Here is a 57,671-nt window from a genome sequence, read left to right on the forward strand (position 1 = left end):
GATCTGAGCAAAACTAAGTTGTGGATTGATTGTGCTGGTCATTACTTATCTCGATTGGAGTTGATAAGTAAATAACGTTTGATGAGATGCTTAGGTTGTCATGAGGGGTGAATAAATCTGCGTTTCCTTAGCATCCTTAACAATCAACCCAGCATCCGCTTCTTCAGCTATGCCCGCGATTGGCCATTCATGGCCGCACTGTGCACAAACGTAATTTTCCCCGTCAGGGTAGGTCATATCCTCCTGGCAGGCGGGACACTTTGGTAGATTCTCTGTGCTCATGGGCATATTTTAGTCCATGGGTACTGAGTCTCCACTAATTGCCTTCACAGGATTTAGAATGAACACGTGAATAAAACTCTTAAAATTTTCCTTATTGTCCTTACGGGTTGCCTTGTGATATTGGGACTAGGTGCTTTTTATGCATCATCCTTTGTTAATCCTGCACAGGTAACTAAGCTCTTGAGCTCTTCGGTCAAAGAAGCTACTGGACGAGAGTTAAAAATTACTGGACCAATCAGTTTGAGTATTTTTCCGTCCATTAGCGTAAAAGCGGAGCAGCTAGCTTTGAGTAATGCATCCTGGGCAAGCACTCCCGATATGCTGACCTTTAAGAAGGTCGAGTTAGACATTAGGTTGTGGCCCTTACTCAAGGGCAGCGTTGAGATCAGCAAAATTGGTGTGTTAGGACTGGAGGTTAATTTACAGACTAACAAAGCTGGGGAGGGTAATTGGAATTTAACTGCACCAGTCTTGGCTACCAATAATTTAGCAACTCAAACAACAATAGATAGCTCCTCTAACAGTGCGTTTCTCTCGTTTCAGACTTTAGATATTGTGGATGCACGTATTAATTATCAAGATGACAATCAAGCCGCTAAGTCATTAAAGATTCCTAAATTAAACCTTGATGCGAAAGATGGAAAATCTACGATTCTGATGGATCTCCAATATCCCAACTACACGCTGAATCTCAAAGGCAAAACAGGATCGTTGCGTACCGCTTATTTTGCTTGGGATCAATCCCCCGTAAAAACGGATCTCGATATGCTTCTTACCCTGAATGGAAAGTCACTTGCGATTACGGGGGAGATTGATAAGAAGCCTCATGTATTACCGCAATTTAATATCAACCTCAACTCAAAATCATTTGATTTGGCTCCTTTGGCGGGGTCGGCTGTGATTGCTGGCTCAAAGGGAAAAGCCAGCCATGCAACCCCGCATAAATCTCAAGGCAAGTATTTTTTCTCTGATGAGGCATTGCCTTTCGATCTGCTGCCTTTGGCTGATGGATTGATCAATATCAATATTGCTGAACTTGGAATGCCGGATCAGGCCCCATTTACCAATTTTAAGGCGACCCTGCAATTTAAGAAAAATGCCATTGATGCAAACGATGTCAGTTTTAATGTTGGCAAAGGAAGCGCCCAAGCACAAATTTCTATTTCACAGTTTGATGGCCCATCACCAAAATTCACCATCAAGGGTTTGGCTAAGGACTTTACTTTGGAGCAAATTATTGCCACTACTGATTCCAGTGCTAGAGTTTCTGGTGGAGATACGAAGGTAGCTTGGAACTTACAGGGAAGTGGAGTAAGTCCACATCAAATGGCTAGCCGAGCAAATGGCGCCATTCAGGTTTCAGTAGGCCCAAGCAAATTAGATTCTAAGTTCATCAATAAGGGCGGGGACTTTGTTATTACAGCAATAGATGCAATCAATCCGATGTACAAAAAATCGAATCAGACTGTATTGGATTGCGCTGTTGCTTATTTGCCGGTTAGCGGAGGGGTAGTGAATATTCAGAATTCAGTTGGCGTTGAAACTGACCGACTCGATATCACCTTAGCAGGCTCCATTAATCTTGCTAACGAAGCTGTCAATATCAGCATTAATCCAAGAGAAAAATCAGGCCTGACAACCGGCTTAGATCTTGCTGGACTGGTGAAAATTGAGGGAACCTTACAAAACCCACAAACTGGGGTCAATAAGGCGGGAGTAGTGAATAGCGCCGTCTCGATTGGACTAGGCTTTTTAACTGGCGGAATCAGTATTGCCGCAGAGAATGCCAAATCAATGGCGACCAAGTCACAGCCATGTAAAACAGCGCTGCATCCTTGGTCGGATATCTATCCTGCGGGCAAGTAAGTCTAACTAAGTTTAACTAAATTTAACTAAGCCAAACAAAGTCAGACTAAGTCAGACTAAGTCAAGCAAAGCTCGCAAAACTGTTTCTTAAAAAACTAAGCCGCTGACAAAGAGACTGAATAAAGAAATAAAGATGCTGGCAAAGAATGCGGTCCAGAAGCTAGAGATCGTAAAGCCGCTTACCACTGCAGAAACCAGCATCAATACTATTGCATTAACCACGAGTAAGAAGAGGCCCATGGTCACTACGGTGAGCGGTAGCGTGAACAACACCAACAATGGTTTGACGATTGCGTTGGCAAAGCCCAATAGCAAGGCAGCAATGATGAGTGAGCCACCATCTGCAAAGCGCAGGCCGCTAAAGATATAGCTAGCAACCCAAAGGGATAAAGAAGTTAAGCCCCACTGGACTAGAAATAGCGTTAAGTTGCTCATGGATAATTCCTTTGCTTGTGTTGTAAGGGGGTTAATGCCTAATACCTATATTAGCAGTTGATTAATAGTGCGGGGGGATTTCATCTTTCAGACTTCCGCCACCACCTCCGCTGCTACTGGCTTGCTCTTTAATTGCCTTTAGTTCGCGATACAGAAATTCAATTTGCTGCTGCTGTTTATAAACAGTCTCATTGAGTTTTTCAATTAAGTCTTCAGTGAAGCTGAGTTTGATTTCTAGATTGGTAATGCGTTCTTCAGACATAGTCAGTTAGCCTTTTTATTCTGAGATGAGTTCAAAGCGCCCATCTTCCATTTCTGCTTTTGGTCTGACCCAAAAGTCATGAGATTGTAGGGATTCATAAACATAAGCCGGCTCTAAGGTTGCTTCCACGTTTGCCAAAAAAACGACTTTATAAAAACCGCCAGTCTTGATGTGCTTAAGTTTGTTACCTGGCTTAAAGAGGCCATCGTCAGGGTCAGCCATTTTGGGTTTACTCATGTCAACAATGCACTTTCTCGGTATGATCTAGCGATGGCAAATTCCATCCCATACTCCATTCTAGATATATCTCCGATTCCTCAGGGGTTTACTGCTGCTGATGCGCTGCGAAACTCCTTGGATGTGGCAAGGCATGCTGAAAAATGGGGATACACGCGCTACTGGGTAGCAGAGCACCACAATATGACCGGTAATGCGAGTTCAGCTACAGCTGTATTGATTGGCTACATTGCTGCTGGCACCTCTCACATTCGAGTAGGTTCTGGTGGCGTGATGTTGCCTAACCATGCACCTCTGGTTATTGCTGAGCAATTTGGCACCTTAGAGGCTTTGTATCCTGGACGGATTGAGCTCGGATTGGGTAGGGCGCCCGGTACTGACCAAATGACGGCAAGGGCATTACGCCGAGATTTGCTCGGAAGCGATGATCGTTTTCCACATGACGTCCGAGAGCTCCAGCATTATTTTGGCCCGCTTCAGGAGGGGCAATCCGTCAAAGCCATTCCAGGTATGGGTAGCAATGTACCCATCTGGATTTTGGGCTCTAGTCTCTATGGCGCTCAATTAGCGGCACACTTTGGCCTACCTTATGCCTTTGCTTCTCACTTTGCGCCAGAGCAACTCCTAGAGGCAATAAAGATTTACCGAGAACTTTTTAAACCATCAGTCCAGCAAGCTCAACCATATTCAGCATTTGTGATGAATGTAGTGGCGGCAGATACTGATGAAGAAGCTCAGCATCTATTTACAACCCTGCAACAGAATGTTGTCAGAATGCGCAGGAACACAAGAGGGCAGTTGCCGCCTCCTATCGCTGACATGAATGCATTCTGCGAGCCTCATGAGCGGGCAGCGGCAGATCATACTTTGCAGGTCTCAGTAGTGGGTTCGCTAGAGACTGTAAGGAAGGGCATGCGTCACTGGTTGGATCTCACTGGCGCCAATGAGCTTGTTCTTACCGGTCAAATATTTGATCATCAAGCTCGCCTTAGATCATTTGAGGTTGCAGCAGAAGCTGCACAAGGTTTATAGATCGAATACTGTGTAATCGGCAGTAATCGAAACCTGCTCTGTTGCTGCCTTATTCGCAAATCGAAGAACTTCATTGTCTTTGCTAATTAATGTGCAAGGTTTTACCGTATAGGCAAGGTCTAAGAAGACCTGATCGTCTGGATCATTGCATGCCCAAGGTGCCTTGTTTAAGCTTTGATCATCCAGCATTCTTGCTAGGTTCTGCCATTGCAGATAGATTTTCTTTTGCTGTACATCGTCAAGCGAAAACAATGGACGCGCAATGACGTCAGCGAATTCTTCTAATGTATTTGGGGTTGCTAAAGCATCTAATTGACCTTCGATTAGTGCTTGCTTTAAATGAAGCGCTCGAAAGTCATTAAAGACAAAAAGATCTAACAAGACATTGGTATCGAAAACAACCACTTTCATATTGCAGGCCTATTGATTGTTACGCCAAATCTCTGGAGTAATAGTCACCTGGCCTTGATCGGAGGAGACATACGCTTCACCATCCTGAATATTTACGTGAATGACCATACTACGTTCAACCAACTTGTTCAGATCTTCCGCTTGCTCTGCTGGAATGGAAACCACTTGTAAGTTGCGAGCGCGCGTCAGCTTATTTGCGATACCATCCCACCAGATTTTGCTGGTATGACCGCCATAGCAATACACAATTACTTGATCTGAACGGCCACAGGCTTTCAGAATGCGGCGCTCATCTGGCTGACCAATCTCAATCCACAGCTTGATAGCATCAGTAAGATCTTTGATCCACAGATCCGGTTCATCCGTATCACTTAAACCCTTTGTAAATACCAAATCCTCATGCGCCTGTAATGCAAAGGCGATGATACGGATCATCATCCGTTGCTCAGTCTCAGAAGGGTGCTTAGCGATAGTGAGGGAGTGGCTGCCATAGTAGTGGCGGTCAGAATCTGCGACGTGAAGGTCGGCTTTGTGGATAGTTGCGCGTAGAGCCATGACGCATTATCGCCTTTAAAGGCTAACTCCTGGCTTGAGTAGGCTCATAACCAGTATTATTTGGCCAGAGGCTCCTGATGAGCCTAGAAATGCCTCAAATTACTGTGTATCGTAAAACCCATGATCCGTATTACTGAATTACGTCTGCCCATTGACCATGCTCCTGAAGCAGTGGAGAAGGCGATTCTTAAGCGTCTTAATTTAGACGCTAAAGAGTTAATCGCTTTCGATGTCTTTAAGCGTAGTTACGATGCCCGAAAAAACGTTGCGCTCTCTTTTATTTACGCGGTTGATGTATCCGCAAAGCATGAAGATACTCTGCTCAAGGAATTTTCAGGCGACAGCCATGTAAGACCATCCCCGGATACGAGCTATCACTTTGTTGCTAAAGCGCCTGATTCAATAGCTGATGGCAACTTGCTAAGACCAGTTGTCGTTGGATTTGGACCATGCGGAATTTTTGCTGCATTGGTTTTGGCGCAGATGGGTTTCAAGCCGATTGTTCTTGAGCGTGGCAAAAAAGTACGTGAGCGCACTCAAGACACCTGGGGTTTATGGCGCAAAAATGTGCTCAATCCAGAATCCAATGTGCAATTTGGTGAGGGTGGAGCCGGTACATTTTCAGATGGGAAGTTGTATAGCCAAATTAAAGATCCCAAGTTTTATGGCCGAAAGGTCATTAATGAGTTTGTGAAAGCCGGTGCTCCACAAGAAATTACTTATGTAGCCAAACCCCATATCGGCACTTTCCGCTTAGTGGGCGTTGTAGAGAAGATGCGTCAGGAAATCATTGACCTAGGCGGGGAGATTCGGTTTTCACAAAAGGTCATTGGCTTTGATATCGAGAATGAACAAATTACTGGGGTCAAAATAGAGGGTCAGCCTGATTTACCAGCTAACCATGTGATATTGGCGCTTGGCCACAGTGCGCGTGATACTTTTGAAGCCCTGCATCATGCGGGCGTCTTCATGGAATCCAAACCATTCTCGGTCGGCTTTCGAATTGAGCATCCTCAGTCCCTGATTGATAAAGCACGTCTTGGCCCCCATGCTGGCAATGAACTCATTGGCGCAGCAGATTACAAATTAGTCCATCACGCCAAAAATGGCCGTGCAGTTTATAGTTTTTGTATGTGTCCAGGCGGAACAGTAGTTGCCGCTACCTCCGAGCCTAATCGTGTGGTGACCAATGGCATGAGTCAGTACTCTCGTAACGAACGCAATGCCAACGCCGGTATCGTTGTTGGCATTACTCCAGAGGATTATCCTGGTGGCCCACTTGCGGGAATTGAGTTTCAGCGCGCCATTGAATCTAAGGCTTTTGAATTAGGTGGCAGAACTTATGAGGCACCAGGTCAACTGATTGGTGATTTTCTGGAGGGTAAGCCTTCCACTCAGTTCGGTAGTGTTACACCTTCCTATAAGCCTGGCGTTCATTTAACCGATCTTGCGGAAAGTTTGCCTGCTTATGCAATCGAGGCAATTCGGGAGGCTATTCCTGCCTTTGAAAAGCAAATCAAGGGCTTTTCCATGAAAGATGCCGTATTAACTGGTGTGGAGACACGCACCTCATCTCCATTGCGAATTACCAGGGGCAATAACTACCAAAGCTTGAATATCAAAGGCCTTTATCCAGCGGGTGAGGGTGCGGGCTATGCCGGTGGAATCTTGTCTGCAGGTGTCGATGGGATTAAAGTAGCAGAAGCAGTGGCGCTAGACTATCTGTCAAAGTAAATCTTGCGTAAGAGCTCTTAGTCGAGCCGGTATGTCTTACAAGTTCTAAGAATTCAGTTCTCAGATCATGCGATAGAGCTCCCTAGGGCTCTATTTTTTTTGCCTTCTCAATCTGTTGTTATTGCACTAAGGCGTCAATAAGTCTTGTAAAGGCCGCTTCATTAAAGGATGAGTTATTAAAGCGGTGTAAAGCAGGGTGGATTGGTGGCTCTGTTCTGCGCTTGGCATATTGATCCCAGTGAATGAGTTTCCATTGGTCCCGTGGGTCAGCCCGTTTCGCCATCCGCTTTTTGGCCTCCAACTCTGCCAGATCAATCCAAGCAATCTGTATGGAGGTCTGTGGTGGCATCCCTAATGCTTGTGAATTAAGCATCCTGCCACTTTGAATTTCTTTTGAGAATGGCCCGACCAGAATGACATTGACTCCCAGAAGCAAATTCTCCCTGGCAGTATCAATGAGGCCTTGGTACTCCCAATCACGTAGGTTTTCCAAATAGAAGGGGCTATCACGGTCATTGGGGTTCTGAGTATTCAGTTGCATGACATGGGCACTAAAAGCACCGTATACAGTGTCTTTATCTAAAAAGAAAAAATCTTCTCCTGTTTTCTCAATAATTAGGGGCAGGGCCTTTTTGGCAAGAGTCGACTTCCCGGTGCCGGCATGTCCTGCAAAGAGGATCAGGCGGGGCGCAGAGGGAGTTAATTTGCAAACCATAAGTTGCTAGTCTCGCAGAAATTGATGAAAATATCTCCTCTTTTGGGGAAGTGACGATAATGTCGCCATGGCTTTAATCGTACTCACTGATGCAAAACTGGCTTTTGGCCACGTTGACCTCCTCGCAAACACTGCTTTTTCACTCGAATCGGGTGAGCGTGTTGGCTTAATTGGCCGCAATGGCACTGGCAAATCTTCTTTATTGAAGATCTTGGCTGGTATCGAAAAAATGGATGATGGCCTGCTGCAATATCAGCAAAGCCTTCGCATTGCTTATGTTCCCCAAGAGCCTATCTTTGAGGCTGAAGAAACTGTTTTTGATGCTGTTTCAAAAGGCGTTTCACAAGCGAAAGCATTGCGCGAAGAATACGAAGCGCTTAGTGTTGGCGAATGGGATGATGCATCTCATCATCGCTTAGACGAAGTGCAGTCGCAATTAGAAGCACTGAGTGGTTGGAATTGGGAGCAACGCGTTCATGAAACTTTGGATCGATTGCATCTCGAGGCGAACCTTAAAATCAATACACTTTCTGGCGGTACAAAGAAACGGGTTGCCTTAGCGCGTGCTTTAGTAGAGATGCCTGATGTGCTTTTGCTAGATGAGCCAACCAACCACTTGGATTTAGATTCGATTGCCTGGTTAGAAGAGTTGCTCAAGGAGTATCAAGGCTCAGTCATTTTGATTACCCATGACCGCGCCTTCTTAGATAACGTTTGCACACAAATTGTGGAGTTAGATCGTGGCATTCTGCGAAGCTATCCTGGAAACTTTACTCAGTATGAAGTTCTTAAGGAGCAAGAGCTTAATTCTGAATCTCTAGCCAATGCCCGCGCCGATAAATTATTGGCGCAAGAGGAGGTCTGGATACGTAAAGGGGTGGAGGCGCGTCGTACACGAAGTGTTGCCAGAATTGCCCGTTTAGAAAATTTACGCAGTAGTCGTGCTGAGCGCAGAGATGCAATGGGGCAGGTGAAGTTAGCAGTTTCTGCTGGTGATCGAAGCGGCAAGATTGTGGCTGATTTGCAGAACGTGAGTAAAACCTATGATCGTCCGATTGTGAAAGATTTCACGGCGACGATTTTGCGCGGCGATAAGGTTGGTTTACTAGGTCCTAACGGCGCAGGCAAAACAACCTTGCTGAAATTGATATTAGGAACGATTGCACCTGACTCAGGTACTGCAACAATGGGTACTCGGATTGAGGTAGCCTACTTTGATCAAATGCGCGAAGGTTTAGACCTGAATGCTTCATTAGAAGATTACATCAGTCCTGGCAGCGAATGGATTGAAATCAATGGCAATAAAAAGCATGTCAAGAGTTACTTAAGCGACTTCTTGTTTGCACCTGAGAGAACCAATTCCCCAGTTAGCACTTTATCTGGTGGCGAGCGTAACCGTTTGCTATTAGCGCGCTTATTTGCCCGCCCTGCAAACGTCTTGGTCTTGGATGAGCCAACCAATGACTTAGATATTGATACCTTGGATTTGCTGGAGCAACTTCTGCAAGACTATAAAGGCACAGTATTCCTCGTAAGTCATGATCGCTACTTCTTAGATAACGTTGTCACTAGCATTATTGCTAATGAAGGCGATGGTTTCTGGAGAGAGTATGAGGGTGGCTACGAAGATTGGAAAATCCAGAAAGCGCGTTCAGACAAAATTCGAGCAGCCAATACAAAATCTGGGGATAAAGCAGAGGCTAAGGCAGATGCAAAGATCGACGCCAAGGTCGAAGCTAAGGTGGAAGCTAAGGCAGAAAATAAACCAGTCGCTAAAAGTGGCGTTCAAAAGCTCAATGGCAAAGAGCGCCAAGAATTAGAAGTGTTGCCGTTGCAAATTGAGACGCTAGAAACAGAGCAGGCTGATATTGGTATTGCGATGAGCAACCCAGATCTCTATAAAAATGAACCTGAGTTAGCTGCAAGCATGCAGGCGCGTTTGAGTGAAATTACTGCCGACTTAGATCAAAAGCTCCAGCGATGGGAGCAGCTTTTAAGTCGTTCAGGGTCTTAACGTTATTGCCTAGCCGCGTGGCAAACGAGCGCGCAGTTGGGCAATTTCATCCAGCAGGTCTAGTGCCAGGGCAACGCCTGGGACATTCAACTCTAGATCATGAGTCAGGTGCGCTGCAGTTTTCGCTCTTCTTAAAGAGTCGCCACTAAAACGCCAATCTTCAGGTGATGATCCTGCTGGGCTGAGCACTCCCTCTGAAACCCAGGTCATGATGAGATCTTCTGGTGTGCGTGATGCATGAGAAAGCTCAACAATCGTCATATGAACTTCATTCTCTACAACTGCGCCTTCAATCCAGGTGATATTGGTTGGTGTCATCTCGATCATCCCTTCAAGTGAGTTCTGGGGTTGAAATCAAAAGCCTTTTCAAAAGATTGATAGGCTTCTTTATGTGCATCCGTATCGGCTGGTGGCAGAGCGATAGAGGGCACAACATAGAGATCGCCTATCTCTGCACTTGGAATGCCTTTGCCTTTGAGTCGCATTTTGCGGCCCGCAACTGTTCCTGCTGGGATCTTTAGTTCTAAGGTGCTTCCAGCTGGAGTTGGTACCTTGACCGTTGTTCCTAGAGCAGCCTCCCACGGGGCTAAGGGAATATCGATGAAGACATCCTTACCTTCAATGCGATAGATAGCGTTAGGGTGAAAATCAATTTCGAGATAAAGGTCGCCCGCAGGACCTTCACCAACACCAGGCCCACCTTGTCCAGAGAGCCTCAGGTTTTGTCCTGCCTTAATACCTTTGGGTATGCTGATATCTAACTTGCGCTCTTGGGTACTGACATGACCAGCTGCATCTTGCACGGGCATGTGCAAGGTAATCGTCCGTTTGGCGCCGTTATAAGCATCGGCCAGATCAATTAAAATTTTAGCGTGATGATCTTGGCCTTTGAAGTTCATTCCTTGACGTGCGTTACCACCGCGTCCACCTTGGCGATGTTTACCTCTGCCAAATAGTGATTCAAAGAACTCGCTTTGATCTCCTTCAAAGCCGCCGCCGTAACCAGGGTGACCACCCCCGAATCCGCCATCAGAATATTCAAAACCTTCATTCCAATTTGGGGGAGGGGTAAAGTCTTGACCGTTTTTCCAGTTCTCGCCAAAGCGATCATAGGCTGCGCGTTTCTCGGTATCTTTTAAAACAGCGTATGCCTCACCGATTTGCTTGAACTGCTCTTCAGCGCCAGCCTCTTTGTTTACGTCCGGATGGTACTTGCGAGCCAGCTTGCGATAGGCTGTCTTAATCTCCGCTTCAGTAGCGCCGCGAGCAACGCCAAGTGTTTCGTAGTAATCCCTAAATTTCATAAGCTTGTTTCAGTTCGGTTTCTATCTGGGTTGAGCTAATAGGATTAATTCTACAGTTCTCTTAGCTCATTACCCCAATTTGCCAAGGTACGAATTCATAGTCACCCAAACCAAGGAGTTCACTCTTGGAGGCTTCTCCGGATGCGGTTCTAAGGAAGAGTTCAAATATCCTTTGACCCATCTCCTGAACAGACACGGTCCCATCTAGGATTTCGCCACAGTTAATATCCATGTCTTCTGTAAGTCGTTGATACATTGGAGTATTAGTAGCAAGTTTGATGCAGGGCGCTGGTTTAGAGCCAAACATGGAGCCGCGGCCGGTAGTAAAGGCAATAAGATTGGCGCCTCCAGCTATCTGGCCAGTGGCTGATACGGGATCAAAGCCAGGGGTATCCATAAATACAAAGCCTTTAGTGTTTACCGGTTCAGCGTATTTATAGACTTCCATGAGGGGGCCAGTGCCGCCTTTCATAGAGGAACCTAAGGATTTTTCAAAGATATTAGCTAGGCCGCCGATTTGATTTCCAGGACTCACTTGCCCATTAATTTGGACATCTCTACCAACAGAGTATTCATCCTTCCACCAGCGAATCCGTTTAATCAGCTTTTCACCAACCGCTTGATTTACTGCGCGGCGGGTAAGGGTGTGTTCAACACCATAAATCTCTGGAGTTTCGGAAAGAATTCCAGTGCCACCATGGCGAGACAAAATATCGATTGCTGCTCCTAAAGCAGGGTTAGCAGTAATAGAAGAAAACCCATCGGATCCTCCGCATTGCAAGCCAACACATAAATGACTGGCAGAAACAGTTTCTCGTCTCGCTTTATTGGCTTCTGGTAGTAGCGCCTTTACAGCCTCTATGCCTGCCTCAATGGTTTTGCGTGTGCCGCCTGACTCTTGCATGATGAAGGTGTGTAGATTTGTACCCGCAGTTAGATCCTCTTGCTCCATTAAGCCTTTGAGTTGATTACGCTCGCAGCCAAGCCCCACAATGAGGGCGGCAGCTAGGTTGGGGTGACGTGCATAGCCCGCCATAGTACGGCGCAGTAACTCCATTGGTTCCCCGCTCATTTCCATGCCGCAACCAATGTCGTGGCTAAAAGCCACCACACCATCAACATTAGGAAAATCCTTAAGTCGCTCGGGTGTAAACCAATCGGCAATTTTATTGACTACGGTTGCTGAGCAGTTAACGGTAGAAAGAATGCCAATAAAATTACGTGTTCCCACTTTGCCATTTGATCTGACATAACCTTGGAAAGTTGCGCGCTCTGCTTCAGGCAAGAGCTCGGTTGGCTTATATTCGCTTGCGTAAGCGTAGTCACGATCAAATTCACGAAACTCAGTGTTGTGGCTGTGAACCATAGTGCCCGGTTCAATATCGACGTTAGCAAAACCCACTGTCACGTTATATTTGAGAATTGGCGCACCCTTCAGGATTTTCTTGGCGGCTATTTTGTAACCTGCAGGAACTTGGCTGCGGCTTGTGAAATTCTCACTAGGAACTTCAGCACCAATACCAATATCTACTCGAGCAACCACGATATTGTCATTGGGGTGCAGTCGAATAATCGGGCCAGCGAGTTTTTTTTCAGAGATTTCGATCATAAATTTCTTTCGATTTAATAGTTTAATTATTTAGCAGTTGCGCCAGATTTTTTAGCAATAGGGGCCCACTTGGCAGCTTCGGAATTAATATATTCGCCTAGGTATTTTGGGTGGATGGTCAGAACTTCAAAGCCTATGTTGTTCATTTGTATTTCATGTCTGAGATCGTCCATTAAGGGCGCTCGTGACCATCTTGATGGCGCTCATGGTTTCTCAATCATTCAATATTAAGAACGTCAAAAGCAGCCTTCAACCTACGAGAGTAGGAGTCGGAAACAGTTTTGATTTCTTCCGGGGTCCACTTCCTAAATCCTTCCCCAGCTTTCATACCTGTTTTCCCATCGGCCATGAGTTGAACTACTTTTGGAGGTAGGGCAGTGATATTAGAAAGCGATGGATAAATTTCCTTTGCGGCATTCGCCATCCCATCCCAGCCTGAAATTTCCTTCTGTGTCATTGGGCCCACAGCAGCGTAACGGAAGCCAAAGCTATACCTCACGGCATCATCAATATCAGCTGGCGTAGCAATTCCTTCTTGTACAAGCGAGAGCGCTTCTCTCATCAAGGCGTGTTGAATACGGTTCGCTAAAAATCCGGGAATATCCTTCTTTACAAGGACAGGTTTCTTTTCGATAGCTCTATAAAGCTCGCAAGCTTGCTCCGCATATTTAAGTTCCGTTTTTTGTCCCATAACAATCTCAACTAGGGGGACAACTTCTGCAGGCATGAAATAGTGCGCACCCATCATGCGGTTTGCTGTTTCGAGACCTTCTGCAATTTTGCTAATGGGGTAGCCTGAGCTATTGCTTCCAATAGGAATCTCTGCTGGCACTACTTGATCAAGGTATTGGAAAACTTTCTGTTTTAGTTCTAAGTTCTCGGTAACAGTCTCAATGACCCAGGAGAATTGGTCCCAGTCTTGCCAATCCTCCAAGATCCCAATGAATTGCTTCTTCTTAATGTCAGCCTCATCCTTGGTTGCGCTGTCTCCAACCATACCAATTTTCTTTGCAAGACTGATGGCTTTATCCAAACAGGCATCAGCCTTATCTTTTGTTCTACCCAATATGACGACGGGTATGTTTTGGGCAATAAAGCCAGCTGCAATTCCAGCACCCATGATTCCGGTTCCAATAACAGCTACAGATTTCATATTTTTCAACCTATTCGGTTAAGTTGTAAACAGCTTAAATTAATTTTGATCAACAAGTACTTAAGGTTATCATTATTTATGGTTTAATTGTTTAATAACAATATTTACTTATCCGTATAACTTACCACAGGTGACTCTTTATGACGATGCACAACCCTTTCCAGCCCGTTGAGAAAATTAAAACGGAAGTGTTTTCAACCATGCCAGAGAAGTTTCGCAAAAAATCCCGTACAGGATGGTCCGATCCTAACCGTCAAGGCGCAGAAGTAGAGTGCTTTTTAGAGGGGCCTTCATTCGATCGTGAAGGCAATTTGTGGTTCGTAGATATTCCCTTTGGCCGTATTTTCCGCATCGACCCCAAGGGCGAGTGGGAGCTGATTACTCAATATGATGGTTGGCCAAATGGCATGAAGTTTCATAAAGATGGGCGTGCTTTTATTTGTGACTACAAGGCGGGTTTGCTAGCGCTTGATCCAAAGACTGGAAAAATTGAAACTATCTTAGGATCAATGTATAGCGAAAACTTTAAAGGTTTGAACGATCTACACTTTGCCTCTAATGGCGATTTGTATTTCACAGATCAAGGTCAGACTGGCATTGCTGACCCAACGGGCCGCGTATTTAGATTGTGTGCAAATGGTCAACTAGATCGTTTAGCGCTTAATGTACCGAGCCCAAACGGCATTACTTTAAACACCCAGGAAAAGCATGTATTTGTAGCAGCCACTAGATCTCAGCAAATCTGGAGATTGCCTTTGATGGCTGATGGATCTGTTTCCAAGACTGGTGTGGCGATACAGCTAACAGGTGGTGTCGCGGGTCCAGACGGTATTGAAATGGACTCAGAAAATGGTTTGTTGGTATGTCATCTTGGTATTGGAATCTGGAGATTTGATAACAATATGCTGCCAACTCACTTGATTTACTCTGAGAACCCACATCACCATCATTTGGCTAATATGTGTTTTGGTGGGGCGGACGGAAAAGATCTCTACATTACCGAGTCTTTATCTGGCGATATTCTGAAAGCACGTCTGCCAGTTGCTGGTAAAAAAATGTTTGGACTTTCTTAAATTGAGTGAACGATCACCGTTATATAAGTCTCTAGCAAAAACGCTAGAGCAGCGTATTTATAACGGTGATTGGTCCGTGGGATCAGTTTTGCCTGCCGATGCGGAACTTTGTCGGGATTTTCAGTCAAGTCGGCATACGTTGCGGCATGCACTACAAATTCTGGAGGCTAATGGCCTCATTTACCGCCATCAAGGCGCGCCTACAAAAGTGGTCTCTAGACAGCGCTTACGTCGTTTCACCCAAAGCTACAACTCTCCAATCGATATTCTGAGTTATTCACGTGATACCTATCGTCAAAACATAGTTGAAGAATTTATTGAGCTTGATAAGTCTCTAAGTCAGATTGTTGGGGCGCCGATCGGATCTTCTTGGTATCACATTGGCGGAATTCGAAAGCGTCAACAGGCGGAGGAGGTCATTGCTTGGACGGATATTTATATATTGCCCCAGTTTGCTTCGTTGACAAAAGATCCAGAACATACCCAGGTAATGGTGTACGAGCAGATTGAGGAAAAATATGGCGCCCGTATCGAGAGGGCTGAGGTGGATGTATATGCCTCTCAGGTATCGCCAGAGATTGCGGAAAAACTCCGCATCAAGCCTGACACTGCGTGTCTGGTCATTATTCGCCGCTATTTTGATGATCAGGATAAGCTATTTGAAGTGACGGTAACGCATCATCCGGAAAATAAATATGTTTATAGCATGGAATTTAAAGCGAGCTCAGAGGCATAAATCACAATGAGCTATTTATCAATAAAAGATGCCGAGCGATTTATCTCAAGCGCATTGCAAGCAGAGAGGGTTCCCGCAAGTGATGCAGACATCATTGCTAGCCTCATGGTGCAGTCTGATCTTGCTGGTGCGGACGGACATGGAATTTTTCGTTTGCCCGCCTATTTAAAAAGAATCCGTGCTGGTGGCGTTAATTTGCATCCCAATATTCATATTGAGCGCGAGCAGGGTGCAACTGCGTTGATTAATGGTGACAATGCCTTAGGGCATTTGGTTATGAATAGAGCTGTCGATCTTGCCATCGAAAAGGTAAAACAGCACAGCGTATGTTGGATTGGCAGTCACTACGGCAATCATTCAGGAGCGGCTTCAGTATATGTTCGTAAGTTAGCGGAGCAGGGTTATATAGGAATTTATATGGCTGTTGGTAATGCAAATCATATGGCGCCATGGGGCGGCATTGATTTATTGCTATCAACCAATCCAATTGCCATTGCGGTGCCAGCAGGTAATGGGCCTACAGTACTTTTGGATATTGCAACTACTGTAGCGGCCTATGGAAAGGTAAAAGTGGCTGCGCAAAAGGGAGAGTCTATTCCTGATGATTGGATGATTGATCGCCAGGGTAAGCCAATAACGGATCCTAAAAAATCTGCCGAAGGATCTTTATTGCCCATTGGTGGGTATAAGGGTTATGGCTTAGCTGTCATGATTGGCTTGCTTGCAGGGGCGCTTAACAATGCAGCGGTTGGCAAAGGAACAATAGATTTCAATGCGCATCACGACTTGGTTACAAACACGGGGCAAACGATTATCGCGGTCGATCCAAGTGCGTTTGGAAACCCAGAAGATTTCATTAACAGAGTAATTGCTTTAGTCAATGATCTCAAAAATTCGTCAACATTGCCTGGGGTTAAGGAAATTCGTGTGCCTGGTGAGGGCGCAGCAAAAACAATGGCAGAGAGAAGTGAAAGGGGTATCCCGGTATCGCCCGAGTTGCTAGAAGCATTGAATACCTGCGCTCAGGAATGCGGCATCCCTGCTTTAACGTTTTAAAAATACCAAATTACTGGAGGAGACATATGTTTAAAAAACTAATAAAAAACATAGTAATAAGTGCGGTAGTTATTCCGGCGGTTGTTCCAGTATTTGCAGGGGCAGCCTGGGCAGCCTATCCTGATAAACCTATCAAGATGATGATTGGCTATGCCCCAGGAAGTTCTACTGATATTGTCGGCAGGATGATCGCTAATGATCTTAGCCTTGCTTTAAAGCAGCCCATTATTGTTGAGAACCGCGGCGGCGCAGCAGGAAGTCTGGCAGCAGATGCGGTTGCAAAAAGTGCTCCTGATGGATATACCATCTTATTCGCACAAAATGGCCTAGCCATTAATGTTGCAGCCAACCCAAAGCTTCCATTCAATGGCCAAAAAGATTTATTGCCAGTCGTTGGGGTGGCAGCTACTCCTCACATCCTGATTGTTAATAACAACTCACCAGCCAAGAGTGTTGCTGATTTAATGGCAATGCTTAAAGCTGAGCCGGGTAAATTGAGTTTTGGCTCTTCAGGTATTGGTAACTCCGATCATATGGCTGGCGAATTATTTTTAGCTACTACTGGATTACAGGCGATTCATATTCCCTATAAGGGTGGCTCGCCCGCCGCTACAGACTTAATGGGCGGGCAAATCGACTTTTATTTTGCAGGCATGCCAGTAGGCCTCCCTTTATATAAGGGCGATAAGGTAAGGGCATTGGCTGTCACCAGTAAAAATCGTTTTAGTGGCGCTTCAGAATTGGTAACAATTCAAGAGGCAGGCGTTAAAGGTTACGAGATGGCTTTGTGGCAGGGAGTATTTGTGCCTGCCAAAACGCCTCAAGCAATCATCAAGGAGTTGAATAACTCTATTTTGAAGATTCTAGAAACCCCCGAAATGAAGGACCGCTTTCAAAAGGCTGGGGTCCAAATTGCTCCGATGAATACGCAACAATTCTCTGACCTGTATTTTTCAGACATTGCTCGATGGAGGGTGGTGATCGAGAAGGCAAAGATAAAGCTAGATTAATCACCTGATCATTAAAATGGAGGTTAGGCGCTGAGGTCAAAAACCAAGACCTCAGCGTTTTTTCCATTACAAATTGCCAATCGATCTTCTTCTTGAAATAAGAGGGCATCCCCAGCATCCAACACTTGACCATTCACATTAAGTGAGCCATGAATAAGGTGAACGTAAAATTTCCTATTGGGATCTAATGTTAGATCGAATGATTGACCCTTATCAAAGAGTCCAGCATATATCCTGGCATCTGCATGAATTTTTACAGCACCATCATTTCCGGTGGGGAATGCGATGATGCGCAGCTTGCCATCTTTTTCTATTTCAGGGATGGATTGTTGTTCGTAGCCGGGCTCAATCTCCGAAACATTTGGCTCTATCCAGATTTGCAGAAAATGCGTAGTTTGATCTTTGGCGTGATTGAACTCGCTATGGGTTACTCCACTACCCGCGCTCATACGTTGGACATCTCCAGGCGGAATCCCTTTGACATTGCCCATGCTGTCCTCATGTGCCAACTCTCCAGACAGTACGTAGCTAATAATTTCCATATTGCGGTGGCTGTGCTTGCCAAAGCCCATTCCTGCAGCGATCCGATCCTCATTAATCACTCTAAGGTTTCCCCAGCCCATAAAGCGGGGGTCATGGTAGCCGGCAAATGAAAAGGAGTGGAAGCTTTTGAGCCAGCCATGGTCGGCATAGCCACGTTCTTGGGATCTTCTAAGATTTATCATGTTGTAGGAGGCATTCAAAGTTCGGTTGAAAGAATCAGAATAAGCCTATTATCATTAGCTTTAATAAAATTTGCTGATCGGTAAGCTATATGGGAAGCTTTAAAGAAGACCTTCAAGAAACATACTTAGGCATATCTGAGAGCGCTCAGCAGGGCTGGAGTGATTTCATTCAATTTTTGCATGAGACTTGGCCGATTCTGATTCTGCTACTAACTATCTTGATGGGTATTTGGTGGTATGCAGACCCACCGCCTCCAAGGCACGTTCTCATGGCAACGGGATCCGCAGGTGGTTCATACCAGGATCTTGGTAAAAAATATGTGGAGTTTTTCAAGGCAAAAGGCATTACTCTAGAGTTGGTAGCCACAATGGGGGTACAAGAAAATATTGATCGCTTAGCAGATCGTGATGATCCCATCCAGGCTGCTTTTGTTCAGGCTGGAGTCGACCATACCAAGGAAGTAGCTGGTATTCAGTCTTTGGGCGCAATTGCTTATGATCCTATTTGGTTTTTTTATCGAGGCCCAGAGCTTAATTCTGCCGAGTCCGATTCGATTGGTGTCGTATTTAAATATTTTGCCAATAAAAAGATTTCTGTGGGAATTGAGGGCAGCGGTACCCATGCTCAGTCAACCAAAATACTGAAGGCCGCTGGCTATGAAAAAGGAGTGCAAATTCTCAATCTTGCTGGACATGAGGCAGTTAAAGCGCTGCAGGCAGGTGAGATCGATGGAACCTTTATTGTAGATTCTTACGAGTCGCCTAATGTGCAAAGTTTGCTCAATGACAAATCATTGCATTTGCTTACTTTTAGACGTGCTGCAGCCTATGCCAAGTTAATGCCTTACCTAAACATCTTGCATATCCCCCAAGGGGCTTTTGATTTGCCGCGTAACTTTCCATCAACAGATATGAGGATATTGGCAACGACAACAAATCTTTTGATTGATGATCGCATGCATCCGGCAATTCAATTTCTTTTTTTAGAGGCTGCTAGAGAGATTAATGGAAAAGAATCTTTCTTCTCTGAGCATGGAGAGTTTCCTTCATTCAAGGATTCTATGCTGCCTGAGAGTCCCGTTGCAATTCATTATCAGAAAAACAATTATCCTTTATTGGTAGCCTATTTTCCGTTTTGGATAGCAGAGTTAATTAATCGCCTCATGGTTATATTGTTGCCATTTTGTATTTTGGGATATCCGCTTTTGCAGGCTCTTCCAGGATATCGTGCCAAGCGCATGCAAAATAAGATTAATCGCTTGTATAGCTCGCTAAAAGCTTTGGAACAAGAATTGCTCAGTGGTTTTAACGATGAGCAACGCGATGAGTACTTGAAAAGACTCAATTTGCTCGAGTATCAGGCCTTAAACATTAATATTTCGCAACGTATGTCTGGCGACTACTATGCTTTGCGTGCCAGCATTGACTACGTGCGAAATTGCTTAAACAGGGGCATTCATCCCTATCAATTTAATGAGGAAAAGGTTGAGGGTAAGAGTTCAGAACTCCTCTTATAGGTCTTTATTCACTCTCACCGGTTCTACTTGGGAACTTAAACGACGCGTAGCGAACTACTGCATTAGCCAAAGCTAGTATCAGGATGGTTAAACCCATGTAGAGAATTGGCAAGTCTGCCTCATGTTTAGTATTGACTAAGTCAATAATGAGGCGAGTAACCGCAGTAATTGCAACATAGATCAAAAAGCGAACAGGCATATGGTTGGTTTTGAAGTAGATGCCAACCATTGCGCCAATCTCTAAATAGATAAAAAGCAGGAGTAGGTCTTCAATGGAGGCTGAGCCCTTCTGTGCCATTCCCATAAACGCAACAGCTGCCGACCATACAGTTGCTGCGCCAATACCAAATAATGCAATTCGATGAAACAAAGATACAAATAAATTGCCGATAGGTACAGTCCATTTCTCAATGGCATCCTCTAATTTAGATGCATCCTTAGGTGAGGTAGGGGTCATGTTCATTAAGCCTCCGTTTTTAATATGTTTTGCCCAGTATAGGTATCTATCAAGCCATGTAAACAAAAAAAGAGGCGCTAAGACCCCTTTTTTTGGAAGTATTGACTTTGATCAACCCAGGCTATCGGCCCAAATGTTGTGGGCCCATCCCCAGGCATAGACTCCCTCCAGTGTTGAAGGTGCAGGAGAGACTCCTCCAGAGCCTGGAACCGGTTTGAAGGTTTTTTCAGCGGCAATGTACTGATGGACGCTAGCGACGTGAACCACTTCTCGGTCATTCACAAAGCTGTAACAGGTATTGGTGAGCACTGGCGCAGGATTTATTTCCCAATTACTTAGTTCTGCCACAATCGCCGCAGCCGCTACCTTGGCATGTTGGTTAGCCATGTGGCCTGATTTAGGCATTGCATAGGCTACTTGGATCGAATCTCCTAGAACATGAATGTCTTTCTGTGCGGTAGATTCAAAGTTGAGGAAGTTGACATTGACCCAACGTCCATTGGAATTCGCCAAGCCAGTTTTAACAGCGATCTCGCCCGCACTCATAGCAGGAAGTAAATTTAAAACATCTGCCTTAATATCATCTTGAATCTCAAGCTTGATGGTTTTTGTTTTGGCATCTACCGCTGTGACATTGTGCTTAGGGAGATACTCAATTATTCCTGAGTACTGATCTGCCCATACCTTTTTAAAGAGCGCACCTTTTGATGTGACATCTTGGTTGGCATCTAAAATCAGAACCTTAGATTTTGGTTTGTTCTGTTTTAGATAGTTGGCTACCTGGCATGCGCGCTCATAGGGGCCAGGAGGACAGCGATACGGCGCTTCTGGAATGCTAATGGCGAAGGTGCCGCCATCACGCATAGAGGCAAGTTGCTTATGTAGGGCAGTAGTTTCAGGACCAGCTTTCCAAGCTTGCAAAGTAACGCCTGCTTTATTGGCTTGAGATAAACCTTCGATACTGTTCATCATCAAGGTTACACCGGGTGAAACAATCGCCTTGTCGTAGCGCAAAGTTTTTCCTGAGGCAAGCTTGACAGTTTTCTTGTCCGGATCCATGCTGATCACGCTATCTTGAATAATCTTGATCCCATGACGTTTGCTCAGGTTGTCATAAGAGCTGGTCAATTCGGATAAGGTGCGTGAGCCACCCACAACTAGGTTTGAGAGTGGGCAGGAAATGAAGGTGGGATTTGGTTCAATCAAAGTTACCTGAGCGGTGTTATTAGAGAACAGACGTAAATATTTAGCAGCAGTAGCGCCGCCATAGCCTCCACCAATGACGAGGATTTCTGCTTTCTGTAAGTTGGCCTTAGCCTGGCCTGAAAAGCCTGCGAGTAAACCGAGGGCAGCCGCGCTGTTACCAATAAAGTGTCGACGATCCATAATGTACTTTCTGATTATTTCTTGCCAAGTTGATTGGAGATGGTTTCGAGTTGCTCGTCTGTATAGCCTTTGGCTAGTTGGGGCATGATGGTGCCTTCGCGCGCACCAGATTTAAATGCCTTTAGTTGAGCTAGCATTTGTTCGCTAGTGAGGTTGTTGATTAACGGCATTCCACCATCAACCACACCTTTTCCATCGGTTCCATGACAATTAGCACAGGTAGCTGCAAGACTGCGTTTGTATAAATTGTTTGCATCAGCATTTTGGGCAAGAACGCTTCCGCTCCAATGACTTACGCCAATATAGATTGACAATAAGACTGCGGGTTTTAAAAACTTTGCTGGCATAAAATCTGTCTCCGTGCAGAATATTTTCTGAGTATTACATTACATATTGCTTTGCTAGCATCTTAATCAAGAAGACTCTGAAATAGGGTATTGATTTCAGATACATTTTTCATAAGCTCATTCGAAAATCTGCTTATCGCTATTTTTATTCTAGTTTCTAGTAAGCCCTATAAACTATGGGTATGCGAGGTACATTTTCTTTCCGTTCTGCCTTATTCATACTTCTTTTAGGTGTTTTTACCTATCTTTATGGTTTGGATAGCCGTTTTGCACCTAAAAACGGTGACGAGTATCCCTATATGCATATTGTGCGGATGACGGCAGATTCAGGCCACTGGTTACCGCTCCAGTCTGAAATGGACGGTATCAAAAACACAAAGCCCCCGCTTATTTTTTGGCAGGGAATTGCGAGCACCCACTGGGCAAGCGAATGGACATTAAGCAATTTACGTTGGCCTAGTGTTTTGTATACCGGCCTCACAGCATTTTTCTTATTTTTAGCAGTTCGACGATTTAGTGGCAAAACACAAACCGGACTATTGGCGGCATTAGTCTGGCTCTCCTTTTTTGCGACCTATCGCTATGGACGCCCATTCTTAGCGGATCCCCCAGAGGTTTTTTGGATTTCACTACCATTTTTAGCAATCTTGTATTGGGGTAAGAGCGCGTTTGAATCAAAATTCTTTTTTCCGCTCATGGCGGGAGTTTGTCTGGGCCTCGCTTTATTTGCAAAATCTTTTGCTTATATTGTCCCCGCTTCATTTGCTATGGGGCTCTACTACTGGCGCTGGCGGCAGTGGAGCATTCCCCAAGTCATCATTCGAGATTTATATAAGTCAATCTTCATTGCCGTGATTGCCTTAGGTATATTTGCCTTATGGTTTGCGATGGACCCTAATCCAGAAGCTGTTTGGAAAGAATTTGTAGTGGGTGAGAATGCCGGTAAGTTTGCCGCGCGTCAGTCTAATTACGTGATGGATCTGCTACGGGGTGGCGACAGTATTTGGCTGTTAATGATTACTACGATAGCCAATGCAGGTTTATTTAGCTTTGTATTGATTTCTAGTTTGATGCAGTGCTGGCGTGCCCGTCGATTTCTCAGTTTGGAAGAAGTCTTACTGCTGCTCTTGATTGCAGCATTCTTTATTGTGTTCAGTTTGCCTAGCCAAAGATCGGGTCGCTATCTGTTGCCCGTAATGCCGGCATTTGCAGCGCTGATAGCTCTGTATTGGGATCGATTGCCTTTGTGGGGCTTTCGCATTGCATTGCTTTTGCAATTACTAGTGCTATCACTGTTGCTGTGGATTGGTATCAATCTGCAATTCTCACAATTCATTGGCACTGCAGGCGTATGGACTTATTCCTATTGCCATTGGATTCTCATGTCAGCGGGATTACTGGTTGCCTTGTTTGGCTTATTTAAGCAAAGCCTCACAAAAACCTTTTCTTTGGCCGCATGCTTTTTAGTGTATTGCGCTTTGACGAGCAGCCTTGCTCCACTAGAGGGTCGTTTAGGGCGTTATTCTGCAGAAACGATTGCACAGCTGCAAGATAAGGATGTTTGGATTCCTTGCGACTATCGTGCCAAAGATGAGGAATATCGATTGCTAATGCCAGGTGCAAAGCTACATGGTTATTTGGCCAAAGATGCTGGTGAAGTTGTAACCCTGACATCAACCTATCCTTTGGTAGCGCTACATGCACCTTTGGGTACTCGGCTAGTGCTTTGTGATTCTTGTCAGATTGTTGGCCAAAGAATGGAAATGAGGGCGCGCCACTCCAATGAAGAAATTAACGAGATGCTTATGGGGCAGATTGGCAAACATTTATTTGTAAATGAGTATTTAGTTTCTACACCAGCCTCTAATCCAGATTTATCAAGCGTGAAGGATGTTTGTAGATGAGTCGTGTCATTGCTCTGTGTTTTTTATTACTTTCTGCAGTGATTGGTTTTCTGCATATCGATAGTCGTCCAGCTTGGGCGCCATTTGTTGTTTCAGCCATTCAGTTCGACGAAGTGGTGGAGGAGTCGATCACATCCAAGTCAAAGGACCCAATAAAAGCCAGTATTCCCGTGCCGCAATCGAATTGGTTGCCTGATACAGGCGCTGCTTCTGTTCATGCTGCTTCTATGATTGCACTCAAGGATGGTGCGGTAAGGGCATTTTGGTTTGCCGGTAGCCGTGAAGGTGCTGCAGACGTATCGATCTTTAGCTCTGTATATGATGCGAAGTCAGCTAACTGGAGTGCACCTACTGTTGTAATAGATCGAGTGAGCGCAGAGAAGGGTCTTGCACGCTACATCGCCAAGTTAGGCAATCCTGTTCCTGCCCGCTTGGCTGATGGACGTCTACAGCTTTACTTTGTGACAGTCTCTATCGGCGGCTGGGCAGGAAGCTCAATTTCTGCCATGACATCTGATGATGAAGGTTTGACATGGGTTAATCCACAGCGCTTGATCAGTTCGCCTTTGCTGAACTTAAGTACGCTGGTGAAATCGCCTAGCATCCTATTTGCCGATGGACTCTTAGGGTTGCCTGCCTATCATGAGTGGATAGGGCGCTTTGGAGAGTTCCTGAGGTTAGATGCAGGGCAAGTGATTGATAAGCGTCGCATGAGCTCTGGACGCAGTGCAATTCAGCCGCTTATATTTGTGAATGATGCTCAGGATGCCAGTGCCTTTTTTCGCCAGACGCGTAGCGCAGGTTTACCTAAACAAATACCAGTTAGTCATACCCAAAACGCGGGTCAGAGTTGGCAACAGTCAGGGGATTTGGCGATCGCCAATCCTAATTCTGCAGTTGCTGGACTAACTCTTAATAATGGTGCTCGTATCCTAGTACTAAATAATATTGAAAATGGCCGCTATCGTTTGGTCTTATTGATGAGCGATATTAAATCTGGTCAATGGCAAACTCTTGAAGTCTTGGAGGATGATGAGGCCTTGCCTGATGGCCAACGTAAAGAATTTTCCTACCCATACTTGTTAACCGTAGATGGCAATGATGCCCATTTGCTATACACCTGGGACCGTAAAAAGATTCGCCATCGTTATTTTTCTAGCGCTTGGTTAAAGCATACTTTTAGCAAGATGGAAGCTCAAGCAAAGGCATTGGAAGCAGAAGCTTCACGTCAGGAGGCGCAACAATGAATTCTCTAATGCAGGCCTTGGCCTTAATTGAGTTATCCATTACGTGTGCAGTGGTGTGTATTTGGGCCTTACAAAAGCTGTCTCCAAATGCCATGCCATTTCCCGTAAAAGTAATTCTTGTAATCTTGATCGGCAATACCTTATTTTGGCCTTTGGGTATGAATTTACCTTTGATTGCCTATGTTCGTGGTGTTACTGGTGATCTTAGTATTGTCTTAACGCTATTGTTGTGGATCTCGTTACTTCCGACCAATAAGCCTGCACCGATTGCTTTTAAGTTAACAGTAGCAATCATCTCTTTATGTTTTTATCCTTTTGCCTTGGGCGTGGGAATGATTGACCCTTATGCATGGGGATATGGATCGATTGCATTTTTAATTGCAGTCCTCTTTTTCGCTCTAGTCTGTGGATTATCCAATTGGAGCAAGGGTGTTTGGATCATTGCGATCGCGATCCTTGCTTGGGCAGTGCATTGGCATGAATCAGCGAACCTTTGGGATTACCTGCTTGATCCATTCCTGACTATCTGGGCTTTCATTGCCTTGATTGGCATGCTTTATAGAAAACGTCGCGATAGGGCTCGCTCTGGATACCTATTTAGACCAGGTTAAAGAATTAAAAAAGCCAGCGGATGCTGACTTTTCTATCGATGCAATCAATGCTTAGTCAGGAATATTCGACTTACGAATGATTGGGCCCCATTTATTGATCTCGGCTTCGAGGTGTGCTTTTAGACCCTTAGGGGTCATCTTCTCGGGAGAGACGATATCAATATTGGCATCCTCCAAACGTTTTTTGACATCGGGAGTATTCAGTGCCTTTATCAATGCAGCATTCAATTTATCCAAGATAGGCTTAGGAACGCCTTTTGGTGTGTACATGCCATGCCAAACTTTAACCTCAAAGCCTTTGAGACCCTGCTCATCCAAAGTAGGTACGTTAGGAATCGCAGGCAAACGTTTTAAGGTAGTTGTACCGTAAGCCTTAACGCGTCCATCTTTAATATAAGGAATGGTTTGAGTAGTTTGATCGCAGAGCAAGTCAACCTGACCACCTAACAAGTCAGTCAGAGCGGGGCCAGTTCCTTTGTAAGGAATATTGGTTAGCTTTACGCCAATGCGACTCTGAAACAAAAGTCCACAAAGTTGTGACACAGCGCCAGGACCCGCGTTTGCCATGGTAACTTTTGAGCCATTGGCTTTGATATAGGCTTCGAGCTCTTTAAAGTTATTGGCTGGCAAATCTTTTTTACCCAAAAGCACCATTGGAACGTCTGCTACTTGGCCAATATATTCAAAGTTTTGCAAAGGATCATATGGGAGCTTGTCGTAGAGGGCGTTAGCAGTTGCCATACCCATGTGATGTAAGTAGATTGTGTAGCCATCGGGTGCGGCGCGCGCAACCTTGGTAGTGGCGATGGTGCCGCCAGCCCCGTTGACGTTTTCAACTATGACAGTTTGTCCAAGTGCTTGGCCCATTGGGACTGCAATTAAACGTGCAACAGTATCGGTTGGGCCGCCTGCTGCAAAAGGAACCACCATGGTAATTGCCTTGGTTGGCCAATCTTTCTGGGCGAGGGCGCTAGTACTCAGAAATGCACTGGCCGTTAAAGCGGTAGCAATTCCTGAGAATAAGAATTTCTTCATTTGCATTTTGGTCTCCAACCTGTTTTTATGTAAACCAATTTTGCCAGTTTTAATACCTTTTTGTCTTCAATGACCCTAGTACTTACCAGTAATTGCTAGAGTCCTTTGAGCTAATAAAACAACTGGACGATCGATCATGCGACCATCTAATTTCACAGCACCTCCCTTAGATGCTTTATCCGCCTCGATAACACGTTGAGCCCAAGCCAGCTCCTCTGCTGATGGGGTAAACGCTTTAATGACGATGTCTACTTGCTTTGGGTGAATACAGAGTTTCCCACCGAAACCCATGCGTTTTGCGCGCTCAGCATCATCAGTAATGCGCTCAATGTCATCAGTAGAAGGTGTAACCCCATCAATAGGAGGGGCAATCTGCGCAAGACGAGAAGCTAAAACAATTTGAAAGCGTGCGGTTTGTAATTCGGTTTCTTGGCGGTCACAGACCATTCCAAGATCTGCCTGTAAATCTAAATTACCTAAAGCCAGTCTAATTACTTGATTGGAGTTTGCGATCGCTTTTAATTGATCTAAGCCAATCGCAGTCTCAATCATAGGAATGATTGCAGTATTCGGAAGTATCAGGGCGGCACCATTAATCTGGTCGAGCGATTCGCTCTTGGGAATTAACAGGCACGCAACATTAAGCTCTTGAGCCAAAATTAAATCGGCTGAGTAAAACTTTCTGCCAGGCGAGTTGGTGCGAATCACCAAACGTTTCTTTTGCTCTGCGCTAAAGCTTGGCCATGCTGTGCGAATCGCATCGCGTGCAACGGCTTTATCTTCTTCTGGGACCGCATCCTCCAAATCTAAGACGACCCCACTAGCGCCGCTATCAAGAGCTTTCATAAAACGTTCCGGACGAGTGCCGGGAACGAATAGAAAGTTGGTGCTAAAGCCTAATGGCGTTTCAAGTGGGTTCATAAATCAGTGCGCACTCAGTTTGTGCTTAGTTCGATGGAAGAAGAAAGCCTATCTTGGCTTGTTTGCGGATATTCCACAAGAGATCAATTGCTCTGCTCATCTCCGCTGGGCTGGCGCCTTTGCTAAAGGCAGCTAGACGCATGGCTTTATCGGTAATTTCTGCACGAGAGAGGGTATTACCTGGGTCGCCCTTAGGTTCATCTACTCGTCCCTCTAAAACTTGCCCATTATTTAAGTGAACTTTGACTTTACCGATCCAACGCTGTGGATAGGCGCTATCTACCTCAGGGTCTAGGGTCATGGAAACACGTTCGCGGAACGCGCAGATTTCATCATCATGAAAGTGATCTTCAAATTCTTGCAATCCTGCAAATTGGTAATGCGCAACCAAAGCCAGAACTGTGCCCATAGAGAACTTGGACTGATGAACGGTTGCAGGATCCGTAACTGGGCCCAAGACATCAATGGCACCCTGATGCACCAAGGTTTCTACTTTAGTAATATCACTAGGCGTTAGTTTGTTCGAGAGCATCACTTGCAGCAAAGCATCTGCAGCAGGGTGAGTATGGCGGCATGAGGCGTAATACTTAAAGCTTGTTTCCGCCAAAGCCCAACGACTTCCTAAGCGATCAACTAATTTACTTGGATCCCTATCGCTTGACATGCCGGCTGCCAAGCCTTGCTTGCCTTCCAAAATATGCTGTGCGCCTGTAAAGCCAGCTTGTGCAATATAGGCAGACATTAATCCAGTAGATGCAGCATGCGCCGTATGAAGCTGCTTAGAGTCTGCAGCGTCGCGCAGAAATTCCCAAAGACCTGCCGACTGTGTGCCCGCAGAACCAAAGGCATTTAGCATTTGCTCAGGAGAAAGCTTCATGAGTCTTCCAACCGCTGCGGCTGCCGCCAGGGTGCCAGCAGTTCCGGTTGTATGAAACACTTTGTAATGAGAGCGACCTAAGAATTCGCCAACTCGAATACCCACTTCATAGCCTGCTACTGCAGCAACCAATACATCTTCTCCAGAGGCGCCAATGGCTTGGGCGCAAGCTAAAACAGGTGGAAATACTACGGTTGCTGGATGAAAAACTGAGCCATTGTGAACATCATCTTGTTCTGCAACATGTGACGCTGCAGCATTGGCCATTGCTGCTAAAAAAGGGCTCGAGGTTTTACGAGAAACTAATACCTCTGAGGGGCCATCATTTGCGTTACCAAAGCCACCCATATTTTGCGCAAACTGCGTAATGAGTTCAACTGGGCGGGAGCCTTTGCCTGCAATTGCCGAACCAAACCAATCGACCAATAAGTCCTCAGCGCGGTTCATCACCTCTGCAGGTATATCGGCAGCCTGTAAATTGGCGGCAAAAGTAGCTAGTTCACGAGAAAGATGTTGATTAGTCATAAATTAATAGTGTTTCATTAGGCCAAAACAGCGGTTGCTTGCATAGTGAGCCAGCCTTCGTGATCTTGCGCCCAAATGGAAATGGTTTTTCCGCTTGGATCTTTATCTAGATCGGGTTTAGCGCTCACCTTAAAGATGTTGATATCGAAAGTGGGGCGAATGGCGCGGAACTCAAAGCGCTTTAGCCTGCAGTCGGGAATGCTTTGGCGCACTAAGTCAACCAATAGGGTTGCAATCAAAGGACCATGCACAATTAAACCAGGATAGCCTTCAACCTCAGTGACATATTTGCGATCATAGTGAATGCGATGACCGTTAAACGTCAGTGCTGAATAACGAAACAGTAGTACATCGTCTGGTGTGATGGTTTTGCTCCACTTAGCATCTGTAGGTGCAGGGGTAGGGGCAACGGGCTTGTCATCTGACCCAGGCGCATCGCGATAGACAATGTCATGCTCTTCGATAATGGCAAGACCATTTTGATTGGAGATCTTATGATTAACCAATACGAAAATTAAATCACCAGTACGACCCGCTTTGTGGGTAACCGACTCAATTGTAGAAACACGTTCAATCTCATCACCAACTGCAAGAGGCTTTAACCATTCAATACGGCTACCTGCCCACATACGACGTGGCAATGGTACCGGCGGAAGAAAACCGCCACGCTTAGGATGACCGTCAGGTCCGATTTCTGATTGGCGAGCATGAGGTAAAAAATACAACCAGTGCCACAGCTCAGGTAAAAAAGTGCCCTTACTTGGCGCAGCATCATCACGATCTAATGTTGCTGATAGTGCGCGTACCGGGGCTACTGTGACAGTGTCTTGAAGGGACTCGGTTTTACCAAGCCATTCTTGTAGGTGGGTAATGGTTTGAGGTTCGATTCGCATGAGTTCCATTATGCCAATCTTGTAGAAAACCTCACCCCATCAAAACAGAGATGTAATAAAACAGTAATCCAGCTAATGCGGAGCCGCCCAATACCGACATTACCCCCTTTTGAAACTTAAATAAGGCCAGACCAGCTAAGGCGCAAATCAGGATCGAGACCCAGGAAATCGAGCCACCAAAACCCCTTGGTAAAAACACGTGATATGCAAAAAATAGACCGAGATTCACGATAACGCCAACGACTGCAGCGGTAATAGCTATTAGAGGAGCGGTAAACCCAATCTTGCCATGCGTTGATTCAATTAGTGGACCGCCTACTAAGATAAAAAAGAAGGAGGGTAAAAAAGTAAACCAGGTAGCAACACAAGCGCCGATAACGCCAAACCAAAATGGATTGCTATTGCCAATCAAAGATTGGATGTGTCCTGCGAGGTAGCCCACAAAAGCTACCACCATGATGAGTGGTCCTGGTGTCGTCTCGCCTAGGGCTAAGCCATCAATCATTTGGTTAGCGCTGAGCCAATGAAAATGCTCGACTGCACCTTGGTATACATATGGAAGCACTGCATAAGCGCCGCCAAATGTCAGAAAGGCAGCCTTTGTAAAGAACCACGCGATATTGACGTACAAAGTCTTCCAGTCAAAGATTGCTACTAAAGCGCCCATTGGGAGTAACCAACATGCCAGTGCAACCAAGCTATGGCGAACTGCCTTTGAGTATGTAAATTTCGCATGCTCAGGTGTGGGGGTGTGATCATCAATAATGGCAGGGCCGTATTCTTTTGTTTCTTTGGCACCATGCCCACTACCTTGCTGAAAATATTCTGGATAGCGTTTGCCTCCCCAGAAGCCGATGGCAGCAGCAATCAATACGATGATAGGAAAGGCTAAATTAAGAATGAAGATAGCCAGAAAAGATCCAAGCGCAATCCACTGGAGTGCTTGGTTATGAATCGTGCGCTTGCCAATGCGAACTGCAGCATGCAGCACGATTGCTGTGACTGCAGGTTTGATGCCAAAGAAGATGGCAGCAATCCAAGGAACCTGTCCAAAGGTCAGATAAACCCAAGATAGGCCAATCAAGATAAACAAAGAGGGCAATACAAAAAGGGTTCCTGCCAGAATGCCGCCCCAACTACGGTGCATCAGCCAGCCAATATAAGTAACTAGCTGTTGGGCCTCCGGCCCTGGTAGTAACATGCAGTAGTTGAGCGCATGTAAAAAGCGCCGCTCAGAAATCCAGCGACGCTTCTCAACTAATTCTTGATGCAGAACAGCGATCTGTCCTGCAGGCCCACCAAAACTAATGAAGCCTAGCTTAGCCCAAAACTTCAGGGCTTCGCGTAGTGGAATGCTCAAACTTCATCCATTCCGCCAACAACTTGGCTAAAGCCGTTATCGACATAAATGATTTCAGCAGTAATGCCGTTGGCCAAGTCAGACATTAAGAATGCAGCAGTATTACCTACATCATCAATGGTTACGTTGCGACGTAAGGGGGCAGTTTTTTCAACAGCTTCCAAAATTTTGCCAAAGCCTTTAATGCCAGATGCGGCCAAGGTTTTAATAGGACCAGCAGAAATGCCGTTAGCGCGAATACCTTTAGGACCTACGGAGCCAGCGAGATAGCGAACCGAAGCTTCGAGCGATGCTTTTGCAAGGCCCATGGTGTTGTAGTTGGGAACATTCTTCATGGATCCCAAATACGTCAAAGTGAGCAGTGAAGATTTATCGCGCAGCATGGGTAGCGCTTCTTTAGCCATAGCAGGGAAGCTATATGCAGAAATATCATGCGCAATCTTGAAGCCTTCACGAGAGAGTCCATCTAAGAAGTCGCCAGCAATTGCCTCACGGGGAGCAAAGCCAATAGCGTGTACAAAACCATCAAACTGAGGCCAGGATTTGGCTAAATCCTTAAAAAGAGCGCTGATTTGCTCATCACTGCCGACATCGCAGTCAAAAATGAGTTCGGTATTGAATTCTTTTGCAAAATCAATAATACGGTCCTTAAAGCGTTCACCCACATAGGTAAAGGCAAGTTCAGCCCCTTCACGATGACAGGCCTTAGCAATGCCATAGGCAATGGAGCGGTTGGAGAGGAGGCCGGTAATGAGGATTTTTTTGCCGGTGAGAAAGCCCATGATGTGTCCTTTACTTCAAATATGATTAGCTATCTACAATTGTTGCATATATGCCTACCCTCAAGCCCATTCGACAAATTGCCTATTTCTTGCTGCTAGCCCTGCTAGCTGGGCTTGGGGCCAATATAGCCCTGGCTGGACAGGGAATTGCTCAGTATGGTAAGCCCAAGTATCCCGAGGGTTTTGCCCATTTTGACTACGTCAATCCCAGTGCCCCCCGGGGTGGAACCCTGGTCTTGCCAAATCCAGGACAAAGAACCAGTTTTGATAAGTTCAACCCGTATACCTTGCGTGGGGTTACTGCCCCCGGAATAGATTTGATGTTTGAATCTCTGGCCGAAGGAAGTGCGGATGAGGTTTCTAGTATTTACGGTTTATTGGCAGACGACATTGAAGTGGCTAAAGACCGTAAGTCAGTCACCTTTCATATTCGCCCTGAGGCAAAATTTTCTGATGGTAGTCCAGTCTTAGCTGCGGATGTAAAGCATAGCTTTGATACTTTGATGAGTGGCCTTGCACATCCGCGTTATAAGACAACTTTTGCTGATGTGAAACAAGCCGTTGTTATTTCTGATCGAGTTGTGCGTTTTGACTTTAGCAATAACAATACTGAATTACCGATTATGGTCGGCACCTTGCCAATCTTTTCTCGTAACTGGGGTAAGCGTCCAGACGGCACGATGATTGCGTTTGACAAGCTCGCCTTTGAGACGCCAATCGGAAGTGGTCCTTATTTGATCGAGTCTTTTAAGGCTGGCAAATCGATTACCTACAAGAGAAATCCGCAGTACTGGGTGGATCAACTCAGCAAGCCCTTGAATGTAAGGGTGGGTTTTTATAACTTTGATCGCGTCTTATACAAACTGTATAGCGATGACGCCGTGAGATTGGAGGCCTTCAAAGCCGGCGAGTTTGATGCTCTAGTCGAATATCGAGCCAAGATTTGGGCTAAGGGTTATGTGGGTTCGAAATTTGATAATGGCACGCTCTTAAAGAAAGCTTTTGTTAATCACAATGGCGCGGGCATGCAAGGCTTTGCCATGAATGTGCGCAAACCTACATTGCAAGACCCACGCGTTCGCCAGGCATTGGGATTAGCGCTGGATTTTGAATGGCTCAATCGCCAAATATTTTTTGATCAGTACGGTCGGATTAATAGCTTCTTCACGAATAGCGATTTAAGTGCGAACTATGATGGCCCACGCAAGCCTACTGAAGCAGAATTGAAATTACTAAGGCCATTGAAAGCTAAATATCCACAGTGGGTTCCAGATGCTGTGTTTGGTCCAATGCCTGCTCCGCCTTCAACCAAGTCGCCGGGCAGTCTACGTCAAAACCTCCGTCAAGCTCGTGAACTCCTAATGCATGCAGGCTGGCAGTATCGAGATGGCGCCCTTAGGAATGAGAAGGGTGAGCCTTTTCGAATTGAGATGGTGGAGAACGGCGGATTTTTCTTGAGAGTTCTTTCTGCATATGGCCGAAATTTAGAAAAGTTAGGCATCCAATTGGATATTCGTACGAGTGACTTTGCTTTGTATCAAAAGCGCATGGATGAGTATGACTTTGATATGACCACAACGCGTTTTCCTGATTCGCAAAATCCCGGAAATGAATTGTGGGATCGATTTGGTAGTCAAGCTGCCAAAACAAAGGGTTCAGATAACATTATTGGCATACAGTCTCCAGTTGTAGACGCCTTAATCGAAGAGATTACGAAAGCGCAGAATCGTGAAGAGTTGCGTGCCGCATGTAGGGCGCTAGATCGGATTCTTTGGAACAGTTATTACGTGGTACCACAGTGGTACAACCCCACACATCGCATTGCCTTCCGTAATGAAATGCGTTACCCAGAACCTCCGCTGTATTACCAGGCTGAACCCTGGATCATGCAAAACTGGTGGAAAGAGGAGTCTAAATAATGCAAGGAAATATGCGCTCCTATATCTTTAAGCGTTTGCTGTTGATGATTCCGACCTTGCTAGGCGTATTGACCTTGACCTTTGCGGTGGTGCAATTTGTACCGGGCGGTCCAGTCGAGCAAATGATCCTAGAGTTAAAAGGGAAGGGGGATGCAGCAGTTGGAGGCACAGAATCTTCTGGCTCAGGAGCAACTTATCGTGGTCGTCAGGGTATCGATGCGCAGCGCCTGGAAGAGGTTAAAGCCTTATATGGATTTGATAAGCCGCCACTCGAGCGTTATTTCATGATGTTGGGGCGCTTTGCTAGATTTGATTTGGGACAAAGCTATTACCAGCACGAAAGCGTGTGGAGTTTGGTAGTCTCTAAATTACCAGTCTCGATCAGCATCGGACTTTGGACCTTCTTTATCACCTATTTGGTTTCGATTCCCTTGGGGATTGCTAAGGCCGTGCGCGATGGTTCACGTTTTGATGCCATTACCAGCAGCATGATTCTGGTTGGTTATGCCATTCCGGGATTTGTATTAGGAGTCCTATTGCTCGTGCTATTTGGTGGGGGCAGTTTCTTGCAGTTATTTCCGCTACGGGGTCTTACTTCGGACAACTGGAGTGATCTCAGTTTGTTTGGCAAGGTCATGGATTACTTGTGGCACTTAGTGCTGCCGATTACTGCATCTGTTTTGGGAAGTTTCGCCGTAGTTACTATGCTAACCAAAAATTCTTTCTTGGAAGAGATTCGCAAACAGTATGTTTTGACCGCGCGTGCAAAAGGGCTTACTGAAAAGCAAGTGCTATGGAAGCACGTCTTTCGAAATGCACTCTTGCCGTTAGTGACGGGCTTTCCTGCGGCATTTATTGGGGCGTTTTTTACGGGTTCATTATTGATTGAAACGCTATTCTCATTGGACGGACTTGGTTTGCTCTCGTATGAGTCTGTGATGCGTCGTGACTACCCAGTAGTCTTTGGTACCTTGTATTTATTTACTCTGATTGGCTTATTCACAAAGCTCATTTCGGATCTTTGCTATGTATATGTAGACCCACGCATTCAGTTTGGTGCCGGAGGGGGCTCATGAGTCGTTGGCAGCGCTTTAAAAATAGTCGCATGGGTTATGCGAGCTTATGGATCTTCATGGTCCTATTTGGCTTATCGATGTGTGCCGAGTTGATTGCAAACGACAAGCCTTTAGTAGTTCGCTATGAAGGCCATTTCTATTTCCCAATTGTGAAGAGTCAGCCTGAAACCGTTTTTGGTGGAGACTTTGCAACACCAACAGACTTTCTAGATCCAGATATTCGTCGCAATATCACTAGCAAAGGCAACTGGGCGATCTATCCGCCGATCCACTATAGCTATGAGACGCTGAACTACTTTTCTCAGGTGCCCAATCCTGCTCCGCCTTCTCGGGAGAACTGGTTAGGTACAGATGATCGTGGGCGCGATGTATTGGCTCGACTGATTTATGGCTTTCGCCTATCCATTCTCTTTGGTCTCGCCCTGACGATCGTTGGAGTAAGCGTAGGCATTATTACTGGGTCTTTAATGGGATTCTTTGGTGGTAAGTTTGACTTGATCTCCCAGCGGCTGATTGAAATCTGGTCGGCAATGCCTGAGCTGTACTTACTCATTATTTTTGCCTCGATCTTTAATCCTAGCGTCTCCTTATTAATTATTTTGTTGGCAGCATTTGGTTGGATGGGGTTATCGGATTACGTCCGCGCAGAATTCTTCCGTAATCGCGCCTTGGAATATGTACGTGCAGCCAGAGCACTCGGTTTAACAAATGTGCAAATCATGTGGCGTCACATTCTGCCCAACAGCTTGACACCAGTGATTACCTTTTTGCCGTTTCGTATGAGTGCCGCGATTTTGTCTTTAACCAGCTTGGACTTTTTAGGGCTGGGAGTTCCTCCAGGAACCCCAAGCCTGGGTGAGCTGCTCTCTCAGGGTAAAAGCAATCTTGATGCTTGGTGGATTTCCTTATCTACCTTTGTAGTCTTGGTTGCAACTTTGCTGCTACTGACCTTTATGGGGGAAGCATTGCGTAATGCTTTTGACTCTCGCAAAGCTGGGTTGATGAGTGGAGGTCGCTCATGAGCGAAGCTTTAACTCAAAAACAAGCCTTATTGCGTTATGAAGATCTGTGTATTTCGTTTGGATCGGGTCGACGCGAGAAGTTTGCCGTCAATCATCTCGATTTGGAAATCGGCATTGGTGAGCGTGTTGCTTTGGTGGGTGAGTCTGGCTCTGGTAAGACGCTGACCGCTTTAGCCCCTTTGCGACTAGAGCCTGAAGGCGCCAAAGTTACTGGAAAGATTCTTTGGAACAAAAAAGATGGGAAGGGCGCTGTAGATTTGCTCGCGATGTCTATGCAAGATATTCGAGAAATTCGTGGGCGCGAAATTGCGATGGTGTTTCAGGAGCCAATGACTGCTCTTAATCCACTATTTACTATCGGTAATCAAATCATTGAAGCAGTACAAATCTATCAACCCTTAATTACCAAGTCAGATTCGATTGATGCAGCGATCGACTTACTCAGGAAAACTGGGATTCCTGAGCCTGAGCGCCGTCTTCATTCCTATCCACATCAACTCTCTGGTGGCCAAAGACAGCGGGCCATGATTGCGATGGCCTTGGCATGTAAACCTCGACTACTGATTGCAGATGAACCGACAACAGCTTTGGATGTCAGTTTGCGTCTGCAAATCTTGGATTTACTTAAAGAGCTCCAAGAAGAATCTAAAGATCATGGCGGCATGGGAATACTCCTGATTACGCATGATCTCAATTTAGTGAAACATTTTGCGCAACGAGTGGCCGTACTAAATCAAGGGAACTTATTAGAGTCTGGTTCTACCCAGCAAGTGTTTGAACACCCAGAAGATCCTTATACCCGCGCCTTGGTCAATAGCGAGCCAGTGCGCGACTTAGCGCCACTCATGCCTTTGGCGCCGGTGTTATTAAAAACCGAAGAACTGTCGGTAGCCTATCCAAGCTCAGGGTCTGTATCTTGGTTTAAAAAAGCGCCGTCTCATAAAGTGCTTAAAAAAGTCAGCTTTGAATTAAAGCAAGGGCAGACCATTGGCATCATTGGTGAGTCCGGGTCGGGTAAGACGACTTTGGGTATGGCAGTACTTGGTTTGCTAGGGGATTCAGCTGCAGAAGTAACGGGCAATGTAGATGTGCTTGGCGCTGACTGGCAGAAGCTAAAACCCAATGAACGTCGCGCAATGCGCTCTAGCTTACAGGTGATCTTCCAAGATCCCTTTGGATCGCTCTCACCACGCATGAATGTTTTACAGATAGTTTCTGAGGGTCTTGATGTGCACTTCCCGAAACTATCATCAGCAGAGCGTGAGACTCGCGTAGTTGACATGCTCAAGGAAGTCGGCCTCGATCGCTCTGCCTTGCTGCGTTATCCCCATGAATTTTCTGGTGGGCAACGCCAGCGTATTGCTATTGCACGCGCTTTAATCTTGCGCCCACAGATTTTGGTTTTAGATGAGCCGACCTCTGCATTAGATGTCTCCATACAAAAGCAGGTACTTGCTTTATTGACCGAGCTGCAGAAAAAGTACAACTTGGCCTATTTGATGATTAGTCATGATTTGGCAGTGATTCGGGCAATGTCTCATGAGGTAATGGTTCTCAAAGGAGGTAAGGTGGTGGAGTTTGGGGATACCGAAACCCTGATTAAGCACCCCCGTCAGACATATACCAGAGAACTTTTTGCGGCTGCTGAACTCACCTAGCAACAGGCAAAAACCCGCCTCAAATGGGCTAAATTGGTGCATTTGCACCTATTTAAAGAAAATTTATGTTTATAAACAAAGACTTAAGCTTAGAGTGAAGACTTGGTTAATTAGGGGTTCTTTGTTAAACTGATGCAATGTTATTGAAAAAAGCACTGCTTTCGAAAGTACTGGGACTGAGTCTTGGCGTCATCATTTCCGTATCTGCTTATGCGGCAGATCCAGTTGTTGAGGCGTCTGCTGAAGCTGCAGTTCCAAAGGAGAGCATGTTTCAAGCAGGACGTTCTTATATAGCCCGCGTATCAGATCGCTTGGCAGGCACCGTTACTGGTAAATCAGAAGAGTTAATTAACCGCGCTATGGAAGTCATTGGTGTGCGTTATCGCTGGGATTCAGAATTACCGCAATCCGGATTAGATGGCAGTAGTTTTGTTGGCTACGTATTTAAAGATAAGCTTGGATTTTTATTGCCACGTAAATCGACTCAGATGAGCCGTGTTGGCAAGCCGATTACGCGTGAAGAATTACAACCAGGTGATCTCGTATTCTTCAACACGATGCGTCTGACCTTTTCTCATGTTGGAATCTATGTAGGGGATAACAAGTTCATTCACTCTCCTTCTAAAGGTGCGAATGTTCGGGTAGATGATCTAGGTAGTCTGTATTGGGACAAACGTTTTGATGGCGCACGTCGCTTAGATGGAAGCGATAATCTGAATGACTCCGAGCGCCAAGAACTTCTGAACGAAGTAAAAAATCTCAAGCGTAAGTCACGTAGCCTTTAAGCGCTTGCCCTGCAGGCTAATGGGCGCTAGCCTTTCAGCTTTTCCTTAATTAATGCCATTTGCTCTTGTGCGGCAACTTCACCAGCAAGAATAGCTGCATTTCTGGATTTGAAATCACCACTACCCATTTGCCTTAATTGCGGCTGAATCACAATATCTGCGCTTTTGAGTTCGTACTGATTGATGCTTCGTTGCATGATTGAAATGGTTTGTTGTAGAACGCCCAGAGTTCCGCTCGCATCTTGATGAACCGGTTCAGAAGAGATGTTGACTGCAATCACTATAGTTGCGCCCATTTGTCTTGCATAGCTCACTGGAACTGGTGCCACTAGGCCGCCATCTACATATTCTTTTCCGTTAATCACTGCTGGCTGAAATACGCCTGGCACACTGCAAGATGCACGCACAGCTAAACCTGTGTTGCCTGTTCTAAACAGAGTGCCTTTGCCTGATTGCAATTCAGTTGCAACAATGCCTAAGGGAATACGCATTTGTTCAATCAATTTGTTCTGCACTTCTCGGTTGACCATGTTTTGCAGAGCGTCACCCTTGATAAGTCCGCCAAATCGTCCGGCAAAAGGAAGTCCCCAGTCTGCAATCGTGGCTTCATCCAAATTCATGGCCAGGCGATTGAGATCATTGCCGGTGGCGCCTGAGGCCAGCAGGGTGGCAATCACACTCCCGGCGCTGCTCCCGACAACAATGTCGGGTCTGATGCCTTGTGCTTCTAGAGCCTTAATAACGCCTACATGGGCAAAGCCTCGAGCTGCGCCAGCACCCAGTACCAAGCCAACTACCGGTTTTTTGCTCCCCATCAGGCTGCAAGAACTCAGGCTCATACCCCCAAGGAGGGCGCCCATACCAATTCCAAAACTCAGGAGACGGCGTCGTTCTGTGGAATTTAAGGCGCTATGCAGGGGTAAAGGAGGTTTTGGGGAATTCTTATGCATGTGGCTATTGTATTGAGCCTACCTTATAATGGTCGAAAGGTGAACGAAAAGGACTTCGTTTCAGCGCGGGCATATCCCAATAAGAACTGATGAGATAGATTGTCCGTAGTCGCTAGAGAACACCAAAAACCCATTACTGAATACATTTTTAAAGCCTAATCAGGATTACTCCTGGTAGCCCGAATTTTATGGATGATCACAATAAGCGCGTAATTGAAACAGCCCTCCTGTGCGCACAGGAACCACTTACTGTTGCCGATTTGTCTCGCTTATTTGTGGAAGACATGAGCACTGCAGATATCGATGATGCATTAATCGAAATTCAGCGCGCTTGGGATGACAAGGGTATGGAGTTGGTGCATATCGCTACCGGCTGGCGTTTTCAGAGTCGCCTTTCGATGCGTGAATATCTCGATCGCCTGACTCCAGAAAAGCCGCCAAAGTATTCACGTGCTGTGATGGAGACGTTGGCCATTATTGCTTATCGTCAGCCAGTCACTCGAGGTGAGATTGAGGAAATTCGCGGTGTTGCTGTGAGCAGCAACGTGATGAAGCAGTTAGAAGACCGTGGTTGGGTAGAGGTAATTGGCCACAAGGAAACAATTGGTCGCCCAGGTTTATACGCAACTACAAAGCAGTTCTTAGATGATTTAAGTCTGACAAATTTACAAAGCCTACCAATTTTGGAAGATGCTGCACCAATGGCTGCTGCAGCGCAATTAGGCCAAGCAGTGATGGAGTTTGATGCGTCTGCCACAGTCGAGACAGTCATTATTGATGCTGATGCACAAGAAGTAAGTGAGACAGTAACTGAGACCGATGCTGAGGTAGTGGAAATAGTTATTGAAGAAACTGAAGTAACTGAAGTAACTGAAGAAACAACCATTGAAATTACTGAAGATGAAACAATTGAAGAGGTTACCCCTGAGTCTGAAGACAATCCAGACGAAACAAAATAATAATTAATGACAAGCTCTAACGAAAACGATTCATCCCCGGTAGTTAATTCATCGGCAACTCCTTCTAATTCAGACACTGCGCCATCGAATAACGATAGCCCTAAGACTGAAGGTCGGGAACGTGCGGAGCGTGGTGATCGTCGCCCACGTCGCCAAGGCGCGGGAGGCAGCAAGCATCCTTTTAATAAAAAACGCCCATTCAATAAAGATCGGCCACGCCGCGAGGGCGGTGATTCCAATGGCCCCCGTGAAGGTGGAAACAACCCAGGCAATAATCAGTCCTCAAAATTAGCCCCGAATCCAGCAGAAAGCGAAGCTTTGTTTGCTTCAGTAGTGTCTGGTGAATTTGATGCTGCCTTAGATGCGCCTGAAATTGAGGAGGTTAAAAATCCTGATGGCGTTAATGAGAGCGAGATCTCCCATCAAACTGGTGCTGAACGTCGCGCACAACGCGCTCAACGTTTACGCGAAGATGAGGATTCAGACGCGCCGACAGATGAGGAAATGAGCAGCCTGCAGTTTGCGAACGTAGATGACCTCCCGCTCAGTTTGCGTGATGAAGTTTGGTCTGATCTTGATGGTCTAGACGATGACGCAGATGATGAAGATACTGTTAAGTTGCACAAGGTATTGGCTGATGTTGGTATGGGATCCCGTCGTGATATGGAAGACTTGATTATTCAAGGGCGCGTATCGGTTAACGGATTACCTGCGCACATTGGTCAACGTATCGGACCAACAGATCAAGTACGTAACAATGGCAAGCCAGTTCATCGCAAGATTCAGACTAAGCCGCCACGCGTCATCATGTATCACAAGCCTGCTGGTGAGATCGTGAGTCAGTCTGATCCGGAAGGCCGTCCAACTGTATTTGATCGTTTGCCAAAGCCGCGTCAAGGACGCTGGATCGCAGTAGGTCGCTTGGACTTTAATACTGAAGGTCTTTTGTTATTCACTACTTCTGGTGAATTAGCGAATCGTTTAATGCATCCCCGTTATGGTGTCGAGCGTGAATACGCTGTCCGCATCTTGGGGGACTTGAGTCAAGAAAATACTGCTCTATTAAAGAGTGGCATTACGCTCGATGATGGTCAAGCTAAATTCTTGCGTTTAGCGATGGGTGGTGGTGAAGGTGCTAACCGCTGGTACCACGTTGCATTAAGCGAAGGTCGTAATCGCGAAGTGCGTCGTATGTTTGAGGCGGTTGGTCATGTGGTATCTCGCTTAATCCGAACCCGTTATGGCATTTTCTTGTTACCTCCACGCTTAAGACGCGGTAAATGGGAAGAGATTGAGGCTGGCGGCATCTATAACTTGATGAAGTCTGCAGGCTTAAAAATGCCTCAGCCGCAAGACAAGGGTCGCAACCCTAACGCGAATTCCAATAATCGTGATCGTCGCCCTATGGGAGAAGATTTTCAGCCGGACCCAATGCAAACTTCAGTTTCTTATTGGGGTTCGCGTGATGCCTTAACCCTTGCTAGCGGCCACAATGGCCTAACGCATCAGGGCAGAGGTGGAAAGCCTGGTGGTGGTGGCTCTGGTGAAGGGCGCGGACCTTTCCGTGGTCGTACCCAAGGCGGCAGACCTGGCCAGGGTGGTCAAGGTGGGCAAGGCGGAAATGGTCAAAACCGGAGTAAAGGCGGCAAAGTTCACCATGGACAGTCTGCTTTTGTGACTGGAAACCCGCAAAGTCCTGGAAATGGGCCCAAGCGTGGTGCACCAAAAGGGCGAAAACCCTTTAATAAAGGGCCTAGAAAACCGCGTAATCCGGGCGAAAGCTTCTGATTTGTATCAGTTTTCTGCCAAATAGGCTATAATTTTGGTCTTACAGTGCGGTTTTGCTGTTTTTAGTGGTTACCGACTGATGTTGCGATCAACGTAAGTCGGCCTGTTCTGAATTTCGAGAATATGGGCTTTGAAGCCCATTTTTTTTTGCCATTTTGGTATGAAGGGGTGTCGTGAAGGATCAGCAGGTTATTTCTGCAGAGCTGGAAAACTTGGGTTACACGCTAGTTGAGATTGAGCGTGAAGCCGGAGGATTGCTGCGCGTCACGATTGAGAACCCCGATTACGAACGTTTGATTTCTGTTTTGGATTGCGAGAAGGTGAGTCATCAGCTGAGCTACACCTTGCCAGTTGAAAATATCCCTTACGAGCGTTTAGAGATTTCTTCTCCAGGATTAGATCGTCCAGTTAAAAGTGCCGCAGATTTTGTGCGCTTCGCTGGTATGGAAGTAGATTTGAAGTTGCGTGTTGCAGTTGGTGGTCGCAAGAATTTTCGTGGTGAGTTGCAAGGTTTGCTGAGTGGTGAATTGAATTCACTAGATGCAAAGTTTGGTTTGGTATTTGAGGGTGCTGATGGTCAGCCTTCTCAATTGGAGTTCTCTTTAGCCGAGGTCGATAAGACTCGGTTGGTCCCTGTTATTGATTTCAAAGGAAGAAAGTCATGAGCCGAGAAGTTCTCATGTTGGCAGACGCGTTAGCGCGTGAAAAGAACGTTGATCAAGCAATCGTATTTGAGGCGCTGGAGATGGCTTTGGCCTCTGCGACCAAGAAGCGTTATGCTACAGAAGACGTGGATATCCGCGTTTCAATTGATCGCGAAACTGGTGAATACGAAACCTTCCGCCGTTGGTTGGTTGTTCCTAACGAAGCCGGTTTACAAGAGCCAGATAAAGAGATTCTGCAATTTGAAGCTCAAGAGCAGCTTGCTGACATGGAAGTTGGCGACTATATCGAAGAGCAAATCGAATCTTTAGCCTTTGGTCGTATCGGCGCACAAGCAGCTAAGCAAGTGATCTTGCAGCGTATTCGTGATGCTGAGCGTGAACAGATTTTGAATGACTACCTTGAGCGTGGCGAAAAAGTCATGACCGGTACCGTAAAGCGTGCTGACAAGAATGGCCTAATTATTGAATCTGGTCGTGTAGAAGCATTGCTCCGTCGCGATCAAATGATTCCAAAAGAGAACTTACGTTCTGGTGATCGTGTACGTGCATACATCCTGAAAGTGGATCGTGAAGCACGTGGCCCACAAATCGAACTCTCACGCACTTGCCCAGATTTCTTGATTAAGTTGTTTGAGAATGAAGTTCCAGAGATGGAGCAGGGCTTGCTAGAGATAAAGGGCGCTGCCCGTGATCCTGGCGTGCGCGCAAAGATTGCCGTGATTACATATGACAAGCGTATTGACCCAATCGGTACTTGCGTTGGCGTACGTGGCACACGTGTAACTGCAGTTCGCAACGAAGTTGCTGGCGAAGCGGTAGACATCGTATTGTGGTCTGAAGATCCAGCCCAGTTTGTTATTGGCGCTTTGGCTCCAGCCCAAGTGTCTTCTATCGTAGTTGACGAAGAGCGTCATGCGATGGATGTAGTGGTTGACGAAGAGAATTTAGCCATTGCTATTGGCCGTAGCGGACAGAACGTTCGCTTGGCGAGCGATTTGACTGGTTGGCAGATCAACATCATGACTCCTGAAGAGTCTGCTGAGAAAACTGAAAAAGAAGCATCTTCAGTGCGCCAGTTGTTTATGGATAAGTTGGACGTAGACCAGGAAGTAGCTGATATTTTGATTGAAGAAGGCTTCAATACATTAGAAGAAGTGGCTTATGTGCCATTGTCAGAAATGTTAGAGATCGATTCCTTTGATGAGGACACTGTAAATGAGTTACGTACTCGTGCGCGTGATTCTTTGTTGACTATGGAGTTGGCAAAGGAAGAGCGTATTGGGGAAGTTTCACAGGATTTACGCTCCCTAGAGGGAATGACAACAGAACTGATTGCTAAGCTTGCTGACAATCAAGTTCACACCCGTGACGACCTTGCTGAACTAGCTGTTGATGAGCTGGTTGAGGCGACACAAATTGACGAAGAAACTGCGAAAACGCTCATCATGAAAGCGCGCGAACATTGGTTTACTTCATGAGAGGAAGTAGTGCATGGCAACAACAGTAAAAGTACTCGCTAAAGAATTAAAACGTACCGCGCCAGACCTCTTGGAGCAGTTGAAGGCGGCCGGTATCGAAAAAGGTTCTGAGGACGATAGCATTACCGAAAAGGATAAAACTGTCCTGCTCGAGCATTTGCAAAAAGCACATGGCAGCGCAGATTCTGGCGCGCGTAAAAAGATTACTTTAATCAAGCGTGAGAGCTCAGAAATTCGTCAAGCGGATTCTGCTGGTCGTACTCGCACAGTACAGGTTGAAGTTCGTAAAAAACGTGTACTCGTTAAGGCCGGAGAAAAAGCTCCTGAAGAAGCTCCAGCTCAAGAAGTTAAAGAGGTTGCACCGGCCGTACCAGCTGCACCAGCTAAACCTGTTATTTCTGCAGAAGAATTAGAGAAGCGCGCTGCTGAAGCGACACGCCAAGCTGAGTTATTAGCTCGCCAAGAAGCAGAGATGAAAGCGGCTGAAGAAGCGCGTCAAAAAGAAGTTGCTGCTCCGGTGGTTAAAGAAGAAGCGCCTGTAGATACAGCCCCAGCTGCTGCTGCAGCTGCTGCTGAGAAAAAAGCCGCAGCAGATAAGGTAGCTAAAGATTTAGCTGCGAGCAAAGAAAAAGAATTAGCAGACATTCGTGTTCGTCGTGCTGCTGCAGAAGCTGAAGCATTGGCCATTCGCGACATGATGAGTGCCCCTGCACGCGTTCTCAAAGCACCAAGCGAAATTGCTGCTGAAGAAGCCAAAAAAGGTACTCTGCATAAGCCTGCAAAAGTTGAAGGTGCTGATGATAAGAAGAAGGCTGTTGCCAAAGTTGGCGGCAAGACTATCAAATCGGCTGAGACATCATCTACTTGGCAAGAAGATGGCGCCAAGAAACCTGGCGGCCTAAAGACACGTGGAGATTCTTCTGGTGGTGTTGGTGGTTGGCGTTCAGGCGGTGGCCGTAAGAAGCAACGTCAAATTGCAGAAGCAAACGTCGATACCAACTTCCAAGTACCTACAGAAGCTATAGTGCGTGATGTTCACGTACCAGAAACTATTACTGTTGCTGAGTTAGCTCATGCAATGGCGGTAAAGAGCGCAGAAGTGATTAAGCTCTTGATGGGTATGGGCCAAATGGTTACCATCAATCAAGTGCTAGACCAAGATACGGCGATGATCATCGTTGAAGAAATGGGTCACAAAGCCTTTGCTGCAAAATTAGATGATCCAGATTTAGATCTCGGTACGGATGGTCATGACGCAGAGTTATTGCCACGTCCACCTGTTGTAACCGTGATGGGTCACGTTGACCACGGTAAAACTTCCTTGCTCGATAAGATACGTGCTGCCAAAGTGGCAACCGGTGAAGCTGGCGGCATTACTCAGCACATTGGTGCATACCATGTGGAAACTCCACGCGGCATGATTACTTTCTTGGATACTCCGGGTCACGAAGCCTTTACGGCAATGCGTGCTCGTGGTGCTAAGGCAACCGATATTGTGATCTTGGTAGTTGCTGCTGATGACGGCGTTATGCCGCAAACAAAAGAAGCAATTCACCATGCGCTCGCAGGTGGTGTTCCTATTGTTGTAGCTATTAATAAGATTGATAAGCCAGAAGCCAATTCAGAGCGCGTTAAAACTGAATTAGTAGCAGAGCAAGTGGTTCCTGAAGAGTACGGTGGCGATGTGCCATTTATTCCAGTTTCTGCAAAAACAGGTGAGGGTATTGATGCTCTCCTTGAAAACGTTTTGTTACAAGCAGAAATCCTCGAGCTCAAGGCTCCTAAAGATGCTCCAGCACAAGGATTGGTCATTGAGGCACGTTTGGATAAAGGTAAGGGTCCTGTTGCAACCATATTGGTTCAGTCGGGCACTTTAAAACGTGGCGATATGTTGTTAGCGGGTTCAACCTACGGTCGCGTACGCGCCATGTTGGATGAAAACGGTAAGCCATGTAATGAAGCAGGCCCATCTATTCCGGTAGAAATTCAAGGTTTGGGTGATGTTCCTGCCGCCGGAGAGTCAGTGCAAGTAGTTCCTGATGAGCGTAAGGCTCGTGAGATCGCGCTCTTCCGCCAAGGCAAGTTCCGTGATGTGAAGTTGGCCAAACAGCAAGCATTCAAGCTTGAAACCATGATGGAAAACATGGAAGAGGGTGCGGTTGAGGCTAAGTTATTGCCGTTGATCATTAAAGCTGACGTACAAGGCTCTCAAGAAGCTTTGGCTCAATCATTAATGAAGCTTTCTACTCCAGAAGTTAAGGTTCAAATTGTTCATGCGGGTGTTGGTGGTATTACAGAAACTGACGTGAACTTGGCTGTTGCATCCAAAGCCGTTATTTTTGGATTCAACTCCCGTGCAGATGCAGCAGCTCGTAAGCTTGCAGAAAACAATGGCGTAGATATTCGTTATCACAACATCATCTATGACGCAGTAGATGAAGTGAAGTTGGCGTTGAGCGGCATGTTGACTCCGGATAAGAAAGAAGAAATCACTGGTCTCGTTGAGATTCGTCAAGTCTTCCTGGTATCTAAGGTTGGTGCGATTGCTGGTTGCTTGGTTGTTGATGGAATCATCAAGCGCACATCTAGTGTTCGCCTCTTGCGTGACAACGTTGTCGTTTGGACTGGTGAGTTGGACTCTCTCAAGCGCTTCAAAGATGATGCTAAAGAAGTTCGTGCCGGTGTTGAGTGCGGCCTTTCATTAAAAGGCTACAACGATATTAAAGAGGGCGATCAGCTTGAAGTGTTCGAAGTTACTGAGGTTGCACGTTCACTCTAATTAATATGCACAAGACTAGTCCACATCGTAACCAGCGTCTCGCCGATCAAATTCAGCGAGACCTGGCCGAGCTTATTCCGCGTGAATTGCGTAGTCCGAGTTTGGGCTTAATTACTTTGCAAAGTATTGAGCTCACTCCTGACTTGGCTCATGCTAAAGTGTTCTTTACTGTTTTGGGTGCTGAGCCTGAGCATGCTTTAAAAGCACTACAAGAAAAGGCAGGGTATTTGCACTCATTATTGTTTAAGCGTTTGCATATTCACACTGTCCCTACATTGCATTTTCACTATGACAGCTCAGTTGAGCACGGCATAGAGATGTCTCGATTGATCGATCAAGCTGTTGATAGTGATCGCAGCAGCGATCGCAGTGATCAAGCAGACGAGACTAAGTAATTCATGTCTATTCGGATCGACGGCGTTGTGCTGCTAGATAAACCTGCTGGAATGAGTTCACAGGGCGCAGTGACTGCTGTCAAGCGTGCTTTTAATGCTGACAAAGCTGGCCATACTGGTACTTTAGATCCTATGGCAACTGGCTTGCTTCCTATTTGCTTGGGTGAAGCTACTAAGTACTCGCAAGACCTGCTTGAAGCCGATAAGACTTATATTGCGAGAGTCAAGTTTGGCTCTCGTACTGATACCGGTGATGCTGAAGGGCAAATTATTGAAGAGTTGCCTTTACCTGCTTTTGCAAGTGAGGCAGAAATCAAAATTGCTTTAGATTCATTACTCCCGAAATTCACTGGACCGATTTCTCAAGTGCCGCCAATGTATTCTGCGCTTAAGCGTGACGGTAAACCTTTGTATGAATATGCTCGTGCTGGCGTTGAGTTAGAACGCGCTCCACGAGATATTACGATTCACTCCATTCGTTGGATTGATATTGCTTGGCCTGAGGCTACATTAGAGGTGAGTTGCAGCAAAGGTACTTACATTCGTGTGCTGGCCGAAGATATTGGCAATACCTTAGGGTGTGGCGCCCATTTGGTTGGCTTGCGCAGGACCGAAGTAGGGCATCTGAATCTTGAGCAGTCGTTTACGCTTGAATCAATTCAAAGTGGCTTGCAAAATAGTGCTAACTACATATTGCCTGTTGATGCCTTGTTACAAACCTTGCCCCATTTAACAGTGGATGAGCAACAGGCTAAACGTTTAGAGATGGGGCAGCGTGTTCCTCTCAACCTGCCTTCTATTGAAGCATTGGTACGTATTTATCGCGCTACTGCTGCACCACATAACTTTATTGGTACTGCTGATTGGCGCTCTGGTGTTTTACATCCAAAGCGTTTAATTTCCTCTACCCATTAAATGAATTTGACTTATTTACCCACTAATCTTAATTAACCCGAATTTATATTCTTAACTTTAGAAGCTTCACATGACTAAACGCGCACTTCGTAACATCGCTATCATCGCCCACGTTGACCACGGTAAAACTACTTTGGTTGACCAACTCTTGCGCCAATCTGGCACATTCCGCTCCAATGAAAAAATGACCGAACGTGTCATGGACTCAAACGACTTGGAAAAAGAGCGTGGTATTACCATTTTGTCCAAGAACTGTGCTGTTGAATATGACGGCACACACATCAATATCGTTGATACCCCAGGACACGCGGACTTCGGTGGTGAAGTAGAGCGCGTTCTCTCGATGGTTGATGGTGTATTGCTCTTGGTAGATGCGGTTGAAGGCCCAATGCCACAAACTCGCTTCGTTACTAAGAAAGCCTTGGCTTTAGGTTTGAAGCCAATCGTAGTAATCAACAAAGTTGACCGCCCAGGCGCGCGTTGCGATTACGTTATCAATGCAACGTTTGAGTTGTTTGATAAATTAGGTGCAACAGAAGAGCAGTTAGATTTCCCAGTGATCTATGCATCAGGCTTGAATGGTTATGCAGGAGAATCAGAGGATGTGCGTGAAGGAAATATGCGCCCCTTGTTTGACGCTGTTCTGAAACATGTCCCTGTGCGTGATGATGATGCAGATGGCCCCTTGCAGTTCCAGATTTCTTCAATCGACTACAACAGCTATGTTGGCAAGATCGGTGTTGGCCGTATTAGCCGCGGACGTGTGAAGTCAGGTATGGAAGTAGTCTGCATGAATGGTCCTGATGGCACGCCATTCAAAGGTCGTATCAACCAAGTATTGAAGTTTAAAGGTCTCGAGCGCGAAATCGTTGACGAGGCGGTTGCTGGCGATATTGCCCTCATCAATGGTATTGAAGAGTTGGCCATTGGTACCACCGTATGTGCGGTTGATAAGCCAGATCCATTGCCAATGCTTAAGATTGATGAACCTACTTTGACCATGAATTTCATGGTGAACACTAGTCCATTAGCTGGTCGAGAAGGTAAGTTTGTAACTAGCCGCCAAATTCGTGAACGCCTTGATCGTGAATTAAAGGCCAACATGGCATTGCGCGTAAAAGAAACTGATGATGACACCGTATTTGAGGTATCAGGTCGTGGCGAGCTACACCTCACCATCTTGGTAGAGACTATGCGTCGTGAAGGCTATGAGATGGCAGTTTCCCGTCCACGTGTTGTCTTTCATGAAGAGAACGGCGTCAAGATGGAGCCATACGAGAACTTAACAGTGGACGTAGAAGATTCCACACAAGGTTCCGTGATGGAAGACTTGGGTAAGCGTAAGGGTGAGTTGCAAGATATGGTGAGTGACGGAAAAGGTCGTACCCGTCTTGAGTACCGTATTCCTGCACGTGGTCTGATCGGCTTCCAAGGCGACTTTATGACCATGACCCGCGGTAATGGTTTGATGAGTCATACATTTGATTCTTATGCTCCGGCTAAAGATGGCATCTTGGGCGAGCGTCATAATGGCGTATTGATCAGTCAAGATGACGGTGAAGCAGTTGCCTACGCTATTTGGAAGTTACAAGATCGTGGCCGTATGTTTGTAAGTCATGGTGATCCTGTATACGAGGGAATGGTTATTGGTATCCATAGTCGAGACAATGACTTGGTTGTTAACCCAATTAAAGGCAAGCAATTAACCAACGTTCGTTCTTCCGGTACTGACGAAGCAGTTCGCTTGGTAACACCAATTGATTTGACTTTAGAGTATGCGGTTGAATTCATTAGTGATGATGAGTTGGTTGAAGTAACGCCGAAAAGCGTACGTATCCGTAAGCGTCATCTGAAAGAGCATGATCGTAAGAAAGCATCCCGCGAGTAATTTTGCCGAGTTGTTTTAATCAGTTACGCTGTTAGTTAAATAAGAGTCACCTTTGGGTGGCTCTTATTTTTCCACCACACCAATATTCCTAAAATCTGAGTAATTTAATCATTTCATGCTGCCATCGATAGAACAACGCCTTGCCCAAGAACTTTCTGCTAAACCTGCTCAAGTAGCTGCAGCTATAGCCTTGATGGATGAGGGTTCCACCGTACCATTTATCGCTCGTTACCGCAAAGAAGCGACTGGTGGATTAGATGACACGCAATTGCGTTTACTAGAAGAGCGACTTAGCTACCTTCGTGAACTCGAGGATCGTCGTAAAACAATTGTTGCTTCGATTGAAGAGCAGGGCAAGATGACGCCAGAGCTTCTCAAAGCCATCATGCTGGCAGAAGATAAGACTCGCTTGGAGGATCTTTATCTGCCCTATAAGCCCAAGAGAAGAACAAAAGCGCAAATAGCCCTAGAGGCTGGTCTAGAGCCCTTGGCAAATGACTTACTCAATAACCCTAGCCTCAATCCTGAAGTGGAGGCAGTCAAGTATCTGAAGGAAGCTTTTCAGGTAGATGGCACTGATAATCCTGGGGTGCCTGATACTAAGGCTGCTCTTGAAGGTGCCCGTCAAATTCTGATGGAGCGCTTTGCAGAAGACGCGGCTTTGGTTCAATCTCTCAGGGAGTATTTACAAGAACATGGTGTTGTAGATTCCAAGGTGATTGCTGGCAAAGAGCAAGAGGGTGAAAAATTTGCTGATTACTTTGATTACTCCGAGCCAATCAAAGCGATTCCATCCCATCGTGCCTTAGCCCTATTTAGGGGTCGTCGCGAGCAGATGTTGATGGTCAATCTACGCCTAGATACTGAAGAAGAAAAACTAAAGTGGGATGCCCCTCATAATCCTTGTGAAAACCGGATTGCTAATCATTTCAAAATTAAAAATGACGGTCGTCCAGCCGATGCCTGGTTAGCTGATACTGTCCGCTGGACTTGGCGCATTAAGTGCTCTTTGCATTTAGAGTCAGAACTCATGACAGCACTGCGTGAGCGCTCAGAAACCGAAGCAATAAATGTTTTTGCCCGTAACCTGAAGGCCCTTCTGCTAGCAGCGCCTGCTGGCCCAAGAGTCACAATTGGCCTAGATCCTGGAATGCGTACTGGTGTAAAGGTAGCGGTAGTAGATGCCACCGGTAAAGTCGTAGATACCGAGGTTATTTACCCGCATCAACCTAAAAATGATTGGGCTGGTTCATTGCACACGCTAGCCAAGTTAGCCGAGAAGCACAATGCCACCTTAATCTCGATTGGCAACGGTACCGCATCTCGCGAGACGGATAAATTAGCGCAAGAACTCATCAAAGCCAAACCTGAACTAAAGCTCACTAAGATTGTGGTCTCTGAAGCCGGTGCATCGGTTTACTCTGCATCAGAATATGCTTCAAAAGAATTGCCTGGCATGGATGTCTCCTTACGAGGCGCTGTGTCGATTGCACGCAGATTGCAAGATCCACTTGCAGAGTTAGTCAAGATTGATCCCAAATCGATTGGTGTTGGTCAGTATCAGCATGATGTGATGCAAACCCAATTGGCTAAATCATTAGTGGCGGTAGTTGAGGATTGCGTGAACGCAGTAGGTGTGGACGTCAACACAGCTTCAGCGCCATTGCTAGCAAGGGTTTCGGGCTTAAGTTCTACCGTTGCTGAAGGTATCGTAGCGTATCGCGATAGTAAGGGCGCATTTAAATCGAGAGCAGATCTCAAGAGCGTGCCTCGCCTTGGGGATAAAACGTATGAGCAGGCTGCTGGCTTCTTGCGCATTATGAATGGCGATGATCCATTGGACGCATCCGCAGTTCATCCAGAATCCTATCCTTTGGTGGAAAAGATTCTGAAGGATATTAAGAAGGGGGTGAAAGAAGTGATTGGTGACGCCAGCTTGCTGAAGTCACTTTCACCAGAAAAGTATGCTGATGGTCAATTTGGTCTGCCTACTGTTACTGACATCATTAAAGAATTAGAAAAGCCAGGTCGTGATCCGCGTCCAGAATTTACTACTGCAACCTTTAAAGATGGTGTAGAAAAAATTAGCGATCTTAAAGTGGATATGATTTTGGAAGGCGTAGTGACGAACGTTGCTGCCTTTGGCGCCTTTGTGGATATTGGTGTGCATCAAGACGGTCTGGTTCATATTTCTGCGTTGTCCAATACTTTCGTAAAAGATCCTCATGCCGTGGTCAAAGCTGGACAGGTGGTAAAGGTCAAGGTGCTAGAGATAGATGAAAAGCGCAAGCGTATTGCATTAACCATGCGCTTAAGTGATGAGACTCCAAGGGAAGGTGCTCAGGTGGGCAATAAGTCAGAGCAAAGAGCGTTCAATCGCCCTAATTCAGGCCCTAAGTCAGGGCCTAAGTCAGCCGAACCTAGAAAACCACAAGAAGACAGAAGACAGGCGCCTCCCATGAATAATGCAATGGCAGCAGCTTTTGGCAAGCTTAAGAAATAGGATTTTTTAGAGAATTTCTCACCATAAGAGTGGCAAATTCTCTAAACTACTAGTCTGTAACTGTAAATACTAAAAGCAAGGACCCCCGTGAAAATCTACCAATCAATTATTCGCTTTGCAGCAATTTCGCTGTGCGCATTAGGCGTTAGCATTTCTGCTGCAAAAGCAGCTGATTTCCCTGGCGATCGTCCAATTACTTTGGTGGTGCCATTCTCTGCTGGTGGTCCAACCGATAAAGTAGCGCGTGAACTTGCTCTAGCAATGGGCAAGCAACTTAAAGGCCAGGTGATTGTGGACAACAGTCCAGGTGCTGGCGGTACGATTGCTGCTAAGCGAGTGATTAATTCCAAGAACGATGGCTACACATTATTGATTCACCACATTGGCATGTCTACTGCCCCAGCTCTGTATAAAAACTTGGGCTTTGATCCAATGAATGACTATGAGTATGTTGGCCAAGTTGCTGACGTACCTATGATTTTGGTTGGCAATAAAGATTTGCCTCCGAAGAACTATCAAGAACTTCTTCCGTATATGAAAGCAAACGTAGGCAAGATTGCTTACGCCAATGCTGGTGTAGGTTCTGCTAGTCACTTATGTGGTTTGTTGTTCATGAGCCGTATTCAGCTGGATTTAACAACCGTTCCATATAAAGGTACTGCACCTGCATTGACCGACTTGATCGGTGGCCAAGTGCAATTGATGTGCGATCAAACAACTAACCTCTCAGGTCAGCTTGCAACGAACGCAGTGAAGCCGTACGGAACAACTACGATGCAGCGCATTAAGGCTTTCGAAAAGATTCCAACGCTCAATGAGCAGGGTTTGAAGAATTTTGAAGTGAAGGTTTGGCATGGTGTTTATGCGCCAAAAGGCACTCCTAAAGCAGAGATGGATAAGTTAGCTAAAGCATTACAAGGCGCTATTCAAGATCCGCTTTATAAACAACACATGGCAGAGTTGGGCGTTGAGATTCCATCACTAGCAAATGCAACCCCAGAAGGCTTGAAAAAGCACCTGAAGGCACAGATTGATTTATGGTCACCAATCATTAAAGCTGCTGGTATCTACGCAGACTAAGCAAAAATAAGCTGTGAAACTAAAAGCCGCCTTCGGGCGGTTTTTTGTTGTCTTTGCTATGGGGTAATTTAAACTAAGCCCATTAAGTAATATGCTAGCGGAGTTTATGAAAGTCAATTCAGAAGGGGTCTCGGCATCACGGGTATATTTGCCTGCTGATCAAACTCATCTGAACTTGCTGGCATTTTTTGTTGCCCAGTTTCCTCACATTGCCGAAAATGAGTGGGTTGATCGCTTTAAAGAGGGGCTTATTCTTGATCAAGAAGGGCATTCTCTTGCCGCAAACGATCTTTATTTACCTAATACGCATTTGCTGTACTTTAGGCGTCTTATCCGCGAGCCGAATATTCCTTTTGAAGAGCAGATTCTTTATCAAGATGCACATATCTTGGTGGCAGATAAACCCCATTTTTTACCAGTGACACCAAGTGGTCTTTATCTGCATCAAACCCTGCTAAATCGACTGAAGAAAAAAACAGGCATTCAAACACTCAGCCCCATTCATCGGATTGATCGAGATACTGCTGGTCTGGTTGTCTTTTCTGTCAATCCAAGTGAACGAGCTCAATACCAAAATTTGTTCAGGGATAGGGCGGTTAAAAAAGTATATGAAGCAATTGCGCCATACTCTGAAAAATTGGAGAAGCAACTACCGATGACTTATCAAAGTCGACTAGAGGAATCAGAACATTTTCTGCAGATGCGGGAGGTGGCAGGCGAGTCAAACGCAGACACACTTATCGAACTCATAGAAATAAATAAGTCATGGGCTAAATACCGATTAACACCAGGTAGTGGCAAAAAGCATCAATTGCGTTGCCATCTTAATGCCCTCAATATCCCCATTAAGAATGACCAGATTTACCCTATCCTCACACCGTATCAAGAATACGACTTAGATTTCTCTAAGCCATTACAGTTATTGGCCAAAGAAATTGCATTTGAAGATCCAATAACTGGAGATCTAAGATCCTTCAAGAGTCTTCAACAATTAACTTTTTAACTCAGCAAAGCTTTGGGCTTGAGAGCGATGCCAATAGAGCTCAAATACTCTTGGTAGGTTTAGTCCCGGATCAATATGCTCTGCTTTTAGCAGCAATCCTGCAGGCATCTCGGGGAGCAGGAAAGATAAAAGTCTTACCTCATTCTTGCTGATGCGACGAATAATATGATGGGCATCTATTTCGGACGGGTGATTTAGTCCTGCCGCCTCAACAAGCTCTTTTAAAGTTTTCAGTGTTTCATTGTGAAAGTTAAATACGCGCTCAGATTTATCCGTTACAACCAAGGCTTTTTGCCTAATAGGGTCTTGGGTGGTAACCCCAGTAGGGCAAAAGCCGGTATTGCAGACTTGGGCTTGTATGCAGCCAATCGAGAACATAAAGCCGCGAGCGCTATTGCACCAGTCTGCCCCTAATGCAAAGGTAACAGCCATATCAAAAGCGCTAATGATTTTGCCTGAGCAGCCAATTTTGATTTGGTCACGTAAATTAACGCCCATCAAGGTATTGTGTACCAAGCGCAAGCCATCTTGTAGTGGTGTACCAACATGATTAGTAAACTCTACTGGGGAGGCTCCAGTACCGCCCTCAGATCCATCAACCACAATAAAATCTGGATGAATATTGGTTTCTAGCATGGCTTTTACTAAGCCAAACCATTCCCAGGGATGGCCTATGCAAAGTTTGAAGCCTACCGGTTTTCCTCCCGATAAATCACAAAGCTTTTGAATGAAGTGCATCATCTCCAATGGTGTTGAAAATGCACTGTGTGAGGAGGGGGAAATGCAACTTTCGCCCTCTTTAACCCCACGAGCAGCAGCAATCTCAGCGGTAACTTTCGGTCCGGGAAGTATCCCGCCATGTCCAGGCTTGGCTCCTTGGCTGAGTTTGATTTCAATCATCTTAACCTGAGGGTCTAAGGCATTTTCTTTAAACTTGTCTGCATTAAAGCTGCCATCCTGATTACGACAGCCAAAATAACCTGAGCCGATTTCCCAAATTAGGTCTCCACCATGAACGCGATGGTAGTGGGAGATGGAGCCCTCACCTGTGTCATGAGCAAACCCACCTTTTCTGGCGCCCAGGTTTAAAGCAAGAATGGCATTAGCACTCAAGGACCCAAAGCTCATAGCGGAGATATTGAAAATACTGGCTGAATACTTTTGCTTGCAATCCTTACCGCCAATCTCTATTCGAAAATCATAGTTAGGTAGGTGGGTGGGGGCCAGTGATTGATTGATCCATTGGTAGCCTGGGGCCATGACATCTAGAGTAGTGCCGAAGGGGATTTCATCGGCCACTGCCTTCGAGCGTGAATAGACTAAAGTTCTTTGCTCTCTAGAGAAAGGCGTTTTGTCATTATCGCCTTCAATAAAGTACTGCCTAATTTCTGGACGGATAAATTCTAATAAAAAACGCATATGCCCCAGGATGGGGTAATTTCGCAAGATAGCGTGTTTAGTTTGTAGGCAGTCGTAAATACCCACAATTGTTAAGAGGCCAAAAATGAGTAAGAGCGGCCAATCGGTAATCCCCATCGATAAAGTTAGTGCACTAATAATGGTTCCGCAAATGCAGATAGCAAAAGTACTCAGGCGGATTGGAAGCAGGGGATGTGATTGTTTGCTCATCATGACCTTGATTTAAAAGGGATTCTAGTATAGATAGTAATTAAGTAGGTTTTATTGTGCTTTAAACCAAATTTTGACATGAAACTAGCTCTTTGCAGGAGTATTCTGAAAGGGTAGTTAATACTAATCATAGGAAGAATATGTCACTAAACCACGCAGTAATTTGGATCGACCATAAAGAGGCTCATGTTATGTTTTTGAGTGAAGAGGCTAGCGAAGCCGAGGTGATTCGTAGCAAGAGCACTCATACGCATCTGCATCACAAAGCCAATGAAGTCGGTAGCGGCAAAGTCGCCTTAGATTCCAAATATTTGCATTCAGTTATCAATGCCGTGAATGAATCTAAAGAGATTTTGATCCTTGGACCTGGATCTGCAAAATTAGAACTCATCAAGCACGCGCACAAGCATGATGCCAATATTGCAGAAAAGATTGTTGGTGTAGAAACGGTTGATCATCCTACTGACAAAGAAATTCTTGCCTATGCACGCAAGTTTTTCTATAAAGTAGATCAGATGATTTAAAGAATCATTTAAGGAAATTGAAAATGAAAGAAACTCAAGAGCCTTTAGGCCCAGATGGCCTTCCTGGACATGATTATTTTCTAGACGCAGTAAATCACATTGATGATGCTGTAGCAAACAATACGATTGCCGCTGGTGCTGCCAAAGGTTTAGTTTTTAGCTTAGTTGAAACCTTGGGCGCAATGGTAGGTGATCCTGATTTGCCGAATCATCTGAAGTCTGGCTACATGGGCGCCTTGGATCTGGCTGTTGAGTTAGAGGCGAAGCTATCCAAAATAGGCTAGAGCTGGTACGAATTTAGACATATCAGCACTAAAGGGGCGACTTCGGTTGTCCCTTATTTTTTTGTCAAAAATTCCTTGCATCTGATTTCGGGCCTAAATGAGCCGATGTTCTTAGCTTGGCCCCGAGAGCTTAAAGACAATCGTTTTACGTGTAGTTGCCCTGTTTTGATAGTAATATTCCAGTGTGGTTACTAAAACTACTTCATTTCAATCGACCGTAAAGTCTCAAATTGGCCAGCTTGAGACGTTTTACTGCTCCCAAAAACCGCAAACCTGTCATTAATTTATTTAAATTAGATT

52 protein-coding genes and 1 pseudogene are annotated in these 57,671 nt (G+C 45.8%); 30 read left to right on the forward strand and 23 right to left on the reverse strand.

Annotated features, from left to right (window positions below):
* Window positions 1-129 precede the first annotated feature (129 nt).
* A pseudogene (locus ICN48_RS13945) lies at window positions 130-282 on the reverse strand (alkylphosphonate utilization protein); the annotation flags it as partial.
* 66 nt (window positions 283-348) lie between these two features.
* Between ICN48_RS13945 and ICN48_RS11320 the strand changes: the two are divergent.
* Window positions 349-2,148 (forward strand): AsmA family protein, encoded by a 1,800-nt coding sequence (locus tag ICN48_RS11320; protein WP_216153791.1) that lies wholly within the window; start codon window positions 349-351, stop codon window positions 2,146-2,148.
* Window positions 2,149-2,235: 87 nt separating this feature from the next.
* On the opposite strand, the gene ICN48_RS11325 is transcribed toward ICN48_RS11320, so the two are convergent.
* The 3 genes from ICN48_RS11325 to ICN48_RS11335 form a co-directional block, all read right to left on the reverse strand.
* Complete coding sequence (locus tag ICN48_RS11325; RefSeq protein ID WP_216153792.1) at window positions 2,236-2,583, reverse strand: phage holin family protein; 348 nt, start codon at window positions 2,581-2,583, stop codon at window positions 2,236-2,238.
* Between the two features lie 61 nt (window positions 2,584-2,644).
* The gene (locus ICN48_RS11330) at window positions 2,645-2,845 is read right to left on the reverse strand and encodes a SlyX family protein (RefSeq protein ID WP_216153793.1); all 201 of its coding nucleotides are present in this window, start codon (window positions 2,843-2,845) and stop codon (window positions 2,645-2,647) included.
* 15 nt (window positions 2,846-2,860) lie between these two features.
* Window positions 2,861-3,082 (reverse strand): hypothetical protein, encoded by a 222-nt coding sequence (locus tag ICN48_RS11335; protein WP_216153794.1) that lies wholly within the window; start codon window positions 3,080-3,082, stop codon window positions 2,861-2,863.
* A 33-nt stretch (window positions 3,083-3,115) separates the two neighbouring features.
* Between ICN48_RS11335 and ICN48_RS11340 the strand changes: the two genes are divergently transcribed.
* Complete coding sequence (locus ICN48_RS11340) at window positions 3,116-4,114, forward strand: LLM class flavin-dependent oxidoreductase (RefSeq protein WP_216153795.1); 999 nt, start codon at window positions 3,116-3,118, stop codon at window positions 4,112-4,114.
* Here ICN48_RS11340 and ICN48_RS11345 read toward each other — a convergent pair.
* Both ICN48_RS11345 and ICN48_RS11350 read right to left on the reverse strand, forming a co-directional pair.
* Complete coding sequence (locus ICN48_RS11345) at window positions 4,109-4,525, reverse strand: putative toxin-antitoxin system toxin component, PIN family (protein WP_216153796.1); 417 nt, start codon at window positions 4,523-4,525, stop codon at window positions 4,109-4,111. The genes ICN48_RS11340 and ICN48_RS11345 overlap by 6 nt on opposite strands.
* Before the next feature lie 9 nt (window positions 4,526-4,534).
* Complete coding sequence (locus ICN48_RS11350) at window positions 4,535-5,080, reverse strand: YaeQ family protein (protein WP_216153797.1); 546 nt, start codon at window positions 5,078-5,080, stop codon at window positions 4,535-4,537.
* 120 nt (window positions 5,081-5,200) lie between these two features.
* On the opposite strand from ICN48_RS11350, the gene ICN48_RS11355 reads away from it, so the two are divergent.
* A complete protein-coding gene (locus ICN48_RS11355; RefSeq protein WP_216153798.1) occupies window positions 5,201-6,814 on the forward strand; it encodes an NAD(P)/FAD-dependent oxidoreductase in 1,614 nt (537 codons plus the stop codon).
* Window positions 6,815-6,932: 118 nt separating this feature from the next.
* Here the strand turns inward: ICN48_RS11355 and ICN48_RS11360 are convergent, their stop codons facing one another.
* The gene (locus ICN48_RS11360) at window positions 6,933-7,529 is read right to left on the reverse strand and encodes an AAA family ATPase (protein ID WP_216153799.1); all 597 of its coding nucleotides are present in this window, start codon (window positions 7,527-7,529) and stop codon (window positions 6,933-6,935) included.
* A gap of 67 nt (window positions 7,530-7,596) precedes the next feature.
* Here ICN48_RS11360 and ICN48_RS11365 point away from each other — a divergent pair, with 67 nt between their 5' ends.
* Window positions 7,597-9,543 (forward strand): ATP-binding cassette domain-containing protein, encoded by a 1,947-nt coding sequence (locus ICN48_RS11365; protein WP_216153800.1) that lies wholly within the window; start codon window positions 7,597-7,599, stop codon window positions 9,541-9,543.
* A 9-nt stretch (window positions 9,544-9,552) separates the two neighbouring features.
* Here the strand turns inward: ICN48_RS11365 and ICN48_RS11370 are convergent, their stop codons facing one another.
* From ICN48_RS11370 to ICN48_RS11385, 4 genes are all read right to left on the reverse strand, one after another.
* Complete coding sequence (locus ICN48_RS11370; protein ID WP_216153801.1) at window positions 9,553-9,861, reverse strand: chaperone modulator CbpM; 309 nt, start codon at window positions 9,859-9,861, stop codon at window positions 9,553-9,555.
* Window positions 9,862-9,866: 5 nt separating this feature from the next.
* Window positions 9,867-10,847 (reverse strand): DnaJ C-terminal domain-containing protein, encoded by a 981-nt coding sequence (locus tag ICN48_RS11375; RefSeq protein ID WP_216153802.1) that lies wholly within the window; start codon window positions 10,845-10,847, stop codon window positions 9,867-9,869.
* Window positions 10,848-10,908: 61 nt separating this feature from the next.
* Complete coding sequence (locus tag ICN48_RS11380; protein WP_216153803.1) at window positions 10,909-12,456, reverse strand: UxaA family hydrolase; 1,548 nt, start codon at window positions 12,454-12,456, stop codon at window positions 10,909-10,911.
* A 217-nt stretch (window positions 12,457-12,673) separates the two neighbouring features.
* Window positions 12,674-13,609 (reverse strand): 3-hydroxyacyl-CoA dehydrogenase family protein, encoded by a 936-nt coding sequence (locus tag ICN48_RS11385; RefSeq protein ID WP_216153804.1) that lies wholly within the window; start codon window positions 13,607-13,609, stop codon window positions 12,674-12,676.
* 140 nt (window positions 13,610-13,749) lie between these two features.
* Between ICN48_RS11385 and ICN48_RS11390 the strand changes: the two genes are divergently transcribed.
* Genes ICN48_RS11390 through ICN48_RS11405 form a run of 4 tightly spaced genes read left to right on the forward strand, consistent with a single transcriptional unit; the run spans window position 13,750 to window position 17,484 of the window.
* Entirely contained in the window at window positions 13,750-14,682 is a 933-nt protein-coding gene (locus ICN48_RS11390) for an SMP-30/gluconolactonase/LRE family protein (RefSeq protein WP_255539555.1), read from the forward strand.
* A 1-nt stretch (window position 14,683) separates the two neighbouring features.
* Window positions 14,684-15,418: a GntR family transcriptional regulator gene (locus ICN48_RS11395; RefSeq protein WP_216153805.1), complete on the forward strand. Its 735-nt coding sequence runs from the start codon at window positions 14,684-14,686 to the stop codon at window positions 15,416-15,418.
* Window positions 15,419-15,424: 6 nt separating this feature from the next.
* The gene (locus tag ICN48_RS11400; protein ID WP_216153806.1) at window positions 15,425-16,474 is read left to right on the forward strand and encodes an Ldh family oxidoreductase; all 1,050 of its coding nucleotides are present in this window, start codon (window positions 15,425-15,427) and stop codon (window positions 16,472-16,474) included.
* A 26-nt stretch (window positions 16,475-16,500) separates the two neighbouring features.
* Window positions 16,501-17,484 carry a tripartite tricarboxylate transporter substrate binding protein gene (locus tag ICN48_RS11405; protein WP_216153807.1) on the forward strand — a complete coding sequence of 328 codons (984 nt, stop codon included), beginning with the start codon at window positions 16,501-16,503 and terminating at the stop codon, window positions 17,482-17,484.
* A gap of 23 nt (window positions 17,485-17,507) precedes the next feature.
* Here ICN48_RS11405 and ICN48_RS11410 read toward each other — a convergent pair whose 3' ends face one another.
* Complete coding sequence (locus ICN48_RS11410) at window positions 17,508-18,209, reverse strand: pirin family protein (RefSeq protein ID WP_216153808.1); 702 nt, start codon at window positions 18,207-18,209, stop codon at window positions 17,508-17,510.
* 89 nt (window positions 18,210-18,298) lie between these two features.
* On the opposite strand from ICN48_RS11410, the gene ICN48_RS11415 reads away from it, so the two are divergent.
* Complete coding sequence (locus ICN48_RS11415; protein WP_216153809.1) at window positions 18,299-19,726, forward strand: TAXI family TRAP transporter solute-binding subunit; 1,428 nt, start codon at window positions 18,299-18,301, stop codon at window positions 19,724-19,726.
* A gap of 4 nt (window positions 19,727-19,730) precedes the next feature.
* Here the strand turns inward: ICN48_RS11415 and ICN48_RS11420 are convergent, their stop codons facing one another.
* From ICN48_RS11420 to ICN48_RS11430, 3 genes are all read right to left on the reverse strand, one after another.
* Window positions 19,731-20,189 carry a phosphate-starvation-inducible protein PsiE gene (locus ICN48_RS11420; protein WP_216153810.1) on the reverse strand — a complete coding sequence of 153 codons (459 nt, stop codon included), beginning with the start codon at window positions 20,187-20,189 and terminating at the stop codon, window positions 19,731-19,733.
* Window positions 20,190-20,294: 105 nt separating this feature from the next.
* A complete protein-coding gene (locus ICN48_RS11425; RefSeq protein ID WP_216153811.1) occupies window positions 20,295-21,569 on the reverse strand; it encodes an NAD(P)/FAD-dependent oxidoreductase in 1,275 nt (424 codons plus the stop codon).
* Between the two features lie 14 nt (window positions 21,570-21,583).
* On the reverse strand, window positions 21,584-21,916 hold the full coding sequence (locus tag ICN48_RS11430; RefSeq protein WP_216153812.1) for a c-type cytochrome: 333 nt from the start codon (window positions 21,914-21,916) through the stop codon (window positions 21,584-21,586).
* A gap of 182 nt (window positions 21,917-22,098) precedes the next feature.
* Between ICN48_RS11430 and ICN48_RS11435 the strand changes: the two genes are divergently transcribed.
* From ICN48_RS11435 to ICN48_RS11445, 3 genes are read left to right on the forward strand one after another with little or no spacing between them, the layout of a single operon-like run.
* A complete protein-coding gene (locus ICN48_RS11435; protein WP_216153813.1) occupies window positions 22,099-23,820 on the forward strand; it encodes a glycosyltransferase family 39 protein in 1,722 nt (573 codons plus the stop codon).
* Window positions 23,817-25,067, forward strand: a complete 1,251-nt coding sequence (locus ICN48_RS11440) for an exo-alpha-sialidase (protein ID WP_216153814.1) — start codon at window positions 23,817-23,819, stop codon at window positions 25,065-25,067. Before ICN48_RS11435 ends, ICN48_RS11440 begins: the two co-directional genes overlap by 4 nt.
* On the forward strand, window positions 25,064-25,678 hold the full coding sequence (locus ICN48_RS11445; protein ID WP_216153815.1) for a hypothetical protein: 615 nt from the start codon (window positions 25,064-25,066) through the stop codon (window positions 25,676-25,678). Before ICN48_RS11440 ends, ICN48_RS11445 begins: the two co-directional genes overlap by 4 nt.
* Before the next feature lie 51 nt (window positions 25,679-25,729).
* On the opposite strand, the gene ICN48_RS11450 is transcribed toward ICN48_RS11445, so the two are convergent.
* The 6 genes from ICN48_RS11450 to fabI form a co-directional block, all read right to left on the reverse strand.
* Complete coding sequence (locus ICN48_RS11450; protein ID WP_370624218.1) at window positions 25,730-26,713, reverse strand: tripartite tricarboxylate transporter substrate-binding protein; 984 nt, start codon at window positions 26,711-26,713, stop codon at window positions 25,730-25,732.
* Window positions 26,714-26,788: 75 nt separating this feature from the next.
* Window positions 26,789-27,634: a CoA ester lyase gene (locus ICN48_RS11455; protein ID WP_216153817.1), complete on the reverse strand. Its 846-nt coding sequence runs from the start codon at window positions 27,632-27,634 to the stop codon at window positions 26,789-26,791.
* Between the two features lie 25 nt (window positions 27,635-27,659).
* Complete coding sequence (locus ICN48_RS11460; protein WP_216153818.1) at window positions 27,660-29,036, reverse strand: MmgE/PrpD family protein; 1,377 nt, start codon at window positions 29,034-29,036, stop codon at window positions 27,660-27,662.
* Between the two features lie 17 nt (window positions 29,037-29,053).
* Window positions 29,054-29,938 (reverse strand): MaoC family dehydratase N-terminal domain-containing protein, encoded by an 885-nt coding sequence (locus ICN48_RS11465; RefSeq protein ID WP_216153819.1) that lies wholly within the window; start codon window positions 29,936-29,938, stop codon window positions 29,054-29,056.
* Between the two features lie 22 nt (window positions 29,939-29,960).
* Window positions 29,961-31,289, reverse strand: a complete 1,329-nt coding sequence (gene chrA, locus ICN48_RS11470; RefSeq protein ID WP_216153820.1) for a chromate efflux transporter — start codon at window positions 31,287-31,289, stop codon at window positions 29,961-29,963.
* A complete protein-coding gene (gene fabI, locus ICN48_RS11475) occupies window positions 31,286-32,071 on the reverse strand; it encodes an enoyl-ACP reductase FabI (protein WP_216153821.1) in 786 nt (261 codons plus the stop codon). The genes chrA and fabI overlap by 4 nt, the downstream gene beginning before the upstream one ends.
* Before the next feature lie 50 nt (window positions 32,072-32,121).
* Here fabI and ICN48_RS11480 point away from each other — a divergent pair, with 50 nt between their 5' ends.
* From ICN48_RS11480 to ICN48_RS11500, 5 genes are all read left to right on the forward strand, one after another.
* Window positions 32,122-33,990 (forward strand): extracellular solute-binding protein, encoded by a 1,869-nt coding sequence (locus ICN48_RS11480; protein ID WP_216153822.1) that lies wholly within the window; start codon window positions 32,122-32,124, stop codon window positions 33,988-33,990.
* 11 nt (window positions 33,991-34,001) lie between these two features.
* Complete coding sequence (locus tag ICN48_RS11485) at window positions 34,002-35,066, forward strand: microcin C ABC transporter permease YejB (protein ID WP_216153839.1); 1,065 nt, start codon at window positions 34,002-34,004, stop codon at window positions 35,064-35,066.
* Window positions 35,063-36,088, forward strand: coding sequence for an ABC transporter permease (locus ICN48_RS11490; RefSeq protein ID WP_216153823.1), 1,026 nt, complete (start codon window positions 35,063-35,065; stop codon window positions 36,086-36,088). Before ICN48_RS11485 ends, ICN48_RS11490 begins: the two co-directional genes overlap by 4 nt.
* Window positions 36,085-37,746: an ABC transporter ATP-binding protein gene (locus tag ICN48_RS11495; RefSeq protein WP_216153824.1), complete on the forward strand. Its 1,662-nt coding sequence runs from the start codon at window positions 36,085-36,087 to the stop codon at window positions 37,744-37,746. The genes ICN48_RS11490 and ICN48_RS11495 overlap by 4 nt, the downstream gene beginning before the upstream one ends.
* Before the next feature lie 137 nt (window positions 37,747-37,883).
* On the forward strand, window positions 37,884-38,531 hold the full coding sequence (locus ICN48_RS11500) for a C40 family peptidase (RefSeq protein ID WP_216153825.1): 648 nt from the start codon (window positions 37,884-37,886) through the stop codon (window positions 38,529-38,531).
* A gap of 26 nt (window positions 38,532-38,557) precedes the next feature.
* Here ICN48_RS11500 and ICN48_RS11505 read toward each other — a convergent pair whose 3' ends face one another.
* Window positions 38,558-39,370, reverse strand: coding sequence for a patatin-like phospholipase family protein (locus tag ICN48_RS11505; RefSeq protein ID WP_370624219.1), 813 nt, complete (start codon window positions 39,368-39,370; stop codon window positions 38,558-38,560).
* 299 nt (window positions 39,371-39,669) lie between these two features.
* Here ICN48_RS11505 and scpB point away from each other — a divergent pair, with 299 nt between their 5' ends.
* The 11 genes from scpB to ICN48_RS11560 all read left to right on the forward strand — a co-directional run bounded on the left by scpB (window position 39,670) and on the right by ICN48_RS11560 (window position 54,934).
* Complete coding sequence (scpB, locus tag ICN48_RS11510) at window positions 39,670-40,440, forward strand: SMC-Scp complex subunit ScpB (RefSeq protein WP_216153827.1); 771 nt, start codon at window positions 39,670-39,672, stop codon at window positions 40,438-40,440.
* A gap of 6 nt (window positions 40,441-40,446) precedes the next feature.
* Window positions 40,447-42,228 (forward strand): pseudouridine synthase, encoded by a 1,782-nt coding sequence (locus ICN48_RS11515; RefSeq protein ID WP_216153828.1) that lies wholly within the window; start codon window positions 40,447-40,449, stop codon window positions 42,226-42,228.
* 173 nt (window positions 42,229-42,401) lie between these two features.
* Window positions 42,402-42,893 carry a ribosome maturation factor RimP gene (gene rimP, locus ICN48_RS11520; protein WP_216153829.1) on the forward strand — a complete coding sequence of 164 codons (492 nt, stop codon included), beginning with the start codon at window positions 42,402-42,404 and terminating at the stop codon, window positions 42,891-42,893.
* Entirely contained in the window at window positions 42,890-44,371 is a 1,482-nt protein-coding gene (nusA, locus tag ICN48_RS11525; RefSeq protein ID WP_215346624.1) for a transcription termination factor NusA, read from the forward strand. The genes rimP and nusA overlap by 4 nt, the downstream gene beginning before the upstream one ends.
* A 13-nt stretch (window positions 44,372-44,384) precedes the next feature.
* Window positions 44,385-47,150: a translation initiation factor IF-2 gene (gene infB, locus ICN48_RS11530; protein ID WP_216153830.1), complete on the forward strand. Its 2,766-nt coding sequence runs from the start codon at window positions 44,385-44,387 to the stop codon at window positions 47,148-47,150.
* A 5-nt stretch (window positions 47,151-47,155) separates the two neighbouring features.
* On the forward strand, window positions 47,156-47,545 hold the full coding sequence (gene rbfA / locus ICN48_RS11535; RefSeq protein WP_216153831.1) for a 30S ribosome-binding factor RbfA: 390 nt from the start codon (window positions 47,156-47,158) through the stop codon (window positions 47,543-47,545).
* A gap of 3 nt (window positions 47,546-47,548) precedes the next feature.
* The gene (gene truB / locus ICN48_RS11540; protein WP_216153832.1) at window positions 47,549-48,460 is read left to right on the forward strand and encodes a tRNA pseudouridine(55) synthase TruB; all 912 of its coding nucleotides are present in this window, start codon (window positions 47,549-47,551) and stop codon (window positions 48,458-48,460) included.
* A 70-nt stretch (window positions 48,461-48,530) separates the two neighbouring features.
* Window positions 48,531-50,348: a translational GTPase TypA gene (gene typA, locus ICN48_RS11545; protein ID WP_216153833.1), complete on the forward strand. Its 1,818-nt coding sequence runs from the start codon at window positions 48,531-48,533 to the stop codon at window positions 50,346-50,348.
* A 115-nt stretch (window positions 50,349-50,463) separates the two neighbouring features.
* Complete coding sequence (locus tag ICN48_RS11550; protein WP_216153834.1) at window positions 50,464-52,851, forward strand: Tex family protein; 2,388 nt, start codon at window positions 50,464-50,466, stop codon at window positions 52,849-52,851.
* 93 nt (window positions 52,852-52,944) lie between these two features.
* Entirely contained in the window at window positions 52,945-53,931 is a 987-nt protein-coding gene (locus tag ICN48_RS11555; protein WP_216153840.1) for a tripartite tricarboxylate transporter substrate-binding protein, read from the forward strand.
* Window positions 53,932-54,037: 106 nt separating this feature from the next.
* Window positions 54,038-54,934, forward strand: coding sequence for a pseudouridine synthase (locus tag ICN48_RS11560; RefSeq protein ID WP_216153835.1), 897 nt, complete (start codon window positions 54,038-54,040; stop codon window positions 54,932-54,934).
* Here ICN48_RS11560 and ICN48_RS11565 read toward each other — a convergent pair.
* Window positions 54,923-56,563, reverse strand: coding sequence for an FMN-binding glutamate synthase family protein (locus ICN48_RS11565; RefSeq protein ID WP_216153841.1), 1,641 nt, complete (start codon window positions 56,561-56,563; stop codon window positions 54,923-54,925). The genes ICN48_RS11560 and ICN48_RS11565 overlap by 12 nt on opposite strands.
* Before the next feature lie 140 nt (window positions 56,564-56,703).
* Between ICN48_RS11565 and ICN48_RS11570 the strand changes: the two genes are divergently transcribed.
* Together ICN48_RS11570 and ICN48_RS11575 are read left to right on the forward strand one after the other, a co-directional pair.
* Window positions 56,704-57,087 (forward strand): translational machinery protein, encoded by a 384-nt coding sequence (locus tag ICN48_RS11570; protein ID WP_215320084.1) that lies wholly within the window; start codon window positions 56,704-56,706, stop codon window positions 57,085-57,087.
* Window positions 57,088-57,110: 23 nt separating this feature from the next.
* Window positions 57,111-57,371 carry a hypothetical protein gene (locus ICN48_RS11575; RefSeq protein ID WP_216153836.1) on the forward strand — a complete coding sequence of 87 codons (261 nt, stop codon included), beginning with the start codon at window positions 57,111-57,113 and terminating at the stop codon, window positions 57,369-57,371.
* Window positions 57,372-57,671: the final 300 nt, after the last annotated feature.

The organism is Polynucleobacter sp. JS-Safj-400b-B2 (genome assembly GCF_018881975.1).
In the GTDB taxonomy this organism is placed as follows: Bacteria; Pseudomonadota; Gammaproteobacteria; order Burkholderiales; family Burkholderiaceae; genus Polynucleobacter.

Coding starts and splice junctions, on each gene's coding strand:
- ICN48_RS11325 (WP_216153792.1), bottom strand. CDS start 2,583: ATGAGCAACTTAACGCTATTTCTAGTCCAGTGGGGCTTAACTTCTTTA.
- ICN48_RS11330 (WP_216153793.1), bottom strand. CDS start 2,845: ATGTCTGAAGAACGCATTACCAATCTAGAAATCAAACTCAGCTTCACT.
- ICN48_RS11335 (WP_216153794.1), bottom strand. CDS start 3,082: ATGAGTAAACCCAAAATGGCTGACCCTGACGATGGCCTCTTTAAGCCA.
- ICN48_RS11340 (WP_216153795.1), top strand. CDS start 3,116: ATGGCAAATTCCATCCCATACTCCATTCTAGATATATCTCCGATTCCT.
- ICN48_RS11345 (WP_216153796.1), bottom strand. CDS start 4,525: ATGAAAGTGGTTGTTTTCGATACCAATGTCTTGTTAGATCTTTTTGTC.
- ICN48_RS11350 (WP_216153797.1), bottom strand. CDS start 5,080: ATGGCTCTACGCGCAACTATCCACAAAGCCGACCTTCACGTCGCAGAT.
- ICN48_RS11355 (WP_216153798.1), top strand. CDS start 5,201: ATGATCCGTATTACTGAATTACGTCTGCCCATTGACCATGCTCCTGAA.
- ICN48_RS11360 (WP_216153799.1), bottom strand. CDS start 7,529: ATGGTTTGCAAATTAACTCCCTCTGCGCCCCGCCTGATCCTCTTTGCA.
- ICN48_RS11365 (WP_216153800.1), top strand. CDS start 7,597: ATGGCTTTAATCGTACTCACTGATGCAAAACTGGCTTTTGGCCACGTT.
- ICN48_RS11370 (WP_216153801.1), bottom strand. CDS start 9,861: ATGACACCAACCAATATCACCTGGATTGAAGGCGCAGTTGTAGAGAAT.
- ICN48_RS11375 (WP_216153802.1), bottom strand. CDS start 10,847: ATGAAATTTAGGGATTACTACGAAACACTTGGCGTTGCTCGCGGCGCT.
- ICN48_RS11380 (WP_216153803.1), bottom strand. CDS start 12,456: ATGATCGAAATCTCTGAAAAAAAACTCGCTGGCCCGATTATTCGACTG.
- ICN48_RS11385 (WP_216153804.1), bottom strand. CDS start 13,609: ATGAAATCTGTAGCTGTTATTGGAACCGGAATCATGGGTGCTGGAATT.
- ICN48_RS11390 (WP_255539555.1), top strand. CDS start 13,750: ATGACGATGCACAACCCTTTCCAGCCCGTTGAGAAAATTAAAACGGAA.
- ICN48_RS11400 (WP_216153806.1), top strand. CDS start 15,425: ATGAGCTATTTATCAATAAAAGATGCCGAGCGATTTATCTCAAGCGCA.
- ICN48_RS11405 (WP_216153807.1), top strand. CDS start 16,501: ATGTTTAAAAAACTAATAAAAAACATAGTAATAAGTGCGGTAGTTATT.
- ICN48_RS11410 (WP_216153808.1), bottom strand. CDS start 18,209: ATGATAAATCTTAGAAGATCCCAAGAACGTGGCTATGCCGACCATGGC.
- ICN48_RS11415 (WP_216153809.1), top strand. CDS start 18,299: ATGGGAAGCTTTAAAGAAGACCTTCAAGAAACATACTTAGGCATATCT.
- ICN48_RS11420 (WP_216153810.1), bottom strand. CDS start 20,189: ATGAACATGACCCCTACCTCACCTAAGGATGCATCTAAATTAGAGGAT.
- ICN48_RS11425 (WP_216153811.1), bottom strand. CDS start 21,569: ATGGATCGTCGACACTTTATTGGTAACAGCGCGGCTGCCCTCGGTTTA.
- ICN48_RS11430 (WP_216153812.1), bottom strand. CDS start 21,916: ATGCCAGCAAAGTTTTTAAAACCCGCAGTCTTATTGTCAATCTATATT.
- ICN48_RS11435 (WP_216153813.1), top strand. CDS start 22,099: ATGCGAGGTACATTTTCTTTCCGTTCTGCCTTATTCATACTTCTTTTA.
- ICN48_RS11440 (WP_216153814.1), top strand. CDS start 23,817: ATGAGTCGTGTCATTGCTCTGTGTTTTTTATTACTTTCTGCAGTGATT.
- ICN48_RS11445 (WP_216153815.1), top strand. CDS start 25,064: ATGAATTCTCTAATGCAGGCCTTGGCCTTAATTGAGTTATCCATTACG.
- ICN48_RS11450 (WP_370624218.1), bottom strand. CDS start 26,713: ATGAAGAAATTCTTATTCTCAGGAATTGCTACCGCTTTAACGGCCAGT.
- ICN48_RS11455 (WP_216153817.1), bottom strand. CDS start 27,634: ATGAACCCACTTGAAACGCCATTAGGCTTTAGCACCAACTTTCTATTC.
- ICN48_RS11460 (WP_216153818.1), bottom strand. CDS start 29,036: ATGACTAATCAACATCTTTCTCGTGAACTAGCTACTTTTGCCGCCAAT.
- ICN48_RS11465 (WP_216153819.1), bottom strand. CDS start 29,938: ATGGAACTCATGCGAATCGAACCTCAAACCATTACCCACCTACAAGAA.
- fabI (WP_216153821.1), bottom strand. CDS start 32,071: ATGGGCTTTCTCACCGGCAAAAAAATCCTCATTACCGGCCTCCTCTCC.
- ICN48_RS11480 (WP_216153822.1), top strand. CDS start 32,122: ATGCCTACCCTCAAGCCCATTCGACAAATTGCCTATTTCTTGCTGCTA.
- ICN48_RS11485 (WP_216153839.1), top strand. CDS start 34,002: ATGCGCTCCTATATCTTTAAGCGTTTGCTGTTGATGATTCCGACCTTG.
- ICN48_RS11490 (WP_216153823.1), top strand. CDS start 35,063: ATGAGTCGTTGGCAGCGCTTTAAAAATAGTCGCATGGGTTATGCGAGC.
- ICN48_RS11495 (WP_216153824.1), top strand. CDS start 36,085: ATGAGCGAAGCTTTAACTCAAAAACAAGCCTTATTGCGTTATGAAGAT.
- ICN48_RS11500 (WP_216153825.1), top strand. CDS start 37,884: ATGTTATTGAAAAAAGCACTGCTTTCGAAAGTACTGGGACTGAGTCTT.
- ICN48_RS11505 (WP_370624219.1), bottom strand. CDS start 39,370: ATGAGCCTGAGTTCTTGCAGCCTGATGGGGAGCAAAAAACCGGTAGTT.
- scpB (WP_216153827.1), top strand. CDS start 39,670: ATGGATGATCACAATAAGCGCGTAATTGAAACAGCCCTCCTGTGCGCA.
- ICN48_RS11515 (WP_216153828.1), top strand. CDS start 40,447: ATGACAAGCTCTAACGAAAACGATTCATCCCCGGTAGTTAATTCATCG.
- nusA (WP_215346624.1), top strand. CDS start 42,890: ATGAGCCGAGAAGTTCTCATGTTGGCAGACGCGTTAGCGCGTGAAAAG.
- infB (WP_216153830.1), top strand. CDS start 44,385: ATGGCAACAACAGTAAAAGTACTCGCTAAAGAATTAAAACGTACCGCG.
- rbfA (WP_216153831.1), top strand. CDS start 47,156: ATGCACAAGACTAGTCCACATCGTAACCAGCGTCTCGCCGATCAAATT.
- truB (WP_216153832.1), top strand. CDS start 47,549: ATGTCTATTCGGATCGACGGCGTTGTGCTGCTAGATAAACCTGCTGGA.
- typA (WP_216153833.1), top strand. CDS start 48,531: ATGACTAAACGCGCACTTCGTAACATCGCTATCATCGCCCACGTTGAC.
- ICN48_RS11550 (WP_216153834.1), top strand. CDS start 50,464: ATGCTGCCATCGATAGAACAACGCCTTGCCCAAGAACTTTCTGCTAAA.
- ICN48_RS11560 (WP_216153835.1), top strand. CDS start 54,038: ATGAAAGTCAATTCAGAAGGGGTCTCGGCATCACGGGTATATTTGCCT.
- ICN48_RS11565 (WP_216153841.1), bottom strand. CDS start 56,563: ATGAGCAAACAATCACATCCCCTGCTTCCAATCCGCCTGAGTACTTTT.
- ICN48_RS11570 (WP_215320084.1), top strand. CDS start 56,704: ATGTCACTAAACCACGCAGTAATTTGGATCGACCATAAAGAGGCTCAT.
- ICN48_RS11575 (WP_216153836.1), top strand. CDS start 57,111: ATGAAAGAAACTCAAGAGCCTTTAGGCCCAGATGGCCTTCCTGGACAT.